This is a genomic window from Sphingomonas citri (assembly GCF_019429485.1).
GTDB classification, from domain to species: domain Bacteria; phylum Pseudomonadota; class Alphaproteobacteria; order Sphingomonadales; family Sphingomonadaceae; genus Sphingomonas; species Sphingomonas citri.
Map to the genome: position 1 here is coordinate 113615 of NZ_JAHXZN010000002.1, position 56495 is coordinate 170109.

Below are 56495 nucleotides of genomic sequence, written 5' to 3' on the forward strand. Positions count from 1 at the left end.
CCCGCGCGCGCGGTGGTGGCGACGCCGTTCTGCGCGGCGGCGCGCTCGATCGCGGCCTGGGCGCGCGCCTCGTCGGCGGGCACGTCGTGGCGATTGTAGTCCGCCGCGTCGGGCGAGCAGGCCGCGAGCGTCGCCGCCAGCCCCGCCGTCATCGCCATCCGTCCGCTCCGCCGCATATCGTCACCCCATCGTCGGGATCACGAACGCGTCCTGCACGCGCGAGGGTCCACCGTCCTCGCTGCCGCTGGGAAGCGCAGACCCGTCGGGCCAGCGCTGCGTGACGGTCTTGACCTTGGTCCAGAAGCGCACGCCCTCGGTGCCGTGCTGGTTGACGTCGCCAAAGGCGCTGCGCTTCCAGCCGCCGAAGCTGTGATAGGCGATCGGCACCGGGATCGGCACGTTGATCCCGACCATGCCGACGTTGACGCGCGCGGCGAACTCGCGCGCGGCATGGCCGTTGCGGGTGAAGATCGCGACGCCGTTGCCGTATTGATGCGCGCTCGGCAGCCGCAGCGCACTATCGAAGTCGGGCGCGCGAACGATCTGGAGCACCGGGCCGAAGATCTCCTCCTGATAGGATCGCATCTGCGGCGTGACGCGGTCGAGCAGCGTCGGGCCGACGAAGAAGCCCTTCTCATGCCCCTGGAGCGTGAAGCCGCGGCCGTCGACGACGAGCTCCGCCCCCTCCTCGACCGCGGTGCCGATCCATTCCTCGACGCGCTTCTTGTGCGCGGCGTTGACCACCGGTCCGTAATGCGCCTCGGCATCGGCCGAGACGCCGACGCGCAGGCTCCGGATCGCGGGGATCAGCTTGTCGCGCAGGCGCTCCGCGGTCTGCTCGCCGACCGGGACCACCACGGGCAACGCCATGCAGCGCTCGCCCGCCGAACCGAAGGCGGCGCCGGCGAGATCGGCGACGACCTGGTCGAGGTCGGCGTCGGGCATGACGATGCCGTGGTTCTTGGCCCCGCCCATCGCCTGGACGCGCTTCCCTGCGTCGACGCCGCGACGGTAGACGTAATGCGCGATGTCGGACGAACCGACGAAGCTCACCGCCGCGATCGCGGGATGGTCGAGGATCGCGTCGACCATCTCCTTGTCGCCGTGAACGACCTGGAGGATGCCTTCCGGCGCGCCCGCCTCGAGCATCAGCTCGGCGAGCCGCACCGGCACACTCGGGTCGCGCTCGGACGGCTTGAGCAGGAAGGCGTTGCCGCAGGCGATCGCGACGCCGAACATCCACATCGGGATCATCGCGGGGAAGTTGAACGGCGTGATGCCCGCGCCGATGCCGAGCGGCTGCCGCATCGAGAATACGTCGATCCCGGGCCCGGCGCCCTGCGTATACTCGCCCTTGAGCAGGTGCGGGATGCCGCAGGCGAACTCGATCACCTCGAGCCCGCGCTGGATGTCGCCTCTAGAGTCGGCAATCACCTTGCCGTGCTCGGACGAGAGCAGCCGCGCCAGCGCTTCCATCTCGCGCTCGACCAGCTCCTTGAACCGGAACATCACGCGCGCGCGCCGCTGCGGATTGGTCGCGGCCCAGCCGGGCTGCGCCGCCTGCGCCGCCGCTACCGCGCGATCGAGGTCGGCGGCGGTGCCGAGCGTCACGCGCGCCTGCACTTGCCCGGTGTTGGGGTCGTAGACGTCCCCGCCGCGCCCGCCTTCCCTCGCAGCGCCACCGCCGCCCGCGGACGCCGCCGCGCCGGCGATGTGATGGTCGATGGTGCGCATCGCCTCTCCTTTATCTCTTCCGTTCGCTGTGCGACCCGGCGCGGTTGCAGGCAAGCGGCAATTCTGCAACCTCGGCCTGCGATGATGCAGCCGATCGCCTGGAACGACCTGCAGGATTTCCTCGCGGTGGCGCGCACCGGCCAGATCGCGCGCGCCGCCGTGCTGCTCGGCGTCGACGCCACCACCGTCGGTCGGCGGCTGCGCCGACTCGAGGCCCGGCTGGGCCGGACCCTGTTCGAGCAGACCCGCGAGGGGCAGGTGCTCACCGAGGCGGGCGAAACGCTGCTCGCGCAGGTCGAGCAGATGGCCAGCGCGGCGGAGCGCATCGGCGAGGGTGCCGATCCGCCCGGCGCGCTCACCGGCACGCTGCGGGTGAGCGTGTCGGAGGGCTTCGGCATCTGGCTGGTGGCGCAGCATCTCGAGTCGTTCGCGGCGGTGCATCCGGCGCTGACGATCGACCTGGTGGCGAACTCGGGCTTCCTCAGCCCGTCGCGGCGCGAGGCCGACGTCGCCGTGTTGCTGGCAAGGCCGCGCCACGGCCCTGTGGTGGCGAGTAAGTTGTCCGACTATGCGCTCCACCTCTATGCGGCGCGTTCGCTGGTGGAGCGTGACGGCGTGCCGACCTTGGCGACGCTGGGGAAGCGCCATCGGCTGGTCGGCTACATCCCCGATCTGTTGTACGCGCCCGAGCTGCGATACCTGCACGAGATCGATTCGGCGCTCGCGCCGACGCTGCGCAGTTCGAGCATCAACGCGCAGGCTCGGCTCATCGCAGCGGGCGCCGGTGTGGGGGTTTTGCCACACTTCATCGGTGGCCACGATGAGTCGCTGCTGCGGGTGATCCCTGATGTGGCGATCACGCGCGGCTTCTGGCTGGTCACACACCGTGACACGCGACAGTTGCGGCGGGTCCGCGCATTCCGTCATTGGTTAACACAATTGATCGATCAGCAGCGTGATCGACTGCTGCCGGCTTGCAACACTGTCCCATGATAAACTCTTAACACAGGACATTTTTCTGGACTCACACGGCTGTCTACGTAGAGAGGGAGCATCGCGCTTCCTTAACCGTTGGTCGGTTCGGAAACAGGGATAGGTCTGATCGATGATTAGCTGGCGTCGCCCGCTCACCCTGATGTGGCACCTCACGATCGCGCGCGTCGCGATCGGCGGGCTGGTCGGCGTGGCCGCGGTCGGCAGCTATGGCGCTCTGGGCGGCACGATCGGCGGGCTCGGTATCGCCGAGGCGTCGGCAAAGGTCGCGCGCCTGGTCGACCTGCCCGATCCCGCCGCGATCCTCGGCGCGCGTTCGCCTGGCGGCCGCGATGCCGGCGCGACGTTCACTACCAAGCCTGCCAAGCAGCGGCTGGCGTCGCGTCCGCGCGTGCCAGTGCCCGGTGCGCCGCGCGAGCGCGTGCTGAGCAACGTGCGCGAGCGGCCGAGCATCGGCTGGGCGCCGCCCTATGTCGAGCTGCCCGCGACGCCGCTCGCCTTCGGGCCGGGCGTGCCGGTGGGTGACGTGCCGCTCACCCCGGCCGCGCTCGGGCCGCTGCCGCCGGGCGGCGGCTTCACCCCGACGACGCCGTTCATCCCGGGCGGTGGCACCGGCGGCGGTGGAGGCGGCGGCGGTGGCGGCGGCGGTGGCGACGATGTCGTCCCTCCCCCTGCAGTGCCTGAGCCCGCTACCTGGGCGACGATGATTCTCGGCTTCCTGATGGTCGGCGGCGCGCTGCGCCGCGTCGCGCGCCGCCGCGCGGCGGAGGCCGACGCGGCCGCATGAGCCGGCTCGCCGGCGTGGCGGTCGCGCTCGCCGCGGCCGGCGTCGGCGCGCTCGGCATGGCGTGGTGGAGCCGGCCGGCGACGTCGCCCCTGCCTTCGCCCAGCGCTTCCCCGGCCGTGCCGGCGACCACGATCGGCAGCTATGGTACGCGGGTGAGCTACCCCGCCGGGCGCGAGCCGTCGCTTTCCGCGCCCGATGGCACGCCGCTGCTAGTGCACAGCCTACTCCGCGTCGACCGCCCGATGCATTTCGGCGACTATGTCTGGAACGAGAGCGGCGTTCCCGCGGGAGGCGACACGCGCATCCGCGTCGATCTGTCGCGCCAGCTCATGTCGGTGTTCCGCGGCGGGCACGAGATCGGCACTGCGGTGATCCTCTACGGCACCGATCACAAACCGACGCCGACGGGTACCTTCCCGATCCTCGCGCGCGCGCGACTGCACCAGTCGACGCTCTACGACGCCGAGATGCCCTACATGCTGCGGCTCACAGATGACGGGGTCGCGATCCACGCCAGCGCGGTGCGGCGCGGCTATGCCACGCACGGCTGCGTCGGCATCCCCGAGGATTTCGCGCGCCGCGTCTTCGCCGCCAGCGCGCGCGGCGACCTCGTCACGATCACCGCGTAAACATAGCTTACCCGCCGCTAACCGTGTTTGGCGACCGGTTGGCAAGTGGCCGGCCGGTACATCGCCCTCCTGGATCGAGCATCAGGAAGGGTCCCGGACATGCCGCGCGCCCACGCGCCCCGCCGGCTCATCGCCGCCGTCGCCGCCCTGCTGGCCGCCCCGCTGCTGAGCGGCGCGGCGAGCTTCTCGCAGACGTTCGACGCGCGCGTGCTCGCGGCGCACAATCACGAGCGCGCCTCGGTCGGCCTCGCCCCGTTGCGGTGGAACCGCGAGCTGGTCCAGTCGGCGCAGCGCTGGGCCGACTATCTCGCCAGCACCGGCCGCTTCGAGCACGCGCCCGAGCGCCATTATGATCCCGAGGGCGAGAACCTCTGGGCCGGCACGCGCGGCTATTTCACGCCCGAGGCAATGGTCAACGGCTGGATCCGCGAGAAGCGCTACTTCCGCCCGGGCGTGTTCCCGTACAACAGCGTGACCGGCCGCGTCGACGACGTCGGCCACTACACCCAGCTGATGTGGCGCGACACCGACGAGGTCGGCTGCGCGGTGGCGCGCGGCGGCGAGGAAGACGTGCTGGTGTGCCGCTATAAGAACGCGGGCAATTACCTGGGCGAACGGCCGTTCTGAGCGGCTAGACCAGTCCACGGTCGAGCGAACGCCTCCTCTCATCCCGTCCGACTGGTGAGCACCCAGCGGCGATCCGCCTCCAGCCCCAGCACCGACAACCGGTTCGAGGCATAGGCACCCGTGTCCACGCCGACGCGGTTGCGGCGGACATCCACTTTGTCGCTGACGGTGTGGCCGTGCACCACCATCACGCCGTGATCGACGCGGCTGTCGAGGAAATCGCGCCGGATCCAGCGCAGGTCGCGCTCGCTCTGCTCCTCGAGCGGCACGCGCGGTCGGATCCCGGCGTGGACGAAGACATAGTCACCGAGCCGCACCATCGGCACCATCCGCCGCAGGAAGCCAACGTGGAGCGACGGGATCGCGTCGCGCATCGCGCGGCGGAACGCCTCGGGGTCACGCAGGTGCAGTGCTGGGTCGACGCCGTAGCTCTCCAGCGTCTCCACACCGCCCACCGCGAGCCAGTCGTCGAGTCGCTCCCATGCACCGTCGAGGATGTCGAGCAACGTCTGCTCGTGGTTGCCGCGGATGAAGTGGCGCTGGCCGAAGGCGGCACGCCCGCTCGCGAGCATGCTCACCACCGAGGCGGAGGCCGGGCCGCGGTCGATCAGGTCGCCGAGGAAGACGACATGGACCTCGGGATAGCCACCGCGCGAGTCGCTGTCCGCGCGGATCCAGTCGAGCATCGGCGCGAGCAGGTCGGCGCGGCCGTGGACGTCGCCGACGGCATAGGCACGCACGCCCTCGGGCAGGCAGTAGCGCCGCTCGCGGTCACGGCCTAGCCAACGCCCGATCATCACCGCATCGCTGCCTCTCACCCGTTCCGCGTCGCTCCGGCGCGATCAGTCGCCGTCGAATAGCAGCGCGTCGATCAGGTCAAGCACGGGATCGTCATGGTCGAATTTTCGAGCGAAATGAGCGTTCGACGCCATGATCGCGGGCAGGTCCGCGACCCCGAGCAGCTGCGGATGCGCCCCGCCGCCGTTCCACTGCGCGTAGCGGCGATTGTCACGGTCGAGCGTCACCCCGGGCTCGTTGCACAGCACCGTCTGGTAGTAGGATTCCTCCGGGATCGCGCGGCGATGCAGGTGGCGCTGCAGCCGAAGGTGGCGCTCGCTCGGCGTCAGCAGCAGCCGCGCCGCGCGGCGGTCGGCGGTGATCCAATGGTCGCCGTAGAAGCACGGGAAATCGCGCGAGAACGGTGCGAAGGGCGAGGCGAACGGCAGATGCCAGGTGAACCGCCCCGGCCGGACACGTCGGCCGCCGTCGTTGAAGCGCAGCATCGGAAACCACAGCTCGGCGCCCTGATAGTGGCTCCACTTGAGCCGGCGGTTGCCGTCCGACTCGAACTGGTCGAGCTCAGGGTTGCGCGGGCCGAACCGCTCGAGCGCACTCGCTGCGGTGTCGCCGACCTGGCGATAGTCGATCAGCGCGTCGACCGTCGTCGCGGCCAGCTCGGCGCGGACCGTCTCGGCACGCTTGATCGGATAATCGGCACCGCTGAGCAGCACGAACCAGTCCGGGTCGGCGTCACGGTACAGCAGTTCGAGCGCGGCGAGAAAGGCGCGCACCACCGACCATTTCGCCCAACCGGTGCGGATGCTCGGCGCGACGAAGCGGACGTTGTCGGGAAAGGGCGCGGTATCGATCGGGCATTGCGCCATGTCGTGATGGCACGCGATCGGCGGGTCGCCGTAGAGCCGATTGAGCGTGCGCACCAGCCGCAGCAGCTGGCGCGGCTCGCGGTGCGACAGGATCACGAAACCGATCTGCGGACTCATCCTTCACCCTTCCCCCGCGGCAAGCCCCTGCCCTGCGCCGAAGCCGGGGGCGAGGCAACGCGAAAACGGCGGCCGCCCGCTGGGGCGACCGCCGCTTGCTTGATCGCGTCATCCGATCGGCGGGGCTCCGCGCCTCGCGTCGGATCAGATCGCCTGCGAGAAGCGCACCGCCGGACGACGGCGCATCGAGTAACCGACCACGCCGAAGCCGAGGATCATCAGCGCCCAGGTCGCCGGCTCCGGCACCGCGGCGAAGGTCACGTTGGCGGTGTAGCTGCCGCCGCCCTGCGAGGTGCCGTTGATGATCAGCTTCTGCGGGTTGTCGATCGTGAGCTGACCGCCGTCGGCCGAGCGGAGCACGTAGGAGTCGGTGCCGAGCTGCTGCATGATCAGCGCGGTGCCGTTGAGCGTGCCCGAGAGCAGCTGGATCGCGCCGGTGATCGACAGCGAGATCACGCTCGCGCCCACCTTGCCGACCGACGGCACGTTGAACGTGTAGGTGTCGGTGAAGCCGCCCGGAGTCTTCGAGACGAAGCCGGTGGTGGCCGAATACGTGCCGTCGGCAGACTGCTCGAGCGCCAGCTCGGTCGCCATGGCGGGGGTCGCGGCGCTGAACGCGGCGGCAACGAGCGCGGATGCAACGAACTTCTTCATGCGGATAACTCCCTTAAATCCCTAAAAACACCACGACCCGGACGGTTGAATGACGAGGCTGGTTCACCACCCGATGGCTGGGCTGATACTGATTTACGGGAACTAAACCATCGCCGATTTGCGGCACCGCGGACTGTTTCGGGACACGTCCTCAGTGTAACAAACAGCAGCATGGGAAAGAGCCGCCTCATCCCGTCCTGCACACTTAAGAGCGCAGGACGTGGCGCACCGCAACGCTCGGCTTTTCCAAGATCGGGACGATCAGGTCATTTCAAGATATGGCCGGATCGCGACTGAACCACTTCGGACGGATGTATCCACCGCAACAGGCGCGAGCGATCGACTTCGAGCTTATAGTTAACGGTCGGCTTGCTGCCGCCGCATAACGAGTAGCGCGCCCGCCGCGGCGATGATGATCCCGCCCAATTCCAGCACCCAATTGAGGCGGATGCAGAAGAAGGTCCGGCTGAGCGCCCAGTCGACGTGATGGAACGACGAAGCGCGCACCAGGATGAAGCAATAGAGGAAGACGAGACCCGCCAGCGTGATGTTCCGGGCACGCGGCTGGTGCCTCATCACATATGGCAGTGCAGCAAGAAAGGCGGCGCCGATCGCCGCGATGGCGAAGATGAACAGCGTCTGGAACTCGCGCCGCTGCTCGTACCAGCCATGCGCTTTCGCCCGGTCGCGCAGAACTTGCGTGAAGAGTGATTGCAGATCGAGCTGTTTGTTGATCCCGAGCAGGACGAGCAGCACGGTCACCGCCAGCCAGAAGGGGCGTGGGCGCGGCCCGGCCTTCTCGCGTCGCTGCGCCGCGGCGCACAGCAGCGCCGCGGTGAAATAGGCCAGGACGGTGATCCAGCCGATCGCGGTCGGGTCGCCGATCCCCGGGTGCCAGCGATCGTTCACGCGCTCAGTCCGGAGCGAACGAACCGCGCCCGGCGCGCCACGACCGCGCAAGGCGGAAGATGCGCGGCCCCTCGACCAGATAGCGCCGCCATAGCCGCCGCGGCTGCGAGGCGAGCCGGTGCGCCCATTCCAGCCCGAGTCGCTGCACCAGCCGCGGTGCGCGGCGCTGGCGCCCGACGATGAAGTCGAGCGACGCACCGACGCACAGCGCCACGCCGCACGCGCCGGGCAATGCCGCGATCCGCGCGGCGACGATCTCCTGCTGCGGCGAACCGACCGCGAGCAGGAGGAAACGCGCGCGCGAATCGCGACCGAACGCCGCCGCTGCCGACAGCGCCGCCGGGTCGCGCAGCAGCCCCATCGGCGGAACGTGCTGAACGATGTCGAGACCCGGATACTTCTGCCGCAGGGCCGCGAGCAGCGTCGGATCGCCGCCGATGATCGCGACCCGATCGCCGGGCTGTGCCACCTCATCGAACAGCCGCACCGTCAGATCGCTACCCGGTGCGACCGGCAGCGTCACGCCGCACCAGCGCGCCAGCCGGGCGAGCACGCGGCTGTCGCACAGGGTCAGCGCCGCGCCCTCATACGCATGCCACAGCGCCAGCCCGGTGGGATCGTCGCGCCCCACCGCATCGAGTCGGACGATATGGTCGACGTTGGGCGTCACCACATAAGCGAACGGGGCCGCAGCGCTCGCCTCCCGCAGCCAGGCGACCGCCGCATCGGTGTCGAGCGGGTCGAAGCGCAGCCCGAGAAAGCCGCGCGCCGCGTCGGGCTCAGTACGCATTCTTGTCGAACAGGATGTTGGCGACCGTCTGCACGATGATCTTGAGATCGAGCGTGAGCGACCAGTGATCGATGTAATAGCGGTCCAGCTCGACGCGGCGCTTGGCGCGCTCGATCGTCTGGATCTCGCCGCGCAACCCGCGCACCTGCGCCAGCCCGGTGATGCCCGGCTTGACGCGATGGCGCGCGGCATAGCCCTTCACTGCGTCGAAGTAATAATGGTCGCCCACCTTCATGTGCGTGGCGTGCGGGCGCGGGCCGACGATCGACATCTCGCCGCGCAACACGTTCCAGATCTGCGGCAGCTCGTCGATGCTGAGCTTGCGGATCAGCCGCCCGACGGGCGTGATCCGCGGGTCGCCCTTGCGCGTCCGCTCGGCGCCCGACACGTCCTGCCGGTCGACGTACATCGAGCGGAACTTGTAGACCATGATCTCGCGGTTGTTGAAGCCGAAGCGCGGCTGCTTGAACAGCACCGGGCCACGGCTGGTCACCTTTATCGCCAGCGCGGTGACGAGCAGAAGCGGCGACAGGAACACCAGCGCGACCGCTGCGATGAAGAGGTCCTCGGCGTCCTTGAGCAGGGTGTCGCCGTCACGCATCGGCCGCTGCCACAAAGTCAGCACCGGGATCGCGCCGACGAAGTTCACTCGATAGTCCGGCGCCAGCGCGATCGCCTCGCGCGGGATCAGCGAGATGTCGATCGCCACCTCACTGAGCTTGTCGAGGATCAGATCGAGTCGGTCACGCGTGAGGTCGGCCAGCGCGATCAGCACCTGGTCCACCTCGCCGTCGCGCGCCATCGCCAGCAGCTCGGAGAAGCCGCCGATGAAAGGCAGATCCCCCACCGTCTCGTCGCGCGAGCGTCGCGCGTAATCGTCCGCCACGCCGACCAGGAGCAGCTGCGGCAGCGCCTGGAGGTCGAGCATGCGGCAGGTCCGCTCGACGATCTCCGTGTCGGCGCCGTACAGCACCACGCGTTGCCGAATGCGTCCGCCGACCGCGAGGCGATGCAGCAGCGCGCGCAGCACGAAGCGACTGACCAGCAGCGAGCCCACGCAGGAGCCGACGTACCAGAGCGTCAGCCCGCGCGAGAATTCGTCAACCAGACCGAACTGCCACACGATCGCGCTGCTCAGCAGCGCGGCGAAGACATAGTCGAGCGCCACCGCGGCGTCGCTCGAGCGCAGCATCGCGAGCGACTGGCTGTACACGCCGCGGGACTGCCTGATGAGGAAGAACGCCACCCCGGCGATGAACGCGGCCGCCGTATGGACGCCGGGCACCACCGCGAGGCCGACGGAAAATTCGTACAGCAGCAGCGCCGCCGGCATGCTGATCAGCAGGCAGAGCAGATCGACGACGAAGATCAGCGACGGAATCACGTTGGACGTGAACCGCCTCACTCTGGTGGGCCGCACTACCGTCGCCACTCGCTCACGCCTCGCCGTTCCCTTCCCGCGCGAGAATATCTCACCACTGCAACCGTGCTAGTCGCTGCTGCTCTACAAATTGTTGACCCAATTCGTCGAGTTCGTCGCTGCGCCCCGTCGCGACCAGATATTTTCGCAGCTCACCATAGAGCAGCGGATCGGCGGGAATGTCCTGCAGGCCGCCGCGCAACGCGTTCTCGGCGAGCTGCGGCTGCCCCGCCTGGCGGTAGGCGCGGGCGAGTCGCACCCGATCATCGGGCGCCCGAGTCTTCTCCGCCACGAGCTTCTGCGCGTCGAACACCGCCTGCCGCCCACGCCCGGTACGCAGGTACAGATCGGTGCGCGCGCGCAGGGCGACCACGTTGCTCTGATCGAAGGCGAGCACCTGATTGAGCAGCGACTCGGCCTCGCTGTCGCGGCCCTGAGTCGCGCGGATCTGCGCCAGCAGCGCCAGCACCGAGGCGTTCGCGGCGGTCACAGGCGGCTTCGCCAGCGGCGCCACCAGCGATTCGGCGGCGTCGGCCGCGCCGGTCAGCATCAGGAAATAGGCGTAGCGCAGCCGATCGCGCGGCGTCGCCGCCGCGGCCAGCGCGCGCGCGGTCGGCACGCTCCAGTCGCGCGGCTCGTAGCGGCGCCACAGTGCGAGCACGTCCACCAGCGAGTCGCCATAATCCCCGCCGCGGACCAGCCGCTCGGTCAGCGCCCGCGCCTGGTCGTGCTGGCCGAGCGCGTAGAGCGTCTCGGCATAGGCGACGCGTCCCGCCGCATCGTGCGGGCGCAGCGCGACGAGCTTCTCGCGCGCCGCGGCGAGCGACGGCAGCCGATTGAACCGCCGCGCCACCGTCACCATCGTGTCGAGCGCGGCACCGTCGCGCGGATGCGCCGCGGTGAAAGCGGTCAGCAGCTTCAGCGAGGCGTCGGGATCGCCGCTCGAGGCCAGCGCGCGCGCCTTCAGGATGGTGGCGTTCGAGTCCTCGGGGCGGCTGGCGAGCACCGTCTCGGCGCGCTTGAGCGCGGTATCGAAGTCCCGGTCGTGCAGCGCGACGAAGCCGAGCGTGGCCTGCGGCGCCGGGTCGCTCGGCAGCAAGAGCAATACCTGATTGGCGTAGCGCCGCGCGTCCTCCACGCGTCCGCTCAGCGCGGCGAGGTCGGCGAGCGTCTGGATCACGTTGGCGTTCGAGCGATCGAGCTCGTTGGCGCGAACGAACGCGGCGTAGGCGCCGGCATAATCGCCCAGGGTGAGCTGCACGCGACCGAGCGCCGCCCAATATTGCGGGTTCGAGTCGTCCGCCGCGAGCGCGCGCTGCATCGCCAGCCGGGCGGTCCAGGGATCGTTGCCCGCCAGCGCCGCCTCGTACATGCCAGCATAGCGCGCGGCGCGTTCCTCCGGCGCGCGGCAGGCGGCCAGGGCAATCAGGGTTAACAATAGCGCTATGCGGCCCGACCGCTTCGTTCGACGCACCAGAATGCTGCACATACTCAACAATCTCGTGCGTACATGGAAAGGAAAATGCGGTAAGGCGGCTGACGCTGCGCCCGTTACTCGATATGGGACTAGCGATCAAATAAACTCGTGGCGCGCGCCGATCGATTTGTGGATCAGGCCTTAGTAGTTAGGGGGTCAAGGGAATGGTGAATAAGCTACTGTCCGGGGCAGTGATGGCCTTGGCGCTGATCGGGGCCGTGCCCGCGACGGCGCAGTCGGGCACCGGCGGCTCGGCCGCGGCGCTCGCGGCCTATCGCATCAACCCGGGTGATGAGCTCGACATCTTCGTGTGGGGCGAGGAGCGTCTCCAGCGCACTGTCCGAGTCCTGCCCGACGGCACCTTCTCCTTCCCGCTCGTCGGCAAGGTCGACGCGCTCAACGCGCTGCCCAGCGAGATCGAGGCGCGCATCACCAAGGGGCTGGAGGGCCAGTATCGCACCGCCGTGCCGCAGGTGACCGTCTCGGTGAAGACGCCGCAGGGGATGCAATTCTCGGTGCTGGGCAAGGTCCGCTCGCCGGGCTCCTTCAATCCCGGCCGCTACGTCAATGTGCTCGAGGCGCTCAGCTTCGCCGGCGGTCCGACCGAGTTCGCGTCGCTCGGCAACGTCGTGATCCTACGCAAGACGCCGACGGGCGCACAGGCGGTGCGGGTGCGGCTCAGCGACCTGATGCGCGGCTCGACCGACAATCTCTCCAACGAGTCGCTGCCGCTGGTGCGCGGCGGCGACACGGTGATCGTCCCGTGAGTAGCGTGACCCGTCGTCTTCGCGCCGGCGTGGCGCTGCCGCTCGGCGCCGCGCTGGCGGTGCTGCCGTCGGCGCTGGCCGAGGCGCAGACCACGCGTTTCATCGTCGACGGTCAGGCGGGGGTCGGTTACTCCACCAACCCGTTCGTGATCGACGACAATGACACGGGCAGCGCCTTCACCGAGCTGTCGATCACGCCCCAGCTCGTCCGCCTCGACGAGAAGGGTGAGGCTGCGCTCAGCGCCTACTACCGCCGCACCGATTATTTCACGCGCTACGACTCGGCCGACAGCTATGGCGTCGAGGCGCGTGCACGGCGGCAGCTCAGCCAGACCTTCAACGCGCACGCGGTGGTGAGCTATGACAGCTCGATCATCGGCCAGAGCAGCTATGGCCTGGTCGGCGTGCTCGATCCGTCGCTGCCGCCCGATCTCGGCACGCCCGATATCGCGCTGCTCGGTCTGCGCCAGCGCCAGAAGAGCCTGGTCGCCGCGGTCGGCGCGGACCTGCGGATCAGCACGCGCGACACCGTCAACGGCGAGCTGCGCGCCAGCCGGATCAGCTATGCCGATAGCGGCATCCTGACCTCGTCGACGACCAAGTCGGCGACGCTCGGTTGGTCGCACGCCGTGTCGGCGCGCACCAGCGTCGGGCTTCAGGGCTCGGGGTCGTGGACCAGCTTCGAGCGCCAGCGCACCTCGGGAGCCTTCTACCAGCCGCAGGTGACGCTGACCCACCAGTTCAGCTCCTCGGTCACGGTGACGGCCGCGCTCGGCGCGCTGTTCATCACCTCGCGCACGCCGCTGGGGACGACGCACTCGACCGGCATCTCGGGCAATATCTTCGCGTGCAAGGCGGGGCAGCGCAGCAACACCTGCTTCCGCGCCTATTCGGACGCGCAGCCGACCGGCTTCGGTGACATCTCCAAGCGCCAGGGCGCCGGCTTGGACTATTCGTACCAAGTCCGCGAGAACGACGTGGTGCGCGCGTCGGTCGATTACTCGCGCGTGCAGGAAACGTCGAATCTTCTGCAGGCGCGCAACGCCTCCTTCATCACTGGTGGTGCAAGTTACGAGCATGGCTTCTCGCGGCGTCTCTTCGGCGGCGTCGCGGGCGGCTATCGGCGAGCGACCGGCGGCGGGCGAGACTGGCCGTCGGACCTCAACGTCAAGGTATTCGTGCGAGCGAGATGGGGCGATACGCAGTGAGTGACGTCGACACGAACGAGGAAGAGGGCGGCGGCGCCGGCTTCTTCGGTTATATCCCCACGATCCTGTGGCAGCGCCGCTGGCTGATCATCGTCCCCTTCGTGGTGCTCTCCACGATCGGGGTGGCGCTCGCGCTGCTGCTGCCGCCGATGTACCGCTCGTCGGCGACGCTGCTGGTCGAGTCGCAGGAGCTGCCCTCGACGCTGGTGAGCTCGCCGCTGACGACGATCATCGACCAGCGCATCGCCAAGATCCGCGAGCAGGTGCTCAGCCGCGGCGACCTGATCGCGCTGATCGAGCAGAACAACCTGTACGAGAAGGAGCGCCGCTCCAAGCCACTGTCCGAGATCGTCGAGACGATGCAGAAGGCCACCGCCGTGCAGGCGGTGAGCGGCGACATCGGCCAGGGGCAGCAGGCGCAGAACGGCGGCACCAGCACGATCGCGTTCACGATGAGCTTCGACTACGCCGATCCCGCCAAGGCGCAGGCGGTGATGCAGAGCATCGTCAGCCGCTTCCTAGAGATCGACGCGACCACCATGGCGGCGCAAGCGACCAACACGGTCGACTTCCTCCAAGACCAGTCGCGCAAGCTGCAGGATCAGATCGGGCAGATCGAGGGTCAGATCACCCAGCTCAAAGCGCGCAACGGCCTCGCGCTGTCGTCGGGCGGCATCGTGATGCCCTCTAACAGCAGCGGCTATAGCGCGCAGATCGCACAGCTGCAGAGCGAGAATCGCGCGCTGTTGGCGCAGTCGCGCAAGTCCGGCGGCAAGGACCCGCTGGTGCAGCAGGCCGAGCAGGCGCTGATCGCGGCGCGCGCCGTCTACAATGAGGGCCATCCCGACGTGATCCGCGCCAAGGCGCGACTGGCGCAGGCGCAGGAGATCGCCAAGTCGCAGGGCGACACCTCCGACACCGCGCTGGTGCAGAGCCAGATCCAGGCCAACAACGCGCAGATCGCGCAGCTCGAGTCCTACCGCGCCAGCGACAACGCGCGCGCCTCGGCCAGCCTGGCCAATTCCTCGCGCGCACCGGTGGTGATGGAGCAGGTCAACCAGCTCGAGGCACGCGCCAGCGGTCTGCGCGACCAGCTCAAGGACATCACCGGCAACGTGCTGCGGGCGCAGAACTCGGCGCGGATGGCACAGGAGCAGAAGGGCGAGCGGCTCACCGTGGTCGATCCCCCTGCGTCACCCGACCGCCCGGTATCGCCCAACCGCCTGATGCTGATCGGCGGCGGCGTCGCCGGCGGCCTCGGCCTCGGCCTGGTGCTCGCGCTGGCGCTCGAGTTCCTGATGCGCCCGATTCGCGGCGTCGACCAGCTCAAGGCGCTCGGACTCGAGACGCTGACGGTGGTGCCCACCTTCACGCCGGACCTCGCGCCGGGGCAGAAGCGCCGCCGCTGGCTGCCCGGGCTGCCGTTCCGCCGCAAACCCCGTCTGGCCGCCGAGTCCGGCGGAGCGCTGTGAAGATGACCGACATGCTCAAGGCCATTCCCATGACCAAGCCCGAGTTCGCACCGTTCGCGGGCGAGACCTTCCCCACGCTGGACCAGAGCGGCGAGTTCGCCTGGTCCACGGCGGAGGCGAAGCAGCGCGGCATCTACGGCTTCGATAGCCGCGACGTGCGCTCGCGTCCGTTCAACATGCTGCGCTCGCGGCTGCTCAAGCTGCAGCGGCACAAGGGCTGGCGACTGTTCGGCATCGTCTCCGCGACGCCGGCGGTGGGCAAGTCGTTCTGCGCCACCAACCTGGCGGCGGCGCTGTCGCGTACGCCGGGGCTCGACACCTACCTCGTCGATCTCGACCTGCGCCGCGGCTCGATCGCTTATAATTTCGGCATCCCGGTCGAGCGCGGCATGCGCGACTATCTCGAGGGTGAGGTCGACTCGCTCGGAGCGTTCGCCTGCCACCCGCAGGGTGAGCGGCTGATGATCCTGCCGACCGACCGCGCCCCGGCGCACTCGGCCGAGCTGCTCGCCTCGTCGCGGATGGAGCGCGCGATCGCGTCGATGCGCGCGGTCACCGCGCCCTCGATCTTTCTTTGCGATCTGCCGCCCGTCTTCGCCAACGACGACGCCACGATCGTGACGACCAAGCTCGACGCCTTCATCATGGTGGTCGAGGAAGGGCGCACGACCAAGAAGCAGGTCAAGGACGCGCTCCACGTACTCGACCAGGCGCCCTGCGCCGGCGTGGTGCTCAACCGCTTCGACGGCGGGCTGCTCGCCGACAGTTACGGCTACGGCTACGGCGCCGGCTACGCGGATTATTATAAGTAAGCGGCAGGGCTGGTGCTGGCGGTCCGAGCGATCGCCGCCAGCTTCGACACGCATCCATCGAAACACCTTGCCATCCCGGCCTTGAGCCGGGATCCATCGGGCTGCGCTCAAGCAAACCGTTGTTCTTGCGGAAGCGTGGATCCCGGCTCAAGGCCGGGATGACGACGGAGTCATAGCGGCGAGCATGTAGCGGCTCGCCGTGCTCCTAAGAACGCCGCAGCCCTATGCCACAGGTGCTTCACGCACCCGCACTCGTGTCCGCAGGACCGACCGGACGAGCGGCGGCGCCACCTGACGCCGCCGCCCTCACCTCACTTGGCGCCAGCGGCCGGCGCGCCCGCGCCGGTCGGCGGCGGGGCATAGCCCGGCTGATACTCGATCTTGGCGGTCGAGCGGAGCTGCTTCACCTGGTCGTTCAGGCTCTTGTCCTCGTTCTGCTTGCGCAGCGCGCCGAGCGCGGCCTTGCGCATGTCGTCCGCCGACATCGCCACCGGCTCGCGCCCGACGATCACGTTGGCGAACAGCTTTCCTCCCGCCGGCAGAACGAACGGCTCGGTCGACGGCAGCGCAAGGATGCGCTTGAGCACCTCGGGTGGCACGCTGGCGGTGTCGAGCCGGCCGCTCGTCCGCGTGAACGGGATGTTGAGCTTGGTCAGCGCCGCCGCCACCGCGTCGAGCGAGTGCGCGTCCTTGAGCGGCTCCAGCGCCTTGGGATCGCTCGGCGGGTCGATCGCGATCTGCTGAAGCGCGAGCACCTGGCGCTGCGCGAAGGCCTGCGGGTTCGCCGCGATGAACTGGTCGATCGCCTTCTGGTCGGGCAGCTTCTGGCTGCCGTTCTGACGCTCGGCGTTCATCGCGATCAGCAGCTCGTCGGTGAGGCGGCGCTGGCGGCTGAGGAACTCGGGCGTCTTGTCGACGCCGTTCTTGCGCGCGTCCTGCGCGAGCAGGCGGCGGCTGATGATATTCTGCAGCAGCTGTGCGCGCACCACCTTCTGGTCGGCGCCCTGCGGCACATTGGCCTGCTGCAGCTCGGCGTTGAGCTCGCCGATCGAGATCTCGTCCCCGTTCACGACCGCGACCGACTGCCCGGTGGGCTTGCGGTCGCACCCCGCCGCGAGCAGCGCGAGCGAGCTCGCCGCGATCAAAGTCCCACGCCTGAACATCTCAATCCCCTTTTCACTGTTGATGGCCTACCTAGCACAAGCTGCGGATTTGCTGTACCGCTACCGCGTCAAGGATTGGACCGCCGGATGGAAACTGCTTACGATTGGGTGACTTTGGCCATTTTCGCCGGCCTTGTCGTGCTGTTTCTGCAACGATCTGTTTCCAACGACCGGCAGGACTCGATGCTTGCCTATCTGGCCGGCGCGGTGATCTGCGCGCTCGCCAACTATTTCGGCAATTCGGGTCAGCATCTGCTCGCGATCGCGTTGATCGTCGCCAACCTGATCTTCATCCTCCTCGTCCTCAAGCCGATCGACCTGCCCACCCGCCGTTCGTGAGGCGGCTCAGCCGGCGGCGCTGTCGAGCACGCGGCGCACGTCGGCGGGCACCGCGGCGAACAGCGCGCGCGTGAACGCCGCCAGCGTCGCCAGACCGGCGTCGCGATCGTGCGTCAACGTCGAGATCCGCACCAGCATCGCGTCGGGCACGTCGCCGCGCAGGTTGGCGCGCGCGACCGACCAGCGCTGCTGCGCCCAGCTCAACGGCATGTCGCGGCCGACGCGGGTCCAATACATCAGCTGCTCGACGCGATTGTCGGCGCTGGCGGTCATCACGGTCGCATCAAGCTGGCCGCCGGGCAGCGGCACCGAGCGAACGGCCTTGTCCGTCAGGGTGAAGCCGCCCGCGGGATAGCAATATTCGGGACGGTGCACCTGCAGCACGCCGGTCTGGCCGCTGCTCTGCGCCATCAACAGCATGATCGGCAGCTGGTCCGGCGCCAGGTACACACGAGTGAGCAACTGCGAGTAGAGCAGATCGGAGAGCTGGTCGGGCGGCGGCGTCACCAACCCGCTCTTCGAGTAGAAGGACCAGGATCCCACGTGCGCCGGGATCAGCGCGTCGAGCTTGCGCTTGCCGAGCAGGTCGATGTGGTTGCCCGGCACCCGCGCCGCGGCGACGCCCGCGGTGAGCAGGAAGGCGCCGCCCAGCAGCGCGCGGCGCCGGTCGAGCAGGCGCGTCTCGGGCAGCGCGGAGCCGCTCACCTCAGTCATGGCCGTTCCCCAGCGCACGGCGCAGCGGGGTCGCCAGCGCGTCGATCGCGAAGATGGTGAGCACCGAGACCAGGAACATCACCAGCCCGGCGAAATCGTGCGCGAAGCCCTGCGCCGCCGCGTCACCGAAGTAATAGGTGATGAGGATCAGCAGGATAACGCGGATGAAGTTGGCGAAGATCGCGATCGGCACGATCGTCAGCATCAGCAGCGCGGCGTAGCGCCAGTTCGCCTGGTGCCGCACGTAGATGTAGAAGAGGCAGATGGCGGTGAGGCTGATGATCGAGTTCAGCCCCGCGCAGGCCGCCGCCACCAGCAGGTCATATTGCGCGATCTGGATCGTCACCCCCGAGCTGCCGATCGGATAACCGAGCGCATAGAGCAGGTTCACCGCCTGCTCCGAGATGGCGATCTTGAGCGGCTGGGTGATCACCGCCACCACCTGATCGGGCGGTGGAAAGACGAAGCCGAGGTAGACGATGGGAAACCACAGCTCGCGCAGCACCGCGCCGCCCAGCAACGCATAGGCCGCCACGAGCAGCGCGCCGTAGAGCGCGAAGCCCTCGATCTCGATGATGCCGGTGATATGCGCCACGAGGTAGAGCAGCAGGCAGACCGGCAGCAGCAGCGCGACCACCACCCCCGAGCCGGGCCGCCGCAGCGGCCATACGCCGGGCACCTCGCGCCACAGCAACCACAGCCCGGTGGCGAGCACCAGCGGGCCGTGCCCGCCCTGCTCGGTCGACCAGCTGAAGCGCGCGACCGTCAGCATCGTCGGGATCGCCAGCGCGACGCAGCCGATCAGCAGCAGCCAGGCCGAGAGCGACAGCGAAGGGAGACGCGGCGCGGGCCGGCCGCGCGGCCGATCCAGCTCTGCCGCGGTCGACATGGTCGCACTATGCTGACTATTCACCTGTATCGAACTCGACGAGCGGGCACATACCGACGCGGCACCGGCGACCCCTTCCGGCGGACCTGGGCATAAACATCAAACCACCCGCTCGCAACTGACCCGGGCGACCATGCACTGGCGCGGATTGACGAAAGTGGCACGGTATAAGGCTAACGCAGCGTTTACCGGACACTCACCAGCGACAAGCTAGTGGCCAGCGTGCGCGCCGCTGCGCTACAGCCGCGGCCGCGCTCGGATGAGCAGCGTTCAAGGGAAGAAGCGAGTGACAGCAGTGGCAGTGATCGCGACCGTCGTCGCCGCCCTCGTCGCGGCGCCGCTGCTGGCGCTCACCGCGGCCTTCGTGATCGAGGTGGTCGCGGGGCTACGCTCGCCCGCCTCGCCTTCGCCGGCCGGCGTCACCCCGCGTGCGGTGATCGTGATGCCCGCGCACGACGAGGGGCCGATCATCGCCGCGACGGTGGCGCGCCTGCTCCCCGAGCTGCCGCCCGGGTTCGAACTGCTCGTCGTGGCCGACAATTGCCGCGACGACACCGCCGCCATCGCCGCTGCCGCCGGCGCGAGCGTGACCCGCCGCGACGATCCGACTCGACGCGGCAAGGGCTATGCGCTGGCGCACGCGCGCGACCAGATCGCGGTGCGCTCCCCCGACGACCAGCCCGCAGTGGTGATGGTGCTCGACGCCGACGGCGCCACCGATCGCGCCTCGCTGCTCGCCATGGCGGCGCGCGCAACCGATCGGCCGGTGCAGGCGACCAACCTGCTCGCCCCCGACCTGACCGCCGCGCCGATGGTGCAGGTTTCCAACTTCGCGTTCGTCATCAAGAATCTCGTGCGACAGGGCGGACTCGCGCGGCTGGCTGGGCGGGCCAATCTCACCGGCACGGGCATGGCCTTCCCCTGGCCGATCTTCCGCGATGCGCCGCTCGCCACGTCGGACATCGTCGAGGACCTCGCGCTCGGGCTCGATCTCGCCCGGCGCGGCAAGCTGCCGTGCTACGTGCCGGAGGCGACGGTGTGGAGCGCGGCGAGCAGCGCCGAGGGCACGTTGCAGCAGCGCCAGCGCTGGGAGGGCGGCTTCCTCGCCACCTCGTTGACCCGCGCACTGCCAGCGATGGTCGCCGCGCTGCGCCGCGGCGACGCACGCGCATTGTGGGCCGGGCTGAGCCTCGCCATCCCGCCATTGACGCTGCTGCTGATGCTCGATCTCGCAGCCCTGGTCGTGACCGGGCTGCTCGTGCTCGCCGGCGCCTCGCCCTGGCCGGCGCTGCTGCTCGCCGCGGCGCTGACGGCCGCCGCGATGGCGTTGTGGATGGCGTGGCGGCGAGTCGGGCGGCCGTTCCTCTCGGCGGGGGCGGCGGCGCGGCTGCCGCTCTACGTGCTCTGGAAGATCCCGCTCTACCTCAAGCTGCTCGGCGGCCGCCCGACGTCCTGGCTGCGCGCGCGCTGAGCCAGCGGCGCTCAACCCGCTTGCCGAGTTCGATCATCGGCCGCTCGAACCGGAAGGTGGAGACATGCGCCGCAGCGAAGGTGGCGGCGAACAGCAGCGGGCGCTTGGCGTAGCGCACCAGCGTGTCGCCGCTGCCGAGCCAGCTCGCCGCGAACATCGCGTGGAAGACGTAGACCGCGTAGGAGACCTCGGCGACGTAGCGCGCCGGCGCCGAGCCGAACGCAGCGCGCAGCCACGCCGGCGCGGCGTAGATCGAAGTGCCCACTGTCGCAGCGGCGAGATAGGGGCGCAGATACATCAGCGCGCCGGTGCCCTCGTGGCCCGAGGCGAGCAGCAGCGGCAAGAGCAGCAGCGGCAGCACGCGCGGCAGCGACGCTGTCCAGCGCGGCGCGCGCGCGTGCAGCAGCGCCAGCGTCGCCCCGGCCAGGATCTCGTCGACTCGCTGCCAGGTGAAGATGCTGATCGGCGCCTGCTGCACCATCCTAGTCAGCGTCACGGCGACGCACAGAACGGGTAACAGCCACAGCGCGCGCCGGCCGCCCAGCGCCACCAACAGCGCGACTCCGACGTAGAATTGCACCTCGACGCACAGGCTCCACAGGTGCTCGCCGCCGGGCAGCAGCGCGGTCGGCGGCAGGTTGGCCACGAACAGCAGGTTGGCGCCGAACGACTCGGCGCCGGCGCGGCTCGCCAACGCCAGCACGATCATCGCGCCCCAGCCGAGCGGCACGATGCGGAACAGCCGGCGGATCAGGAAGGGCACGACGTCGGGTCGGTGCAGCAGGAACTGCGTGATCAGGAAGCCCGACAGGGTGAAGAACAGCGCCATGCCGCTCGCCGCGACTGCGCCGTTGAGCCCCCACCGATGCGGCCCGAGCGGCAGCAGGTGCCCCGCCAGCACCAGCAGGATGCTCAGCGCGCGCCAGCCGTCGAGGATCGGGATGCGCTGCATCAATGCTCCCTTAGTCATTCGACGCCATGCTTGGCCAGCGTCGACGACGTGATGACGGCTTTGTCTGAAAGCTTCCTTGTCGCCGCGCGGGATCATTGGCACAAGCACGCGCCCGGCGGTCGGCCGGGCGCCGGCCGGCGCAATCAGGGAGTTTCACCGTCTATGTCGCGCAACTATCAGTCGCGGAAGCGCGTGCTCGTCACCGGCGGCGCCGGCTTCCTCGGCTCGCACCTGATCGATCGCCTGCTCGACCGTGGCGATGAAGTGGTGTGCGTCGACAATCTCTTCACCGGCGCCAAGCGCAACATCGACCATCTGCACGGCAACCCGCGCTTCGAGTTCCTGCGCCACGACGTGTGCTTCCCGCTGTACGTCGAGGTGGACGAGATCTACAATCTCGCCTGCCCCGCCTCGCCGATCCACTATCAATATGATCCGGTGCAGACCACCAAGACCTCGGTGATCGGCGCGATCAACATGCTCGGCCTCGCCAAGCGGCTTAAGTGCAAGGTGTTCCAGGCCTCGACCAGCGAGGTCTACGGCGATCCGCACGTCCACCCGCAGAAGGAGGACTATTGGGGCAACGTCAACCCGATCGGCATCCGCTCCTGCTACGACGAGGGCAAGCGCTGTGCCGAGACGTTATTCTTCGACTACCACCGCCAGATGAATCTGGACGTGAAGGTGGTGCGCATCTTCAACACCTATGGCCCCCGCATGCACCCGGCGGACGGCCGCGTGGTGTCCAATTTCATCATGCAGGCGCTCAAGGGCGAACCAATCACGCTGTACGGCGACGGCTCGCAGACGCGCAGCTTCTGCTTCGTCGACGATCTGATCGAGGGCTTCCTGCGGCTGATGGACAGCGAGCCGGGCTTCGCCGGCCCGGTCAACATCGGCAACCCCAATGAGTTCACCATCCGCGAGCTGGCCGAGCTGGTGATCGAGCTGACCGGCTCGTCCTCGACGCTCGACTATCGCCCGCTGCCGCAGGACGATCCGATGCAGCGCAAGCCCGATATCTCCCTGGCGCAGTCGAAGCTCGGCTGGGAGCCGACCGTTCAGCTGCGCGAGGGGTTGCAGCGCACGATCGACTATTTCCGCGAGTTCGCCGCCTGAGGTGATGGACGGCGGCGCTGTTTACTTCGCCGTCATCCCCGCCGAGGCGGGGATCCAGACACGCTGACGCCGCCGCTTCTGCCGAGAGGTCCGCGCGTCTGGATTCTCGCCTTCGCGAAAATGACGGAGGAGGGTGTCGCCCGAGGACCTAGCTCCGGCTCGCGAGCTCCCCGTCCCCGCCTACCCCACTTACCCCACCGGCGTGGCGCTATTGTCGGGTTCCTCCGCCGGAGTCGGCAGGTCCATCTCCTTCTGCTCGCGCGCGCGCTCGCGCTCGTCGCTGGTGACTGTGCCGTCGTGATTCGCATCCTGCTGATCGAAGCGCGCCAGCATCCACGAACTCCACTCGTCGTTGGAGATGCGGCCGTCCTTGTCGCGATCGATCTCGGCGAATCGATCGGAGAGCCGCTTGGGCAGCTCATTGGGGGTCAGGTGATCGTCGTGGTTGACGTCGAGCCGGCGGAAGCGACGCTCGACCACGCCGCCATAATCGAGACGCGACATCACGAACGGCGGCACGTAATTGGCCAGCACCGCCGGATCCGCCGCGTCCTCCGCATTCTCCTTCGAGCAGGCGGCGAGCAGCACGGCCCCCGCCACCATCATCTGCCACCGCATGCGCCGCGAAACTCCCGTGTGTGTCACCCGCGGCGCGTCACGCCTCGAGCTCGACGTCCCAGTAGAGCCAGTCGTGCCAGCTTTCATGCAGATAATTCGGCGGGAAGCGGCGGCCGTGCTCCTGCAGCTGCCAGCTGGTCGGGCGGATCGGCTCGATCGCCAGCGGCATATGCGCCTGGCGCGGCGTGCGGCCGCCCTTCTTCAGGTTGCACGGCGCGCAGGCGGTGACGACATTCTCCCAGGTCGTGCGCCCGCCCTGCGCCCGCGGCACGACGTGATCGAACGTCAGCTCGCGCGCGTTGCTGCCGCAATATTGGCAGGCGAAGGTGTCGCGCAGAAACAGGTTGAACCGCGTGAAGGCGGGAAACTGCGACGGCCGCACGAACTGCTTCAACGCGATCACCGAGGGCAGCCGCATCACGTGATTGGGGCTGCGCACCTCGCGCTCGTAATGCGCGACGATGTCGACGCGGTCGAGGAAGACCGCTTTCACCGCGGTCTGCCACGGCCAGATGCTGAGGGGATAATAAGACAGCGGCGTGTAATCGGCGTTCAGCACCAACGTCGGGCAGCTGTCCGGATGCCGGATCAGGTCGGGATGGAACACGCTTGAACGTCTCCCTTACCTCTTACTCGCGCCGGCGCTCTCGCGCAGTGGCGTGACGACATGATGACAGCCCGACTCCGCGGCTTCAAGACTGGTCGCCACGCCGCGGCTGTGGCACGCCACGCGGCCTCGTCTCTCCACCACCGGATGCCGTCCATGCCGACCCCCTCCGCGCGCCTCCGCGCGCTCCGCGACCAGCTCGTGCGCGAGCGTCTCGACGGCTTCGTCGTGCCGCTGACCGACGAGCATATGAGCGAATATGTCGGCGACTACGCGCAACGACTGGCGTGGCTCACCGGCTTCGAGGGCTCGGCCGGCACGGCCGTGGTGCTGGCGGAGGAGGCAGCGATCTTCACCGACGGCCGCTACACGATCCAGGTGCGGGAGCAGGTCTCGGCGGCGGACTGGTCGTTCGTGAGCGTGCCCGAGACCAATGTCCCCGCGTGGCTCGGTGAGCACGCGCACGCTGGCATGCGCGTCGGCTATGATCCGTGGCTCCATACCCGCGGATGGGTCGAGGAGGCGCGCGCCGCGCTCGCCGGCGTGGGCGCCGAGCTCGTCGCCCTCGAGCGCAACCCGATCGACTCGATCTGGGCCGACCGCCCCGCCCCCTCCCCCGCGCCGCTGGCGGTCCACCCCGAGCGGCTCGCCGGGCGCGGCGCCGCCGCCAAGCGCGCCGACGTCGCCGACTGGCTCGCCGCCGCGGGCGCGGACGCGACCGTGATCACCGCGCTCGATTCGATCGCCTGGCTGCTCAACCTGCGCGGCGCCGACGTCGCGCGTACCCCGGTGGCGCTCGCTTATGCCGTGGCGCACGCCGACGGCACCGCGGACCTCTATGTCGCGCCCGAGAAGATGACGGCCGCGGTCGCCGAGCATCTCGGCAACGCGGTGCGGGTGCACGATCGCGCCACCTTCGCCGCCTCGCTCGACTCGCTCGCGGGCAAGCGCGTCGCGATCGACCCGGCGCTCGCGGTGGCGGCGATCGCGGACCGGGTGGAGCGCGCGGGTGGCACCGTGCTGCCGCTACGCGACCCGACCGTGCTGCCACGCGCCACCAAGAACCCGGTCGAGGTCGCGGGCCATCGCGCTGCCTCGCTGCGCGACGGTGCGGCGCTGACCCGCTTCCTGCGCTGGGTCGCCGAGGCGGCGCCGCGCGGCGGCGTCACCGAGCTGTCCGCTGCCGAGCGGCTGAGCGTGTTCCGCGCCGAAAGCGGGCTGCTGCGCGACCAGTCGTTCGATGCGATCTCGGCGACCGGGCCGCACGGCGCGATTCCGCATTATCGCGTCACGCCCGAGTCGAGCCTGCCGATCGAGCCGGGGCAGCTCTACCTGATCGACTCGGGCGGCCAGTATGAGGACGGCACCACCGACGTCACTCGAGTCGTCCCGATCGGCTCCCCGCGCGACGAGATGCGCGACCGGTTCACGCGCGTGCTCAAGGGCCATATCGCGCTCGCCACCGCGACCTTCCCGCGCGGCACCAACGGCGGCCAGCTCGATTCAATCGCGCGCCGACCGTTGTGGGACGCTGGGCTCGACTATGCGCACGGCACCGGCCACGGCGTCGGCAGCTATCTCTCGGTGCACGAGGGGCCGGCGCGAATCGCCAAGCCGAGCTATCCCGGCGGCGGTCCCGCCGAACCGCTGCTGCCCGGCATGATCCTCTCGAACGAGCCCGGCTATTACAAGGCGGGCGCGTACGGCATCCGCATCGAGAACCTGCTGCTGGTGGTGGAGCGCGAGCTGCCCGGCGGTGACGCGCCGATGCTCGGCTTCGATACGCTGACGCTGGCGCCGATCGACCGCGACCTCATCGACCCCGCTCTCTTGACCGACGCCGAGCTGACGTGGATCAATGCCTACCATCACCGCGTGGCGGCGACGCTCGCGCCGGTGCTGGGGGGAGACGACGCGGCATGGCTCGAGGCAAGGTGTACGCGCATCACGCGCTGATCGTGACGGGCGTGGGCGCGCTGTTCGGCGCGGCATCGCTGAGCGTGTGGCAGATGCTGTCGCTGGCCTTCACGCTGGGTCATCGCGCGGCAGGGGGCTGATCTTCGCACGGGGGGCGTTGTCGGCGTCCTGGCCGGCGCGCGCCTGCGCCTTGCGCCGCCGCAGGTTGAGGCGCAGCTGCTCGGCCAGACGGGCCGCCCGTTCGTCGCGGTCGCTCATGAAAAGCGCGCTAGTGCGAGCGAGGCACCTTGACAATCACCGGCGGCTCGTCTCTTAGGCGCCCTCCGCCCGACGAGGTCGGAAGTGCTGCCGTAGCTCAGTGGTAGAGCGCATCCTTGGTAAGGCTGAGGTCGTGAGTTCAATCCTCACCGGCAGCACCATTTTTCTTCAACATCTCGACGCCTGACCCCGCCAACCGCTCGGCGAGAAAGTCGACGAACACGCGCACTCGCGCGGGCAGGTGCGCGCCGCCGACGAAGACCGCGTGGATCAGCTCGATATCGCCGGGATTATAATCCTCGAGCAGTGACACCAGCCGCCCCTCGGCGATCTCGCCCTCGACGCTGAACCGCCCGACCCGCGCCACGCCCACGCCCGCCGCGGCGAGCTGGCCCAGCGTCTCGCCGTTGTTGGCGACGATCCCGCCCTCGACGCACAAAGTGAAGTCGCGGCCGTCGCGGCGGAACGGCCAGGTCGGCTCGGCGCGGCGGAAGCTGAAGTTGAGGCAATTGTGCGCGTGCAGATCCTCCGGCACCACCGGCGTACCGTGGCGCGCGAGATAGTCGGGCGCGGCGACGATGACTCGGCCGCTCTGGCCGAGCTTGCGTGCGGTGAGCGCACTGTCGGCGAGCGGGCCGAAGCGCACGGCGACGTCGGCTTGTCCCGCCGCGACGTCGACCAACGTGTCGGTCAGCGCGATGTCGATCAGGATGTGCGGATAGGCGCGCGCGAAGTCGCCGAGCAGCGGCACGACGCACAGCCGCCCGTGCGACAGCGCCGCCGAGACGCGCAGCCGCCCGCGCGGGCTGCCCTGATCGGCGATCTGCTGCTCGGCATCGTCGAGGTCGGCGAGGATGCGCCGCGCCGCGAGCAGATAGGCCTGCCCCTCCGCGGTCAGCGTCAGCGCGCGGGTCGAGCGGAGCAGCAGTCGCACGCCGAGCCGCGCCTCGATCCGGTCGACCGCGCGCGCCACCGCCGAGGGCGTCAGCGCCAAGGTGCGGGCGGCGGCGGAGAAACTCCCCGCCTCGACCACGGTGGCGAACAGGGCGAGCGCGCGCGCCCGGTCGCTGCCACCCGCCAGCTTTGCGTCCACCGCACAGATCCTTCGCCCGACGCGACGGTTCTCCACCGCCTTCTCCTGCGCCACCTAGCCGTTTCGGAACGGACAGCAAAAGGTGGATGATGGACTATCGGCAACTCGGATCGTCGGGGCTGCGCGTGCCGGCGCTGTCGTTCGGCACCGGCACGTTCGGCGGCAAGGGCCCGCTGTTCGGCGCCTGGGGGCAGAGCGACGCGACCGAGGCACGGCGCCTGCTCGACATCTGCCTCGACGCGGGCGTCACGCTGTTCGACACCGCCGACGTCTATTCGGACGGCGCGTCGGAGGAGGTGCTCGGCGCGGCGATCAAGGGCCGGCGCGACGCGGTGCTGGTGTCGACCAAGACGGGCCTGCCGATGGGTGACGGCCCACAGGACTGGGGCGCCTCGCGCGCGCGGCTGATCCGCGCGGTGGAGGACTCCTTGCGGCGGCTCGGTACCGATCACATCGATCTGCTCCAGCTCCACGCCTATGACGCGCACACCCCGGTCGAGGAGCTGATGGCGACGCTCGATCGGCTGATCGCCGCGGGCAAGGTACGCTACGCGGGCGTCTCCAACTATCCCGGCTGGCAGCTGATGAAGGCGCAAGCGGCCGCGGATCGCCACGGCTGGCCGCGGCTGGTCGCGCATCAGGTCTATTACTCGCTGATCGGCCGCGCCTACGAATGGGAGCTGATGCCGCTGGCGCAGGATCAGGGCATCGGCGCTTTGGCGTGGAGCCCGCTCGGCTGGGGTCGGCTGACCGGCAAAATCGGTCGCGATCGCCCGATCCCGGCGGGCAGCCGCCTGCATGACACCGCTCAGTTCGCGCCCCCGGTCGCGGACGAACAGCTCTATCGCGTCGTGGACGCGCTCGAGGCGGTCGCCGCCGAGACCGGGCGGACGGTACCGCAGATCGCGCTCAACTGGCTGTTGCAGCGGCCGACGGTCGCTTCGGTGATCCTCGGCGCGCGTGACGAGGCGCAGCTGTGCGACAATCTCGGCGCGGTCGGGTGGGCGCTCAGTCCGGAGCAGATGGCGGCGCTCGACACGGCGAGCGACGAGCTCCCGCCCTATCCCCACACGCCCTATCGCCAGCAGGAGGGCTTCGCCCGCCTCGCGCCCCTACTGGTCTGAGCGGAGACCCGTCATGAAGCTCAATACCGGCCTCCTCGCGTTGGCGATCGGCGCCTTCGGCATCGGCGTCACCGAGTTCGCACCGATGGGCATGTTGCCCGTGATCGCCGCGGACCTGCACGTCTCGATCCCGTCGGCCGGCCTGCTGGTCAGCGCCTATGCGCTCGGCGTGCTGGTCGGCGCGCCGCTGATGACGCTGATCACGGCGCGGCTCGACCGCCGTACCTTGCTGATCGCGCTGATGGCGATCTTCACGCTCGGCAACGCGCTGTCCGCCGCCGCCGGTGGCTATGCCTGGCTGATGGCGGCGCGCGTCGTCACCGCGTTCAACCACGGCGCCTTCTTCGGCGTCGGCGCGGTGGTCGCGGCGGGGCTGGTGCCGCCCAAGCGGCGCGCCGGCGCGGTCGCGGCGATGTTCACCGGGCTGACGGTGGCGACGATCGGCGGCGTCCCGCTCGCCACCTGGGTGGGTGAGGCCATCGGCTGGCGTCCCGCCTTCGCCGGCATCGCCGCGATCGGCGCGGTGGCGATGGCGGCGCTGCGACTCGCACTGCCGCCGCTGCCCGCTCCGGCGGGGGCGGATCTCGCCGCCGAATTGCGCGTGCTGGCGCGCGGGCGGGTGCTCGCCGCACTGGCGCTGACGGTGGTGGGGGCGAGCGCGATGTTCACCGTCTTCACCTATATCGTGCCCATCCTGCGCGAGCGCACGCATGCCGGCACCGCTACGGTCACCGCGCTGCTGATGCTCTATGGCGTTGGCCTGACGATCGGCAACATGATGGGCGGCCGGCTCGCCGACCGGTCGATCGAGCGCACGCTGATCGGCAGCTTCGCGCTGCTCGCCGCGGTGCTGGTGGTGTTCGCGGCGGTGATGCCGTGGCTGCCGCTCGCCGCCGCGGCGATCCTGGTCTGGGGCATCGCCAGCTTCGCGATCGTGCCCCCGCTGCAGATGCGTGTGATGGCGGCGGCGGGCGAGGCCCCCAACCTCGCCTCGGCGATGAACATCGGCGCGTTCAACCTCGGCAACGCGATCGGCGCGGCGCTCGGCGGCGGGGTGATCGCCGCCGGGCTCGGCCTGCCGGCGGTGGCGCTGGCGGGCGCGGCCATGGCGGCGGCGGCGCTGGCGCTGCTGCTGGTGGCGGCGCGTCAGCCGCGCGTGGCCGCTGCCGCGTGAAGCGCGAGGACGTGCGCGAGCTTGTCGGGGTTGCGCACGACGTAGACGGCGGCGATCCGACCCTCGCGCAGCTCGAGCGCGGTGGTCTGCACCACGTCGCCGCGCTCGCGGCTGACATAGCCGGGCAGCCCGTCGATCCAGCGCATCGCGAGCAGCTTCGGCGGTGTATCGCCGTGCTTGCGCGCCAGCCCGGCATACAGCCGCCGCACGCGATCCGCACCGCGGATGACGTTGCGGAACGCGAGCACGCGCCCGCCCCCGTCGGCGTGGATCGTGACGTCGGCGGCGAGCAGCCCCGCCAGCGCTTTGCTGTCGCCGTCGCGCGATGCCGCGAAGAACGCGGCAGCGATCCGCTCCGCATCGCCGCGATCGACGGTGTAGCGCGGGCGTGCCGCCGCGACGTGGCGGCGCGCGCGGGCAGCGAGCTGGCGCACCGCGGCGGGAGCGCGGTCGAGCGTCGCCGCCACCTCGGGCAGCGCGACCTCGAACACGTCATGGAGCAGGAAGGCGGCGCGCTCGAGCGGGGAGAGCCGTTCGAGCGCGAGCATCAGCGTCAGCGTCAGATCGTCCGCCACCGGCTCGGGGTCGACCGTGCCGAGCAGCGGCTCGGGCAGCCACGCGCCGACATAGGTCTCGCGGCGGACGCGCGCCGACTTTAGATGATCGAGGCACAGCCGGGTGACCGTACGCGTCAGCCACGCCGCCGGGTTCACCACCGTGCCCGGCGCGGTACCCGCCCAGCGGAACCAGGCGTCCTGCACCACGTCCTCCGCCTCGGCGAGCGAGCCGGTCATGCGATAGGCGAGCCGCACCAGCCGCGGCCGCTCGGCGGCGAAGGCGCGCGTGTCAGGCATCGACGACCGGGTGCGGCACGCGGAAGCCGACCTGCAGCCGGTTCCAGCTATTGATCGCGCCGATCGCGAGCGTCAGCCACACCCGCTCGCTCTCCGAGAAGACGGCGGCGAGCGCCGCATAATCGGCGTCGGGCGCCTGGCTCTCGGGCAGGTGGGTCAGCGCCTCGGCCCAGCCGAGCGCGGCGCGCTCGCGTTCCGAGTAGAGCGTCGACTCGCGCCAGGCGGTGAGCAGGTAGAGCCGCAGCTCGCTCTCGCCGTGGCGGCGCAGGTCGGTGGCGTGCATGTGCAGGCAGAAGGCGCAGCCATCGATCTGCGACACGCGATATTTCACCAGCTCGAGCAGCCGATGGTCGAGCCCGCTGTGAGCGAGGCTCTGCTCCAGCGCCATCATCGCCTTGATCCCCTCCGGGGCGAGCGCGTGCGGGGTGTGGATACTGGCGGTCATGGTCGGTCTCCTCGTCGCGCGGGACGTCGCGCTCGCCGGTATGACGAGACAGATCCTGTCGGTGTGACACGCGCGCGCGACGCTCCTCCTCGCCGCGGCGCATCTTACCGGCTGCACCGAGGTACGCTACGCTGGACCCGGGCGCGAGAGCCGCCCGCGGGAGCCAGGATGATGTCGACCGGACCCGACCGCGCGCCGCGCGAATGTGACCTCGTGATGAAGGGTGGCGTGACGAGCGGCGTGATCTATCCCGGCGCGATCGCCGCCATCGCCGCGACCTATCGCTTGCGGGCGATCGGCGGCACTTCGGCGGGTGCGATCGGCGCGGCGGCCGCGGCGGCGATGGAGTTCGGCCGACGCTCCGGCCGGAACCCGCAGGCGCGCGAGCGGCTGGAAGGATTGGCGGAAGAGCTCGGCCGGGAGCATGGCGGCGCGCCGCTGCTCCAGCATTTGTTCGAACCCGATCCCGACACGGCGCCGCTGTTCCACCTGCTGCGCCGTCTCCAGTCCGCCGCAGGCACACGCGGCGTCGCCGGCGGGGCCGGAGTCGTCGCGCTCTCCGCCTTCTGGTGGGCGGCTTTGGCACTCGGCCTGGTGGCGGCGGCCTTGCTGTGGCTCGAACCCGCGCACGGCGCCGCGCTCGCCGTGGCGCTGCTGCTGCTCCTGCTCGTCGGTCTGCCCGCGCTGACGTTGCTGCTGGCGGCGCTCTTCTGGTGGCCGACGTTGCGCGCTGGCCTGCGCGCGGTCGCCGACAACGGCTATGGCTTCTGCTCGGGCATGGCACGAGCGCGCCCGGCCGTCGAGCCGCTGCCGGCGCTCACCGAATGGCTGCACGCGCGCTTCCAGGAGCTCGCCGGGCTGGCGTTGGAGGAGCCGCTCACCTTCGGCGATCTGTGGGCGGCGTCGCACCGCCACGCCGGGGCCGACCGCGAGGCCGCACTGGCCGCGGCCCTGCGCGCGGCCCAGGATCCGCGACGCCCCGATCCGACGCTGGGAACCATGAGCCGCGACATCGAGCTGGTGCTGGTCGCCTCCGACATCAATCGCGCGCTGTCGGTGCAGCTGCCGTTCCTTCGCCGCGAGGACCTGCTCTACGCGCGCCGCAGCGATCTGGCCGCGCTGTTCCCGCCCGAGATCGTCACCTGGATGGTGGCACACCAGCGCGCCCCGACCGACCCGCGCGACGACCTCGCCGCGGTCGATCTCGGCGGCGCCGACGCCGACGCGTTCGTCCGCCTGCCGCGGCCGGAAGATCTGCCGGTGCTCGTCGGCGTCCGCATGTCGCTGAGCTTCCCCTTCCTGTTCCGCGCGGTGCGCCTCTACGTGCTGCGTGAGCGGGCGGCGGCCCTTGGCGGCGGACGCGAGTTGGCGGAGCTGTGGATCACCGACGGCGGGATCACGTCGAACTTCCCGCTCCACCTGTTCGACGCGCCGATCCCGACGCGGCCCACCTTCTGCCTCAACCTGCTCTATCACGACGACGAGCTGCAGCCCGAGCAAGTGTCCGCCGAGCCCGCGACGCCCGACCCCGGCCTCGCACCCGCCGACGCGCAACCCGAGGAGATGGTGTATATGCTGCGCACCAATCGCGGCCGGCTGGCGAGTTACACGCGCTTCGCCGCGGGCGCACCGTCTGCCCGGCTGCTGCGTTTCGCGGGCCGGATCATCACCACGGCGCGCCAGTGGGGTGACAACCAGCTGATCGACGTGCCCGGCTATCGCGACCGTATCGTCCATGTCCGGATGCGTGACGGCGAGGGCGGGTTCAACGTCGCGATGGGCGCGGCCGTGATCGCCGACCTCCAGCGCCGCGGCGCCCGCGCCGGCGAGGTGATCGCGGCGCGCTTCGTTCCCGACACGCTGCTCGACCCGCTGTTCGCGGGCGAGCCGCTTGTGCTCAACTGGGCCAACCATCGCTTCGTCCGCTTCCGCGCCTTTCTCGCCGGTCTCGAAGTCGCCGCGTCGCGCTTCACCGCGGGCTGGGAGGACGATCGCGCGCGCGCCGAGCTGCCGGCGACCGACCCGCTACGCCAGGCGCCCAGTATCGAGCGGATGACGGAGGAGGCGGGCACCGTCGCGGGCGAGTCGATGACGACGCGGCCGGGCTATCCCTTCGCCAACGCGACGCAGCGCGCGCTCGCGCTCGACATGGCCGCGGGCCTGGAGTCGCTCGCCACGCTGGCGCCGACGCCCGCGATCGACGGCGTCGACCGGGTCAACGGCCGCCCCGGCGCGCCGCGGCCGAAGCAGGCGCTGCGGCTGCGCCCCAGCATCGACTCGGACCCGCGCACCGAGCTGCCATGATCCGTGGCGACGCGCCCGCGGCTTTGTGGCAGAGCGCGGCGATGGCCCAGCGCGTACATATCCTAGTCGACGCCGACGCCTGCCCCGTGAAGGAGGAGATCTACCGGGTCGCCTACCGGCTCGAGGTACCGGTCGCGATCGTCAGCAACGCGCACCTGCGCGTTCCCGCGCACCCGCTGATCGAGCGCGTGACGGTGAGCGACATGTTCGACGCCGCCGACGATTGGATCGCCGAGCACACCGACGCGGGTGCGATCGTGATCACCGCCGACATCCTGCTCGCCGACCGTGCGATCAAGGCAGGCGCGGCGGCGGTGATCGGACCCAACGGCCGCCCGTTCACCGCCAACTCGATCGGCAGCGCGGTGGCGGTACGCGCGATCATGAGTGACCTGCGCGCGGGCGGCGACCGAGTCGGCGGCCCGCCACCGTTCGCCAGGGAGGATCGCTCGCGCTTCCTCTCCGCGCTCGACGAGGCGATCCAGCGCGTCCGGCGGCGCTCAGGCTAACCATCCGGTACCACGGGCGATTGCGCCGCGTCGCGGGCTGACGCAGTCTCACCCCGGCGACGCCGCCCGCGTCGTCCGGCACCGACTCCGGCGCCGATCGCCCAGCGGAATCCCTGCCCCATGCCGATCAGTCCCGCACGTCTCCTCGCCGTCCTTCTCGCCGCCTCGCCCCTCGTCAACCCCGCGCTCGCGGCGCCGACGCTCGACGGCGCGATCGGCGAACATGCGGTGCTCCAGCGCGACCGGCCGATCGACGTGCGCGGCACCGCGGCACCGGGTGAGACGGTGATGATCAGTATCGCCGGCCATAGCGTCACCGCCACCGCGGCCCGTGACGGCCGCTTCGTCGCCCGCCTCCCCGCCCTGCCCGCGGGCGGCCCCTATGAGCTGACCGTGGCGGCGCCGAGCGGGGCGACGCTGCTGGGCGACATCCTGATCGGCGACGTCTTCCTCTGCTCGGGCCAGAGCAACATGGAGCTGACGGTCGACGACGCGCAGACGCTGTTCGCCGACGCGCACCCGCCGCTCGATCCGCAGCTGCGGCTGCTGACGATCGCCAAGAAAGCCAGCGCCACGCCGCTCGACCGGCTCGCCATCGCGCCGCGCTGGCAGGCGGCGGGACCGGACAATGTCGGCGGCTTCTCGGCCGCGTGCTTCTACATGGTGCAGTCGCTGCGGCGGACGCAGAAGGTGCCGATCGGCGCGATCCACTCCAGCTGGGGCGGGTCGCGGATCAGCGCCTGGATGAGCGATGCCGCGCTGCGCGCTGGCGGCCAGGCGGATGCCGCGACGCTGATCGCGCTCTACGCGCGCGACCCCGCCGCCGCGGTGCGGCGCGCGATCGGGCAGTGGGAGGATTGGTGGCGCGGCGCCAGCGGCGACCCGCGCGGCAAGGAGCCGTGGCAGCCTGATGCCGCGCTCGAATGGCGCCCAGTGCCGGCGATGACCAATTTCGAGACCTGGGGCGTGCCCGAGCTGGCCGACTATAACGGCATGATCTGGTACCAGAAAACGGTCGAGCTGACGCCGGCGCAGGCGCGCGGGGCGGCGACCTTGTCGATGGGCACCGTCGACGACGCCGACACCACCTGGGTCAATGGCGTCGGCGTCGGCTCGAGCAGTCTCGCTTCGCAGCCGCGGGTCTATGCGCTCGCCGCGGGCACGCTGCGTGCCGGGCGCAACGTGATCACCGTCAACGACGATGACGTCTACGCGCTGGGCGGGATGACCGGCCCGGCCGAGCGGATGCGGCTGACCTTCGCCGACGGCAGCAGCGTCCCGCTCGACAGCGGTTGGCGCTATGCCGTCGCACAGCGGGTCGCCGGCGGCGCGCCGCGCGTGCCGTGGGACGACATCAACGGCGCGGGCACGCTCGACAACGCGATGATCGCGCCGCTCGCGCCACTCCAGCTCGCCGGCATCGCCTGGTACCAGGGCGAGTCCGACACGGGGCTGCCCGGCTATGACAAGCGCCTTGCCGCGCTGATCGCTGACTGGCGGCGGCGGATGGGCACGCCCGAGACCGGCTTCGCGGTGGTGCAGCTCGCCGATTACGGCACCCGCCCCAAGAAGCCCGCGGAGAGCGGCTGGGGCATGGTGCGTGACGCGCAGCGCCGCGTCACCGCGGCCGACCCCCACGCCGGGATGGCGGTAGCGCTCGACTTGGGCGACGCGCTCGACATCCATCCGGGCGAGAAGCGCGAGGTCGGACTCCGGCTCGCGCGCGCGATGCGCGCGGCGCGCTACGGCGAGCCGGTCGCGCCGGCGGGGCCGGCGATCGCAGGAGCGAAGCGCGGCGGCGACGGCGGCGCGGTGCTGCGCTTCACCGGGGCGACGGGGGCGCTCAGCGCGCGCGGCGCAGCCCAGGCGATCGGATTCGAGCTCTGCGGCGCGGCAGTGGGATCCTGCCGTTTCGCCGCGGGGACGGTCGCCGGCGACACGGTGACGCTGGCGGGCGACGGTCAGCCGGTCACGCACGTCCGCTACGCCTGGGCCGAGACGCCCGTGGTGAACCTGTTCGACGAGGCGCAGCTGCCGGTGGGGACCTTCGACGTGCCGGTGGAGTGAGCGGGCGGGCGCAGGTGCTCCGGGTGTGCGGCCGCGCCTTCGCCTGACGCTCATCGTAGGTGATAACATCTCATCCTCCCCTGCAAGGGGAGGTGGCGCGCAAAAGCGCGACGGACAGGTGTCGCCAGTGGCGAAGGAGGGTGCACTCGCCACCGGCGACCCCCCTCTGTCAGGGCTTCGGCCTGCCACCTCCCCTCACAGAAGAGGATTGCTAAGCACCTTCGCTCGCTAGGGCCGCGCGCCCTCGCCCAAAACCACCGGCGAGAGCGTGAACGAGTCCACGTCGACCCATCCCTTGCTCTCGCCCGGCGCGTAGCAGAACAAGGCGAACTGCTCGCCCTGGAAGGTGCCGGTGCGCCAGGCGAAGCGCAGCGGGAAGTCGCCGCCGAGCCCGCGCCAGCGGCGCCCGTCCTCGCTGTACGCGACGCGGCCGGTGGAGGTCTTGAAGTCCATCTCGGTGCGCAGCCACAGCCGATTGCCCGAGAGCGGCACGGTGGCGCGAGTCTCGGTGCGCGCACCCTCGACCTGATCCTCGGTCACCTCCATCGCCAGCGACGCACGCCCGTCCGCGCCCCGCGTCGCGGTGAGGTTGGCGCTCACCTGGCCGAGCGTGCCGAAGCCGCAGCGGTCGCCCGGGGCGAGATGCGCGAGGTCGAGCACCACCTCGCCGCGGCTCGCCGGCCCCTGGCCCTTCTGCGTCAGCGTGTTGCGTGCCTCCCAGAACCGCGCGGCGCGCGTCGGGCGCAGTCGCAGCCAGCCCGGCCGCTCGGTCAGCGACCAGCGGCGCTCGTCCGGATTGTGGTTCCACTGCCACTGGACGCCCAGTGTGAGGCGGTCGAACGTGTCGGACGAGGGCGGCTCCGCGAAGGCGCCGCCGGCGATCGGCTTGCGCGCGCGCGCGGGCACGCGACCCGGCGCAGCGGGCGTGCCCCAGACCGGCCAGTCATTCTCCCAGAACACGGGTGAGAAGTTGGTCATCCGCCCGATCGCGCCGCTGTCCTCCATCACGAAGCCGAACCAGGCGCCGCCGGGCAGGTCGACCAGCGCGCCCTGGTGGCCGCCGCTGCGATCGTCGATCTGGTCGCGCGTCTCCCACGGGCCGAACAGGCTGTGCGAGCGCGACACGCTCAGCGCCAGCCGCGGCGGCAGCGCGTTGAAGAGGTAGTAATAATCGCCGCGCCGGATCAGCTTCGAGCCTTCAGCGCCTTTGATATAGTGGATCTTGCGCGCGTCCGTCACCTTGGAGAGCGTGCGGTCGAGCGTCAGCAGCGTGATCGTGCCGTCGGCGGTGGTCGCGGTCGCCAGATAGGCGCGGCCGTCGGGTTCGATGAACAGGCCGGGATCGAACGCCTCGCGGTCCAGTTCGTGGTAGCGCCACGGCCCGCGGATGGACTTGGCGTAATAGATCCGCGTCTTCTGCCCCACGGGCGTGATCGCGAGATAGAAGGTGCCGTCGTGATGGCGAAGGCTCGCGGCGTACAAACCCTTGCGATAGGCATTGCCGCCGACGAGATCGTAGCGCGGATCGCCGTCGAGCTCCGTCGCGACATGGGTCGCGATCGTCCAGTTGATCAGGTCGCGGCTGTGCAGGATCGTGATGCCGGGCACGTTCACGAAGGTGGTCGAGACGAAATAATAGTCGCGCCCGACGCGGATCACGTCGGGGTCGGGATAATCGGCGTAGAGTACCGGGTTGCGGTAGGAGCCGTCACCCTGGTCGGAGCGCCACACCTGCGCGGTCGCGGCGCCCGAGACGGCGAGCAGCAGCGCCGCCAGTGCGCGGCGCCTCACGGGAACACCAGCGCGCGCGAGAAGAAGGGGATCACCTGCCCTTGCACGCGCGTCGCGACGCCGCTGACATGGTCGCCGGGGTAGACCGCGAAATCGTGCCTGATGCCATAGCGGTCGAGTGCGGCGTGGAGCGCCTGAGCGTCGTCCTTCAGCCCGTCGCGATCGCCGACGTCGAGCCCGATCGCGCGATACTGGCGGAGGTTGCCGACATATTGGTCGAGCATCGCGAGCGGCGCGTTGGCCGCCCAGCGCGCCACGACATCCGGGCGCGGCTGGCCGTTCTCGGTCGGCAGGTCGAGGAAGAGCGGCGGCTTGGTCGGATCGGGCGACCAGGCTGCAGCGGCGGCAAGCTGCGCACGCTGACCCCAGGTCAGCGTCGCGGAGTCGGCGGGCGAGCGCAGCGCGGCGAAGGTCTTCTCGTCGGCGGCAGCGTCCCCGCCCGGCGTGCGCGCGGAGAGGCAGCACGGGCTCATCATGTACAGCGCGCCGAACGTCTCGGGATGTTTCATCCCGATTCGCGCGGTGCCGTAGCCGCCCATCGAGTGGCCGGCCAGCCCGCGGCTGTTCCGGTCGGCGACGGTGCGATAATGCGAGTCGATGTAGCCGACGAGGTCGCGCGCGACGAAGCTCTCGAAGTCGCCCGTCGTCACCGAGCTGGAGTACATCGAGCCGTTGTGCGCGGTCTTGCTGTCGGGCAGCACCACGATCATCTCGCGCGCGCCCTGCGCGAAAGCCCCCTCGATCGTCTGCGGCACGTGGATCTCGCGGGTCCATTGCTCCGCCCCGATCGAATAGCCGTGGAGCGCGTAGACCACTGGGTAGCGGCGCTTCGGGCTGTTCTTGTAGCTCGGCGGCAAGACGACCAGCACGGCGCGATCGGCGCTGTCGCCTTCCAGGTTGCCCTCGAGCGAGCGGCCGTGGACCGTGATCCGCTCCACGATCGCGGGCTTCGCGCCCACCACCGCGGGGGGAGCGGGCGTGGAGACCTGAGCCGGCGCGGCGGATGCCAGCAGCGCACCCAGCACCGCCACGGCTGCACGCCATGATCGATCGATCCTCATCCACCCTCTCCTGTTACCGCTATCTGCCGCTGATGCGCGGTTTCTCAACATCAGAGTAAGTAGTTGAGCGCTTCGCCGTCAATGCCAGTGCCTTGATCCACGGCATATGGCAGGCCGAATGTTAGCGCTATACAAACACCCATGACCGGAGACGAACGACCGGCGCGAGGAGGACGAGGATGAGCAAGGCGCGGATCGGCATCGGTGTATGGGCCATGGCGATGCTGCTGGCGAGCGCGGCGCCGGGGCAGCCACGTCGCGCGGCGCCCGCCGCGAGCGAGCTGACGCTCAACACCAGCGGCTACTACGAGGCGCCCGGCGCCAACGTGCTGGTCTTCTCCAACTGGTATGATGGGCTGTTCGCCGACTCGAAGATCAGCGGCGTCGAGATCATCCAGCAGGACGAGCGGATCGCCACCAACGGCGATGTCCGCCTCGCCGCCACGCCGGGCCAGTGGGATCCGACCGCACGCTTCATCGGGCGCGAGGTCGACCAGCGCAACGGCGCGATCACGGTGACGCTGGAATATCCCGACCAGCACTGGCGCTATCGTATCCGTTCGGAGAAAGCAGGCGGCGCGGTGAAGGTCTCGGTGCTGCTCGACCAGCCGGTACCAGCCGCGCTGGCCGGCCGCGCCGGCTTCAACCTGGAGTTCCTTCCGGCCGCCTATTTCCACCACGGCTATCTCGCCGACGACCGCACCGGCACCTTCCCGCTCTACCCCGCCGACGCGATGACGCGCACGCCCGAGCGCAACGCCGCGAGCGGCCGCGCCGAGGGGCCGGGAGCCGAACCGCAGCCGATCGCCGCGGCGCGCCGCTTCGTGCTCGCGCCCGAGGACGCCGGACGGCGTGTGACGATCGAATCCAGCGAGCCGGTGCAGCTCTATGACGGGCGCAATCAGGCGCAGAACGGCTGGTTCGTGCTGCGCTCGCTGCTGCCGACCGGGAAGACCGGGACGGTGCTGGAATGGACGGTGCGCCCGACCAGCGTGCCGGGCTGGCGTAGGGCGCCGGTGATCGCGCACTCGCAGCTGGGCTACACGCCGGGCGGGAGCAAGGTGGCGACGATCGAGCTCGACCGCGCCGACACGCGCGCGCTCACGCCGCGGCTGCTGCGTGTCGGCAGCGACGGCACGATGACGCCGGTGACGATACCCGCCACCAAGCGTTGGGGCGACTATCTGCGCTATTCCTACCTGCGGCTCGACTTCAGCGCAGTCCGCCAGCCCGGCCTGTACGTGCTCGAATATGGCACCACCCGCACCGCGCCGTTCCGCATCGCCGACGATGTCTATGCCGGCGCGTGGCACCCGACGCTCGATATCTACTTCCCGGTGGCGATGGACCATATGTACGTCAACGAGGGCTATCGCGTGTGGCACGGCGAGGCGCATCGCGACGACGCGCGCCAGGCGCCGGTCAACCACGAGCATATCGACCTCTACGCGCAGGGCCCCACCACCGACAGCAAGTACAAGCCCGGGGAGCACATCCCCGGGCTCAACGTGGGCGGCTGGTTCGACGCGGGCGATTTCGACATCCGCACCCAGTCGCAATACCAGGTGATCCGCTCGATGGTGGACAGCTGGGAGCGCTGGCGCCCGACGCGCGACACCACTGCGGTGGACGAGGCGCGCCGCCGCACCGAGATGCACGTGCCCGACGGCACGCCCGACCTGCTCCAGCAGATCGCACACGGCACGCGGCAGCTGGTCGCGCAGTTCGACGCGGTCGGCCACGCGATCCACGGCATCGTCGAGCCCGACGTGGCGCAATATACGCATCTCGGCGACGCCTCGACCAAGACCGACGGGCTGATCTACGACCCATCGCTGAAGCCCGGCGAGGAGAAGAACGGCCGCAGCGGCATGCCCGACGATCGCTGGGCCTTCACCACCAAGGCGTCCGCGCTCAACTACGGCTCGATCGCCGGGCTGGCCGCGGCATCTCGCGCGCTACAGGGCTCGGATCCGGCGCTGGCCAAGCGTGCGCTCGCGCTCGCCACTGCGACCTGGGCCGAGGAGCAGTCGCATCCGCCCGACCTCTACCAGCACGGCAACACCACGGGCGGCCCGCTCGAGATGGAGCGCTTCTCCGCCGCGGTCGAGCTGCTGCGCGCCACGCGCGACCCGCGCTACGTCACCGCGGTCGAAACGCTGTACCCCGAGGTGGAGAGATGGTTCGCGCCGAGCCTGCGCGACGCGGTCGCGGCCATCCCCTTCATGCCCGCTTCCTACCGGGCGCGGCTGATACCCGCGGTGCGCGCCTATGCGAACGAGGCGGACAAGGCCGCGACCGCCAACCCGTTCGGCGTGCCGATCACCACGGGTGGCTGGGCCGGCAGCGGCACGGTGATGGGCTATGCGCTCAACGCCTACGCGCTGCACAAGGCTTTCCCCGAGATCGTGCCCGCGGACGCGGTCTTCCGCGGCGCCGAGTTCCTGCTCGGTCACCATCCCGGCTCGGACCGCTCGTTCGTCTCGGGGGTGGGGACGCTGTCGAAGGAAGTCGCCTATGGCAACAACCGCGCCGACTTCTCCTTCATCGCCGGCGGCGTCGTCCCCGGCGTGCTCGTGATCAAGCCCGATTTCCCCGAGAACCACGAGGACTGGCCGTTCTTCTGGGGCGAGAACGAATATGTCATCCCCGAGGGCGCGATGTGGATCGAGCTGGCGCAGTCGGTCGACGAGCTCGCGCGCGAGCGGCAGTGAGGCGCCCTACACCGCCGTCCCGCTCGCCGCCGGCGCAGGCGCGGGCACGCGCCGGCGCGATCCCGCGAGCACGGCAGTGGCGAGCAGCGGCAGCAGCCAGATGACACGGCTCTGATAGCGGTCGTGCGGCTTGGAGAAGGCGCCGCACACCGCGGCGTTGAGCAGGATGCCCGCCAGCACGATCGCGACATAGCCGCGCGCGGCCGCCGGCATCGTGTCGCGGCGCGCCAGGCCAAGCGCGAGCAGCGTGGCGAGCGCGAGCAGCGTCACCGGCACGGCGAGCAGGTCGTAATAGCCGCTCGGGAAGTCGCTCTCGGCGGCGCGAGTCGAGTCAAACGCGGCGCGCACCGCCGGAGGCAGCTTATCACGGTTGATCCCGCCCAGCCGCGCGTCGGCGATGTCATCCACCTGCCAGCGCAGCAGCTGCCCGCCGATGTTGCGCAGCGAGGTGCCGATCACCGCGAGCGGCTGGTCGGCCAGCACCGCGAGCACGAAACCGCGCTCCTCGGCGGCGACGCGACGCCGGTCCTCGGGCGGCATGCCCATGAAGCTGCCGCGGCCGCTCGCCCAGAGAAAGGAGTCGCTGTCCTCCGGAATGGAGTCGCGATACTGGCAGAGCGTCAGCGTCGATCCCTCGGCGCAGGCGCGATCGAGATAGTCGCGTCCCGGCCCGTCGGCGATCAGTCGCGCTGCCACGAAGGGCGGTCGCACCGGGGGATAGCCGGTCATCTTGCGCACCGCCGCGCCGAACGCCGCCTCGCCCCCCGCGCCGACCAGTAGCGCCAGCGCGATCGGAGCGAGGCGCAGAGCGGTGCGCCTCCCCAGCCGCCACAGTAGCAGCAGCCCGAGCAGCAGGCCGATCACGAGCAGGTTGCCGCTGTGGAACAGCGCCGCGGCAGCGAGCAGCAGCCACCAGAAGACGCGCTCGCCGCGCACCATCGCGCGCCAGAGGAGCGCGATCTGAGCGGTCGCCAGGATGGCGAGCGGCGCGAAGATGTCGGGCATCAGCAGCGCCACCTGGAGCCCGACGCTGGTCACGAGCGCTACGGCGAGCACCGGCCACAACCGCTCGGGCGCCTCCAGCCGGCCGGCGACTCGGCGCGCGGCGAGTAGCACCGCGGTGGCGGTCACCAGCGCCTGGACGATCGCCACCCACCAGAAGCTGCCGAGCCAGTCGGCGGCGTAGAGCAGCGCGCCGTAATAGACCGAGCGGCCGGACAGCACGACCGGATAATTGCCGGCCGGGGTCGTCGCGGACACCGCCAACTCGCCGCTGCCGGAAGCGGGCGCCTTCGTGGGCGCAGGCACCCCGCTGGCCGCGAGCGCACGCTTGGCATCGTCCGACCAGGCCGAGCTGTGCCCCGTCGCCGCGACCACGGCGGCATCGACCCCGCGGATATAGGTGGTCGTATCGGGAAACTGCAGCACGCCACGGTTCAGCGCCGCCGGCAGCAGCAGCAGCAGCGCGAGCAGCGCGATGAGGCCGGCGAGAACGCCCCGACCTTGCATATGTCCCCCTGGTTGCCCGCCAACCGCTTAGCTCTTCGGGGGTAGCAGGGTCCAGCGGCGATCGGCGCCTGGAACGGGACGGTTTACTCGCGCGCGAAGACGTGCATGCTCTTGGGTACCTCGACGTCGCGCTCGCCCGCGGCGATCCGATAGGCCGCCTCGACCGCGCGGCTCAGCGCGGCGGTGGCGAAGGGCTTGCCGACGCAGCCGATGATCAGGGGATGATCCGCCGCGGTCGGGCAGTTGCCGCTGACGTAGAGGCAGGGCACCCCACGCGCCGAGAGCTCGCGCGCCACGGTGAGGCCGCTGTCATTCTCCGCCAGCCGCACGTCGCACAGAGCGAGATCGATCGTCTCGCGCGCGGCGATCGCCAGCGCCTCGCTCGCGCTCTCCGCCACGCCGACGACGAGGTGGCCCGCCATGGTCAGCGCGTCCTCGACGAGCATCGCGATGATCGCCTCGTCCTCGACCACGAGCAGGCGGAGCGAGCGGGTGTCGGTGTCAGCCTGCATGAGCGAGTGGGAACCTCAGGTGGATGGCGCCGGCCTCCTCGTAGAGGCTGGCGTTGAGCTGGCGCAGCAGCGAGCTGGCGAGCCGGTCGAGCGGCGGCGCGGCCGCCGGCTCCGCCGCGACGGTGATCCGCGCCTCCAGCGTGGCAGCACGACGCGCGACCGCGACGCGGGCGCCGGCACCGTCGCGGCGATCGAGCAGCGCGTGGACCAGGAGCGAGAAGGCGACCGCCTGCTCGATCGGGATCATCACCCGCTCTGCCGCCTCGACGCGCCCGTCACCGCCGGTGGTGAGCTCGACCGCGCCATGCAGGATCTCGACCGCGTCGACCGCGAGCGAGGCGCCGTCGGCCTGGTAGAGCGGGCGGTGCGCCAGCGCGATCAGCTCGAGCCGCTCGGCCACCGCGGTCAGCGCGGGAGGCGCCGGATCGACGCCGCGCAGCTCGTTGTGCACCACCCCGACCACCATCTGGAGATTGTTGCGGACGCGGTGGTTGAGCTCGGCGAGCAGGCCATCGCGCTCGGCGATGTTGCGGCACAGCTCCTCCTCGTGGCGCAGCCGCAGCTTGGCGAGCGCGACGTAATGACACAGCGTGTGGAGCAACTGCAGCTCCTCGGCGGTGAAACACGGGCTGTCGCGACGCCCGAAGCCGAGCGTGCCGAGCAAGCGCTCGCCGTCGAGCAGCGGGGTGCAGGCGTAGCAGTCGAGCCCGATCGAGCGGACGAACGCCAGCTGCGGCGAGTCGGAGCGCTGCACCGCCTCGGCGTGGAGGCGGCGGCGCTCCAGCGCGGCGCAGCCGCACACCGCCTCACCGAGGCGCAGCTCGGCGCCGTCCTGCGCCTGCTGCGCGGTCAGTCCGGCATAGGCCTCGAGCCGCAGCAGGCCGTCGTCGTGGCGGTAGTTGAAGAAGACGTCGAGCCGCAGCTCGGCGCGGATCAGCGCGAACAGCTCGTCGACCATTCGCGCTGGATCGGTCGCGGCGAGCAGCCGGTCGGCCGCCTCCGCGGCGAGCGCGAGATAGCGGCGCGACAGATCGGGCGGCGCCGCGGCGCCGTCTACCGGATATGTGGGTGGGCGCTCGCGCTCGACCTCCGACATCCCGGCTGGTTAGTCCCCGCGTGTATAAATTTACAGGGCAAATCCACTCGCTTAGGTGAATCGCACGCGAGTTACTGACCTACATCGGCGAGGCGTAGAGCGCGTGATGGGTCAGGATGTACAAAGTGCGGCGATCGGCGCCCCCGATCAGCAGTTGGAGCGGCCGCTCGGGCACGTCGATGCGCCTGGTCTCGCTGCCGTCGGGCGCGTAGACGAAGACCTGGCCGTTGGCGACGTAGAGGTTGCCGGCGTCATCGCGCGCCACGCTCTCGCCGCCGCGCTCGGCCACCACCTTTAGGTCGGTCACCTGTCCACCTGAGCCGACGAGGCCGTTGTAGGTGCGGTTCTCCGAGGAATTGGTCAGCGTCACCCGACTACCCGGCGCCGCCCCGACCAGCCCGTAGGAGTCGAGCGTGTCGGACCAGCGCCAGCCGATATGATCGTCCGGCCCCTGGTTCCAGACGCGGAAGGCAGGGAGCACCAGCGAGCCGTCGGGCGAGACATATTCCTGCGGCTTGGCCTCGCCCATCTTGCTGGTGAAGAAATAGGAGATGGGCGGGAACTCGTAGCTCTTCGGGTCGATCCGGTCGGCGAACTCACCGTTCGCCCAGACGTTGACCGGCAGCAGCGTGGCGGCGCCGGGATGCGCGCGCGCCGCGGTCGGGGCGATGACACGCACGTCCTCGGGCTTGGCGGGATCGATGCTGTAGACCGTGCCGTCGCGCCCGGACGAGGACTGGACGAGCAGGTCGCCCGACCGCGCCACCGCCAGGTTGACGGGGTCGAGCGGTGCCTGCGCCACGATCGACAGCCCCTCCTCGCGCGACCAGCCGTGAATGCGGTGGAAGAAGCGATCGATGAAGTAGAGCTTGCCGGCCTTGTCCACCGCGCCGCCCGCGATCGAGTAGAAGCCGTCGGCCAGCTTCTCGACCCCGGGTGACACCGGCACCGCGGAGGCGGTCGCCGCGCTCGTCGCGACGGCGGGCACGTCGAGCCGCGCGAACTCGCGCTCGCGCACCTCCTGCTGGCGCGTCATGTCCTTGATCGCGTTCTCGAACGGATATTTGCTCGCGCGCAGATAGGTGCCGCAGCCCTTGGCGTCGCAGCTGGCGAAACCGCTCTCCGCGTTGACGTGGACGTTGCGGAAGCGGATGTCGCCCGACTGATACAGCTTCACCGCCGCGTCCATCGGCTTGATCGTCCGCGTCACGCGATAGCCGTGGTAATTGGCGAACAGGATGTTGCGCGAATGGTGGATCTCGGTCGAGACCGCGTTAACGCCGTCGCGCACCTCCTGCTCGGTCTGCGGCGCGAGGAATTCCCAGTTCTCGACATGATCGAGCACGATCTCCGCGCGATAATGATGCTCGGCGGAGAGCTCGTAGACGTGCCCCGCGGTCTTGGTGTCTGAGACGTAGAAGCCCGCCGACGCCAGCGTGTTGGGCGACCAGATCGCGGCGAAGGTGCCGCCGCCGCCATCGGTGACCCAGATGCTGGGATGCTGGCCGTCCTGGCGCGCCTGCGGATCGTTGGGCTTGATCACGCTGCCCTTGGTCAGCACCGTCCCGCCGCCGCCCTGGATCTTGACGTCGTTGACCATCGACGCCGCGCCCGCTCGCCACAGCAGCGCGGTGGCACGCGGGTTGACGCTGCCGGTCCAAAGCCCGACCCCGTGGACGATCGCCTTGCCGCCGCGCGCGCTCTCCAGCAGCGCGCGCGCGCCGCCGACACCGGCGTAGTTGGGTGCGTTGTCGGGCAGATAGAGATGGGTGAGGCTGGGGTGCAGCGCGATCAGCACGCTGTCGGGGCGCAGCCTGAGCGTGTCTGTGACGCGATAGCGCCCCATCGGCAGGTACAGCACGCGATGCGTGTCGATCGCGCGCTGCAGCGCAGCGGTGTCATCGGTGGTGTCGTCGCCCTTGACGCCGAGCGTGCGGACGTTGACCCACTGGCTGACCGGGGGCAACGCGGCGATCGCCGGTGCCGATCCGCGCGGCGCGCGGGAGAGTGGGGCGATATCGATCGTGGTCGCGGTCTTGCCGATCTCGCCGAGGCCGGCGAGCGCGAGGCCGTGCGAGAAGTCGGCGACCTGGTAGCGCTTCCCCTTGCCCGCGATCGTCCGCCCGCTGTCGCGGAAGCGCGCGAACACCGGCGTGTCGCTCGCCACCGCATGGTCGAAGCCGATCTGGGTGAAGACGCTGCTCTCCTCCGAGATCACCACCGCTGCCTGGCTAACGCGCTCGAAGCGCACGTCCTTGCCCCACAGGGAATCGGACCAGCCGCGATCGATGTCGATGCCGATCGGCGTGTCGCGGATGGCGACATTGACCAGCGTGAGATCGACCTCATGCTCGCGGATCGCGGCGTCGCGCTGGCCTTCGAATTCGGAGTCGATCAGCGTGAACTGCCACGCCGGCGAAGTCTTCTCGCTCAGGATGCCGTAACGCCCGCCGTAGAAGCGCAGGTCCTCGAACTCGTTGCCCGCCTGATAGACGCCCGCCAGCGCCGAGCCGAGATGAAAGTCGGCGTGGCGGACATAGCCGTGCTGCGCGACGCGGAAGCGCACTGCCACCGCACCCTCGTTGCCCGCGCCGACACGGAAGTCGATATTGGCGATCGCCGAGTAGAAGGTGCTCGACGTCGCGTCATAGACGGTGGGATCGAACGGCACCGTGGTGGGCGGCGGCACCGCGACCTTGCCGACGCGATACTGGTCCTCGCCGGTGAAGGCGAGCATCGCCGCCACGCCGCTGCCGAACCCGGGAGTCGAATCGCCTAGCATGATCTCGGGCCGGGTCTTGCCGACACCGAAGATCCGCACCGCGGGTCGCACCAGGATCGTGCGCGTGATGCGGTAGCGGCCCGAGGGCAGGAAGACGATGCCGCCGCTCCCGCTCGCCGCGGCCTGGTCGATCGCCTGCTGGATCGCGGCGCTGTCGTCGGCGCGCCCGTCGCCGACGCCGCGAACGGTGATCGCGCGCGGGTCGTCAGGCTGGGTGAGATAGACCGAGGTCGAGCGCGCCGTTGCGGGCACCGCCGTTCCCGCCGCCAGCGCCATCGCCGCGGCGCCCAGCCACCTTTTCGCCCGCATCACGCGCCTCCCGTTTTCTCGTTGTTTTACTGGTATTTACTGGGCAATCGCCCGGCGCGCTAGCCGGCGTGAGCGGCCAGCGCCTCGGCCACCACCGCCACCTGCGTGCGATTGCGAACGTTGAGCTTGCGCATCAGCGCGGTCATGTGCGCCTTCACCGTCGCCTCGGCGATGCCTAGGTCGAAGGCGATCTCCTTGTTCAGTCGCCCCGAGCGCACGCCGCGCAGCACCTTCACCTGCGTCGGGGTGAGATGCGCCAGCGTGGCAACGCCGCTGGTCGGTACATCAGGGATAGCGCCCGTCGTCATCCTGCTCCTCCTTCGCGGTCGTCGCCGCGCCCTTATCGGCTCATCCATCCGCAATCGGTTGGACAGCTTTGTTCGATATGAGCTCTTTTTTTCCTGTCAGGCAAGGCAATTTGCTCCAGTAGCGGCAAACCTGTCTGACAGGCATCGTCCTCGCCACGATGGCTGCGCTAGGTTATGCCAGTTGCGAGGAGAGGAGCGTGAGCGAGGGACGGCTGACCGATCGCGCCTATGCCGCGATCGTGCGAATCATCAACGACGAGGCGCTGGCGGTCGGCGACCGGCTGCCGTCCGAGGCGCGTCTGGCCGAGAGCTTCGGCATGTCGCGCGCGATCGTGCGCGAGGCGCTCGCGCGGCTGGCATCGGACGGGATCACCGAGGCGCGACGCGGCGCCGGCTCCTATGTCAAGCGTCGCCCCTCGGCGCGGCTGGACACGCACATGCCGATGGACACCTTGGCCTCGGCGATGGGCACCTATGAGGTGCGGTTCGTGCTCGAGGCCGAGGCGGCGCGACTGGCGGCGCAGCGCCGCTCGCCCGCGCAGATGGAGGCGATCGAACGCGCTTTGGCCGCGCTGCGCGCGGCGCTGCTCTCCAACGCGCCGGCACACGACGAGGACTGGCGGCTGCACCGCGCGATCGTGGAGGCCACCGCCAACGCGTCCTTCCCGCTGGTGTTCGACCAGCTGCTCGACGGCGTGATGCGCGTGCTGCGCGCGGGCGTCGACATCTCGCGCTCACGCCCCCCCGCCGTGATCGGCGCGATGATGGAGGAGCATGACGCGATCGTCGACGCGATCCGCGCGCAGGACGCCGACGGCGCCGCGCTGGCGATGCGCTGGCATCTGTCGCAGGGAAGACGACGGCTGATGCCGTGAGCTTCTGAATTCTTCCCGGCACGGGGAAGATCGGCCTCGCTTCCGCGCCTCACCCCAGCCCTAGCCAGGCGCGCACCGCCGCCACCAGCTCCTCGGGCGGGCGCGTCGAGTCCAGCGTCAAGGCCCGCTCGTCCGCGGTGGGCGGCTCGAGCGTGGCGAGCTGGCTGTCGAGCAGCGCGACCGGCATGTAATGGCCCGACCGGGTCGCCATCCGCTGCGCGATCGTGTCATGGTCGAGCGCGAGCAGCACGAAGGCGGGACGCAGCCCCGAGGCGGCGCCGAGCCGCTCGCGATAGGCGCGCCGCAGCGCCGAACAGGCGGCGACCGCACGACCTCGCTCACGCGCAGCGTCGCCGAGGGCTGCGCCGAGCCGATCCAGCCAGGGCCAGCGATCCTCGTCGGTGAGCGGGTGACCGTCCCGCATCTTCGCGACATTGGCTGACGAATGGTAGGTGTCGCCTTCCAGCATCGGGCAGGCGAGCGCGTGCGCGAGCGCGGTGGCGAGCGTGGTCTTGCCGGTGCCGCTCACACCCATCACCACGATCGCGAGCGACGCCGCGCCCTCGCCCCTGACCGCCTGTCCGATCGCGTGCAATGCTCACCCCGTTGATCCGTTCGGCCCGGTCGACCGCCCCTGTCGTGCTATCCCGCGTCCGCGGCGACTTGGCCAGCGCGACCTTGGTCGGCGTCCGCCCCCGCCGCGACTTTGGTCGTAGATGATGCTGCGGCACCGATCGATTATAGCGCCGCGCAGCGAACAGCGGCACCGCAGCGACGGCGCGGGCCCTTCTCAGGGGATGGATGATGATCACGGTCAAGCGCTCACACTTCGCCAGCCGTTTTGGTAACGCTACCAGTATCGCGGCGCTGGCGATTGTCCTCGTTGCCGCACCCGCCGCGGCGCAGGTCCAGCCGCCAGCGGGCGACGTGCCCGCCACCGCGACCGGCCCGGGTTCTACCACCCCCGACACGTCGATCACGCCGGCCGACCAGGCCAGCGAGCAGGCGCCGGTGGCCGGCTCCGACATCATCGTCACCGGCTCGCGCATCACCGCGAGCGGCTTCAACGCGCCGACGCCCACCACCGTGGTCGGCGAGGAGCAGATCGCGCGCAACGCGCAGCCCAACATCTTCAACACTATCGCGCAATTGCCCTCGCTTCAGGGTTCGACCGGCGCGGCGACGGGCACGTTCAGCACCTCGAGCGGCACGCAGGGGCTCAGCTCCTTCTCGCTGCGCGGTCTGGGCACGATCCGCACGCTCACCCTGCTCGACGGGCAACGCGTCGTCGGCGCCAACGTCACCGGCGTGCCCGACATCAGCCAGTTCCCGCAGCTGCTCATCAAGCGGGTCGACATCGTCACGGGCGGCGCCTCCGCCTCCTACGGCTCGGACGCGGTCGGCGGCGTCATCAACTTCGTCACCGACACGCGCTTCGAGGGGTTCAAGGCCAACGCGCAGACCGGCGTCACCACCTATGGCGACGGCGGTCAGGTGCTGCTCCAGGCCGCGGCGGGGCATGCCTTCGCCGACGACCGGCTCCACCTCGTCGTCAGCACCGAATATGCCAAGGACCAGGGCGTCGGCCCGGGCGACTTCGGCGAGGATCTCGCCGGCAGCCGCGACTGGTATCGCGCCACCACGCTGGTCGACACCGGCATCCGCAACAACGGCAACCCACAATTCCTCTACCGCGACCACGGCCAAGCCTATCAATACACCAAATACGGGCTGATCTCGGCCGGCCCGCTGCAGGGCACCGCGTTCGATGCCAACGGCAATCCGGTGCCGTTCAATTACGGCTCGAACGGCGTGCCATCCAAGACCGCGGGCGGCAGCGTGATCGGCTGTTATGTCGGCTTCTGCGTCGGCGGCGACCAGTCGGGCCATGTCGGGTCGGGCACCTCGCTCCAGTCGGGTCTGGAGCGGATCAACGCTTATACCCGCGTCGGCTTCGACGTGACGCCCGACATGGAATTCTACGTCACCGCCAATATCGCGCAGGTGAAGAGCAACAACCAGCCCAATCCGGGCGCCGCGCGCACCGGTCTGACGATCCAGTGCGCCAACCCCTATCTGCCCGCCTCGATCGCGGCCGGATGCGCCGCAAACAACATCACCAGTTTCTCTTATGGCCTGAGCAACGCGATCCTGCCCAACATCAAGGTCAACACCGATCGCCGCCAGTATCGCTTCGTCGGCGGGCTGAAAGGCAAGGCGGACCTGTTCGGAGACGACTGGACGTACGACCTCTATTACGAGCACGGCATCAACATCACCGACATCAACGTCGACAACATCAGCATAAACCGCCGCTACGATCAGGCGATCAACGCCGTCCGCCTGAACGGCGAGATCGTCTGCGCCAATCCGGTAGCGCGCGCGCAGGGCTGTCGCCCGATCAACATCTTCGGCAACTTCCAGCCGTCACCCGAAGCACTGGCCTATATCGTCCCCGAGAACGGCCCGTTCCAGCATACCCGGCAGACGCAGGATGCCGCGGGCGCGAGCATCTCGGGCACGCCGGTCGATCTCTGGGCGGGGCCGCTCGCGATCGCGATGGGCGTCGAGTACCGCAAGGAAGCCTATCGTGTGCGCGCCGACCCCTATGGCGCGGGCGTGACCGACCTCAGCCCGAACTCGGCGCTCTACCCCGCCGACCCGATCCTCAACGCCACCGACGGCAGCAACTGGTACGCGGGCAATTACAAGAACGGTCGCGGCAAGTATGACGTGGTCGAGAGCTTCGTCGAGCTCAACCTGCCGCTGCTCGACTCGGCCGCGCTAGGGAAAGCGAACGTCAACGTCGCGGGCCGGTCGACGCGCTACTCCACCTCGGGCGTGATCTACGCGTGGAAGATCGGCGGCACCTGGGAGACGCCGATCGACGGCTTCCGCCTGCGCGCGGTGACGTCGCGCGACGTGCGCGCGCCCAACCTCTCGGAGCTGTTCGCCGCGCCGGTCACCACCACGGTGCCGAACTTCACCGACCCGCGCCCGACCGCGGCCAATCCGAATGGCCAGCAGGTGCTGATCATCCAGAACACGATCGGCAATGCTGCACTTCGCCCGGAGACGGCGCGCAGCACGGAGCTGGGCGCGGTGCTGTCGCAGCCGAGCTGGGCACCGGGGCTGAGCCTGTCGTTCGACTATTACAAGATCAAGGTGAAGGACGTCGTCTCCAGCCTGTCGGCGCAGCAGATCGTCAACCTCTGCGTGGTGTCGAACATTCCCGATACGTGCGGCGCCTTCAACCTCGACGGCGACTCCAAGTTCGTCAACGTCCAGTCGTTCAACCTCGCCTCGATCGACACCGACGGGTTCGACATCGAGGCCAGCTACCAGTGGCGCAACCCGCTCTCGCTCGGCGGCAGCTTCACCATGCGCGCCTTGGCGACGCACGTGATCAAGTTCGTCACCGATCCCGGCCTGCCGGGCACGGTGCCGGTCGATACCGCCGGCGCCAACTCGGGCGCGACGCCCGACTGGAAGCTGCTCGCGATCCAGACCTACGAGAACGACAAGTTCAATCTCACCTTGCAGCAGCGCTGGTTCAGCAACGGCGTGATCGGCAACCAATATGTCGTCTGCGACCCCGGCACCTGCCCGGTATCGACGACAGCCAACCCGACGATCGACTATAATCGCATGAAGGGCGCCTTCTACTTCGACATCGGCGGCGGCGTGAACGTCACCAAGGAGGTGAGCATGTACTTCAAGGTCGACAATCTGTTCGACCACGATCCTGAGCCCTCGCCGCAGACCAATACCGGACTAGACGTCAACCCGGCGCTGTACGACACCCTGGGGCGCATCTACCGCGTCGGGGTTCGCGCGCGGTTCTGAGGTCGTAGGGGGCTCCTACCCGCTCCACTGTTCCCCGGCGAAGGCCGGGGTCCAGTCGGGCGGACCATCATGAGTGACACTGCCGTAATCAACTGGACCCCGGCCTTCGCCGGGGACCGGTGCTTCGGCGAACGCGCTTGTTCCTACGCTGTCTGCTCCCGCGCCCAGCCCGCCGCGGCCGGCTCCAGCGTCGCCAGGAACGCCCGCGCGCTGTCGCGATACTCGGCCCGCCGCGCTTCGTCGAACCGCCGCCACGTCGCATAGACGTTGCGCATCCGCGGGTTGCGCGCGAAGCGCTGCTCGTGGCGCGCGACGAAGTCCCAGTAGAGCGCGTTGAACGGGCACGCCCCCTCGCCCGTCTTCTGCTTCACGTCGTAGCGGCACCGTCCGCAATAATCGGACATGCGGTCGATATAGGCGCCGCTCGCGACATAGGGCTTGGACGCGATCACCCCGCCGTCGGCGAACTGGCTCATCCCGACCACGTTGGGCAGCTCGACCCATTCGTAGGCGTCGAAATAGACCACCAGGAACCAGTCCGAGATCGCCGCCGGCGCCACCCCCGCGAGCAGCGCGAAATTACCGAGCACCATCAGCCGCTGGATGTGGTGAGCATAGGCCTCGCGCCGGGTCTGGTCGACCGCCTCGGCGAGGCAGCGCATGTCGGTCTCGCCGGTCCAGTAGAAGTCGGGCAGCGGGCGCGTCGCGTCCAGCGCGTTGCGCTCGGCGAAGGCGGGCATGTCCCACCAGTACATCCCGCGCATATATTCGCGCCAGCCGATGATCTGGCGGACGAAGCCCTCGACCGAGTTGATCGGCGCGCGCCCGCGCGCATAGGCGCGCACCGCCGCCTCGCACACCTCCACGGGCCCGAGCAGCCCGAGGTTGAGGCACAGCGACAGGCTGGAGTGGAACAGATAGTCCTGCCCCGCGACCATCGCGTCCTGGTAACGGCCGAAATCGGGCAGTGCCTCGTCGACGAACTGGTCGAGCGCCTGCAAGGCCTGTGCGCGGGTGACCGGCAGCGCGAACGGCTCCAGCGCGCCGAAATGATCGCCGAACCGCTCGGCCACCAGCGCGAGCACCTCGCGCGTCGTCTCATCGGGCGCGAAGCGCAGCGGTGCGGGATAGTTGCGCCCGGCGGTCGGGCCGGCGCGATTGTCGTGGTCGAAGTTCCACTGGCCGCCCTCGGGTTTGCCGTCGGCGGTCATCAGCAGCCCGGAGCGGCGGCGCATCTCGCGGTAGAAGAACTCCATCCGCCTCTCGCGCGAGCGCTGCGCCCAGGCGAAGAAGTCGGGCAGCGGGCAGACGAAGCGGTCGTCCTCGAGGATCTCGACCGGCAGTGCGGTGCGCGCGGCCCAGCCGTCCTGCGCCTGGCGGACGCGATACTCGCCGCCCGCGACGGTGCGGATTGCGCTTGCGCGGTGGCGCCGGGCGGCGCGGGCGACCTCGCCAGTGAAGCTCTGCGTGTTGCCGCGCGCGTCGAGCGCGACATAGTCGACCGTCCAGCCGTCGTCGCGAAGCGCTGCCGCGAAATGACGCATCGCCGAGAAGATCAGCGCGATCTTCTTCTGGTGATGGCGCACATAGGTGGCCTCGTCCCACACCTCCATCATCAGCACGACCGCACGCGTGCGATCGACGTCGCGCAGGCTGGCGAGCGTGGGCGTGAGCTGGTCGCCCAGCAGCGGGATCAGCAGCGTCATGCCAGCGCCAACGCGCGGAGAGCAGGAAGGCAACGTGGGTTAGGTGCGAGAATAGGGGCGCATCTTCGCCATCGTTATCTCGACCCCTCCTCAACGTCATCCCCGCGGAAGCGGGGATCCAGACACGCTGACGCTTACGATAGAGCCGCCACGCCAGCGTCTATGGATCCCCGCCTGCGCGGGGATGACGGAGGAGAATGGGTCTAAACCGCGGCGCCTAGGCCGCCACCCTCACCAGATCTTCACCCGATCCTTGGGCGCGAGATACAGCTTGTCGCCGGGCTTGACCCCGAAGGCGTCGTACCAGGCGTCGACGTTACGGACGATGCCGTTGACGCGGTAGAAGGCGGGCGAGTGCGGGTCGGTCAGCAGCCGCGCGCGCAGCGCGCCCTCGCGGATCTTGCTCCGCCACGCCTGAGCGTAGGCGAGGAAGAAGCGCTGGTCGCCGGTCAGCCCATCGATCACCGGGGCCTTGCCGTGCTCGGCCTGGTAGCGCTGGTACGCCGAATAGGCCGCTTCGATCCCACCGAGGTCGCCGATGTTCTCGCCCAGCGTCAGCGCGCCCTTCACCTTCACGCCCGGGATCGGCTCATATTGGTCGTACTGGCCGACCAGCACGCCGGTGCGCTTGGTGAAGGCCTCGCGGGTCGCGGGCGTCCACCAATTCTCGAATTTGCCCGAGGCGGAGAACTGGCTGCCCTGGTCGTCGAAGCCGTGACCCATCTCGTGCCCGATCACTGCGCCGATCGCACCATAGTTCACCGCCACGTCGGCCTTGGGATCGAAGAAGGGCGGCTGCAGGATCGCGGCGGGGAAGGTAATCTGGTTCGCCAGCGGGTCGTAATAAGCGTTCACGGTCTGCGGCGTCATGCCCCACAGGCTGCGATCGACCGGCTTGGGGAAGCGGCTGAGGTCGAGCTGATGGTCGAACTCGGCCGCGCGCATGTTGTTGCCCAGCGGATCGCCGCGCACGACCTTGAGTGAAGAATAGTCGATGTACGTCGCGGGGTGTCCGGTGCGCGGCTCGAACGCCGCCAGCTTGGCCAGTGCGGCCTGCTTGGTCGCGGCGTCCATCCAGCTGTTGCCCTCGATCCGCTCACGATAGGCGCCGCGCAGGTTCTTGATCAGCTCGGCCATCTTGGCCTCGCTCTCGGGCGGGTAGAAGCGCGCGACATAGATCTTGCCGACCGCCTCGCCCATCGCGCCGTTGACCAGCGCCACGCCGCGCTTCCACCGCGCGCGCTGCTCGGGCTGGTCGCTCAGCGTTCTGCCGTAGAAGGCGAAGCTGGCGTCGTCGAACGCCTTGGGCAGCACCGCGGCCTGGCTCGAGGCGAGGCGGAACTTCATCCAGTCCTGCCAGGTGCTCACCGGCGTCGCCGCGAAGATCTTGCCCAGCGCGGTCAGCGCGGTGTCGTCGCTGACGATCAGCACCGGCTGGTTGCCGTAGCCCGCCGTCGTTTCCATCGCCGCGAAATCGAACTCGGGCGCGAGCGCGCCGCGCTGCGCGACCGTCATCGGCTTGAGTATCTTGGCGAGGTCGCGCTGCTCGACGGGCGACCATTGCACCTTCGCCATCGCGGTCTCCAGCGCGACGATCCGGTCGGCGCGCGCGGCCGCGTCGCCGATCCCGGCGAGCGTCAGCACCTGCTCGACGTAGCGGCGGTAGGCGGCGCGATAGGCGTCGTATTTGGCGCCGGGCAGCAGGTAATAGTCGCGCCCGCCCATGCCGAGCGAGCCCTGCCCCCAATTGGCGACGTAGCGCGTCGGGTCGGACGGGTCGGGCAGCTGGCCGATCTCGACCGGAGAGGCATAGCCGACGGTGGCGAACAGGCGCTGGAGCTGGGCACGGTCATGCGCGGCGTCGATCTTGGCGAAATAGGGCTTGAGCGGCGCGGTGCCGGCGCGCTCGATCGCGGCCTGGTCCATGAAGCTGGCGTAGAGCGCGCCGATCTGCGGCGCCGCCGGACCGATCGCAGTGGGATCGCTGGTCGCTTCCTCGAGGATGCGGCGGACCTGGAGCTCGGCCTCGTCGCTCAGCACTACCGCGGGGCCGGCTGACTGGCGGTCGGCCGCGATCGGCGTGGTCTTGTCCCAGTGGCCGTTGGCGTAGGTCCAGAAATCGTCGCCCGGCTTCACCGCCTTGTCGCGCGCGGTCAGGTCGACGCCGAACGCACCATAGCGCGGGCCGTTCGCCGCGGCGGTGGTGGTCGGTGCGGGCGCCGTCTGCGCCGCCGTCGGGGTCGCGGCGAGCGAGGTAACGAGAGAGAGTCCCAGCAGGATCTTCGAAGTCATCGGGGCAGGCGTCCTCA

General features: G+C 69.8%; 50 protein-coding genes and 1 tRNA gene (1 of these 51 cut by a window edge). 22 read left to right on the forward strand and 29 right to left on the reverse strand.

Annotated features, from left to right (window positions below; genetic code table 11):
* Together KZ820_RS08670 and KZ820_RS08675 are read right to left on the reverse strand one after the other, a co-directional pair.
* Window positions 1-158, reverse strand: partial view of a hypothetical protein gene (locus KZ820_RS08670; RefSeq protein ID WP_219748261.1) — the 5' portion only. It extends 340 nt beyond the left edge of the window; the window shows 158 of its 498 coding nt (coding positions 1-158); its start codon is at window positions 156-158; the stop codon falls past the left edge of the window.
* A 22-nt stretch (window positions 159-180) separates the two neighbouring features.
* Entirely contained in the window at window positions 181-1734 is a 1554-nt protein-coding gene (locus KZ820_RS08675) for a CoA-acylating methylmalonate-semialdehyde dehydrogenase (RefSeq protein ID WP_219748262.1), read from the reverse strand.
* An 84-nt stretch (window positions 1735-1818) separates the two neighbouring features.
* Between KZ820_RS08675 and KZ820_RS08680 the strand changes: the two genes are divergently transcribed.
* The 4 genes from KZ820_RS08680 to KZ820_RS08695 all read left to right on the forward strand — a co-directional run bounded on the left by KZ820_RS08680 (window position 1819) and on the right by KZ820_RS08695 (window position 4770).
* Entirely contained in the window at window positions 1819-2727 is a 909-nt protein-coding gene (locus KZ820_RS08680; RefSeq protein WP_219748544.1) for a LysR family transcriptional regulator, read from the forward strand.
* Window positions 2728-2839: 112 nt separating this feature from the next.
* Window positions 2840-3514: a PEPxxWA-CTERM sorting domain-containing protein gene (locus KZ820_RS08685; RefSeq protein ID WP_258047980.1), complete on the forward strand. Its 675-nt coding sequence runs from the start codon at window positions 2840-2842 to the stop codon at window positions 3512-3514.
* Window positions 3511-4143, forward strand: coding sequence for a L,D-transpeptidase family protein (locus tag KZ820_RS08690; RefSeq protein WP_258047981.1), 633 nt, complete (start codon window positions 3511-3513; stop codon window positions 4141-4143). The genes KZ820_RS08685 and KZ820_RS08690 overlap by 4 nt, the downstream gene beginning before the upstream one ends.
* A 99-nt stretch (window positions 4144-4242) precedes the next feature.
* On the forward strand, window positions 4243-4770 hold the full coding sequence (locus tag KZ820_RS08695; RefSeq protein ID WP_219748263.1) for a CAP domain-containing protein: 528 nt from the start codon (window positions 4243-4245) through the stop codon (window positions 4768-4770).
* Window positions 4771-4808: 38 nt separating this feature from the next.
* Here the strand turns inward: KZ820_RS08695 and KZ820_RS08700 are convergent, their stop codons facing one another.
* The 7 genes from KZ820_RS08700 to KZ820_RS08730 form a co-directional block, all read right to left on the reverse strand.
* Window positions 4809-5567, reverse strand: coding sequence for a metallophosphoesterase (locus KZ820_RS08700; protein WP_219748264.1), 759 nt, complete (start codon window positions 5565-5567; stop codon window positions 4809-4811).
* Between the two features lie 45 nt (window positions 5568-5612).
* A complete protein-coding gene (locus tag KZ820_RS08705; protein WP_219748265.1) occupies window positions 5613-6551 on the reverse strand; it encodes a beta-1,6-N-acetylglucosaminyltransferase in 939 nt (312 codons plus the stop codon).
* Window positions 6552-6695: 144 nt separating this feature from the next.
* Window positions 6696-7205, reverse strand: a complete 510-nt coding sequence (locus tag KZ820_RS08710) for an FxDxF family PEP-CTERM protein (protein WP_183925076.1) — start codon at window positions 7203-7205, stop codon at window positions 6696-6698.
* A 357-nt stretch (window positions 7206-7562) separates the two neighbouring features.
* A complete protein-coding gene (locus tag KZ820_RS08715; RefSeq protein ID WP_219748266.1) occupies window positions 7563-8114 on the reverse strand; it encodes a hypothetical protein in 552 nt (183 codons plus the stop codon).
* Window positions 8115-8118: 4 nt separating this feature from the next.
* Window positions 8119-8904 (reverse strand): WecB/TagA/CpsF family glycosyltransferase, encoded by a 786-nt coding sequence (locus KZ820_RS08720; RefSeq protein WP_219748267.1) that lies wholly within the window; start codon window positions 8902-8904, stop codon window positions 8119-8121.
* Complete coding sequence (locus tag KZ820_RS08725) at window positions 8894-10309, reverse strand: undecaprenyl-phosphate glucose phosphotransferase (protein ID WP_308462170.1); 1416 nt, start codon at window positions 10307-10309, stop codon at window positions 8894-8896. Before KZ820_RS08725 ends, KZ820_RS08720 begins: the two co-directional genes overlap by 11 nt.
* Window positions 10310-10376: 67 nt before the next feature.
* Complete coding sequence (locus KZ820_RS08730; protein WP_219748268.1) at window positions 10377-11762, reverse strand: tetratricopeptide repeat protein; 1386 nt, start codon at window positions 11760-11762, stop codon at window positions 10377-10379.
* A gap of 233 nt (window positions 11763-11995) precedes the next feature.
* Here KZ820_RS08730 and KZ820_RS08735 point away from each other — a divergent pair, with 233 nt between their 5' ends.
* From KZ820_RS08735 to KZ820_RS08750, 4 genes are read left to right on the forward strand one after another with little or no spacing between them, the layout of a single operon-like run.
* Window positions 11996-12568 carry a polysaccharide biosynthesis/export family protein gene (locus KZ820_RS08735; protein WP_183925246.1) on the forward strand — a complete coding sequence of 191 codons (573 nt, stop codon included), beginning with the start codon at window positions 11996-11998 and terminating at the stop codon, window positions 12566-12568.
* The gene (locus tag KZ820_RS08740; protein ID WP_219748269.1) at window positions 12565-13776 is read left to right on the forward strand and encodes a hypothetical protein; all 1212 of its coding nucleotides are present in this window, start codon (window positions 12565-12567) and stop codon (window positions 13774-13776) included. Before KZ820_RS08735 ends, KZ820_RS08740 begins: the two co-directional genes overlap by 4 nt.
* Window positions 13773-15248, forward strand: a complete 1476-nt coding sequence (locus tag KZ820_RS08745; protein ID WP_219748270.1) for a GumC family protein — start codon at window positions 13773-13775, stop codon at window positions 15246-15248. The genes KZ820_RS08740 and KZ820_RS08745 overlap by 4 nt, the downstream gene beginning before the upstream one ends.
* Window positions 15249-15250: 2 nt before the next feature.
* A complete protein-coding gene (locus KZ820_RS08750) occupies window positions 15251-16060 on the forward strand; it encodes a CpsD/CapB family tyrosine-protein kinase (protein WP_219748271.1) in 810 nt (269 codons plus the stop codon).
* Between the two features lie 311 nt (window positions 16061-16371).
* On the opposite strand, the gene KZ820_RS08755 is transcribed toward KZ820_RS08750, so the two are convergent.
* Window positions 16372-17223, reverse strand: coding sequence for a SurA N-terminal domain-containing protein (locus KZ820_RS08755; protein WP_219748272.1), 852 nt, complete (start codon window positions 17221-17223; stop codon window positions 16372-16374).
* Between the two features lie 87 nt (window positions 17224-17310).
* Between KZ820_RS08755 and KZ820_RS08760 the strand changes: the two genes are divergently transcribed.
* Window positions 17311-17562 (forward strand): XrtV sorting system accessory protein, encoded by a 252-nt coding sequence (locus tag KZ820_RS08760; RefSeq protein WP_219748273.1) that lies wholly within the window; start codon window positions 17311-17313, stop codon window positions 17560-17562.
* 6 nt (window positions 17563-17568) lie between these two features.
* Here KZ820_RS08760 and epsI read toward each other — a convergent pair whose 3' ends face one another.
* Together epsI and xrtV are read right to left on the reverse strand one after the other, a co-directional pair.
* Window positions 17569-18276, reverse strand: coding sequence for an exosortase-associated protein EpsI, V-type (gene epsI / locus KZ820_RS08765; RefSeq protein ID WP_219748274.1), 708 nt, complete (start codon window positions 18274-18276; stop codon window positions 17569-17571).
* Complete coding sequence (xrtV, locus tag KZ820_RS08770; protein WP_219748275.1) at window positions 18269-19165, reverse strand: exosortase V; 897 nt, start codon at window positions 19163-19165, stop codon at window positions 18269-18271. Before xrtV ends, epsI begins: the two co-directional genes overlap by 8 nt.
* A gap of 286 nt (window positions 19166-19451) precedes the next feature.
* Here xrtV and KZ820_RS08775 point away from each other — a divergent pair, with 286 nt between their 5' ends.
* Window positions 19452-20636, forward strand: coding sequence for a glycosyltransferase family 2 protein (locus KZ820_RS08775; RefSeq protein WP_308462171.1), 1185 nt, complete (start codon window positions 19452-19454; stop codon window positions 20634-20636).
* Here the strand turns inward: KZ820_RS08775 and KZ820_RS08780 are convergent.
* Window positions 20590-21588 (reverse strand): acyltransferase family protein, encoded by a 999-nt coding sequence (locus KZ820_RS08780; protein ID WP_219748276.1) that lies wholly within the window; start codon window positions 21586-21588, stop codon window positions 20590-20592. The two genes, KZ820_RS08775 and KZ820_RS08780, sit on opposite strands and share 47 nt — an antisense overlap.
* Window positions 21589-21750: 162 nt before the next feature.
* On the opposite strand from KZ820_RS08780, the gene KZ820_RS08785 reads away from it, so the two are divergent.
* Complete coding sequence (locus KZ820_RS08785) at window positions 21751-22707, forward strand: UDP-glucuronic acid decarboxylase family protein (protein WP_219748277.1); 957 nt, start codon at window positions 21751-21753, stop codon at window positions 22705-22707.
* A 189-nt stretch (window positions 22708-22896) separates the two neighbouring features.
* On the opposite strand, the gene KZ820_RS08790 is transcribed toward KZ820_RS08785, so the two are convergent.
* On the reverse strand, window positions 22897-23325 hold the full coding sequence (locus tag KZ820_RS08790) for an EF-hand domain-containing protein (protein WP_219748278.1): 429 nt from the start codon (window positions 23323-23325) through the stop codon (window positions 22897-22899).
* Between the two features lie 37 nt (window positions 23326-23362).
* Window positions 23363-23932 (reverse strand): HNH endonuclease, encoded by a 570-nt coding sequence (locus KZ820_RS08795; RefSeq protein ID WP_183925051.1) that lies wholly within the window; start codon window positions 23930-23932, stop codon window positions 23363-23365.
* Between the two features lie 156 nt (window positions 23933-24088).
* Here KZ820_RS08795 and KZ820_RS08800 point away from each other — a divergent pair, with 156 nt between their 5' ends.
* The gene (locus KZ820_RS08800; protein ID WP_219748279.1) at window positions 24089-25888 is read left to right on the forward strand and encodes an aminopeptidase P family protein; all 1800 of its coding nucleotides are present in this window, start codon (window positions 24089-24091) and stop codon (window positions 25886-25888) included.
* Window positions 25852-25989, forward strand: a complete 138-nt coding sequence (locus KZ820_RS08805; RefSeq protein WP_219748280.1) for a hypothetical protein — start codon at window positions 25852-25854, stop codon at window positions 25987-25989. Before KZ820_RS08800 ends, KZ820_RS08805 begins: the two co-directional genes overlap by 37 nt.
* Here KZ820_RS08805 and KZ820_RS08810 read toward each other — a convergent pair.
* Window positions 25958-26107: a hypothetical protein gene (locus tag KZ820_RS08810; RefSeq protein ID WP_219748281.1), complete on the reverse strand. Its 150-nt coding sequence runs from the start codon at window positions 26105-26107 to the stop codon at window positions 25958-25960. The two genes, KZ820_RS08805 and KZ820_RS08810, sit on opposite strands and share 32 nt — an antisense overlap.
* A gap of 86 nt (window positions 26108-26193) precedes the next feature.
* Between KZ820_RS08810 and KZ820_RS08815 the strand changes: the two genes are divergently transcribed.
* Window positions 26194-26268: transfer RNA gene (locus tag KZ820_RS08815), tRNA-Thr, on the forward strand.
* On the opposite strand, the gene KZ820_RS08820 is transcribed toward KZ820_RS08815, so the two are convergent.
* A complete protein-coding gene (locus KZ820_RS08820) occupies window positions 26247-27200 on the reverse strand; it encodes a LysR family transcriptional regulator (protein ID WP_219748282.1) in 954 nt (317 codons plus the stop codon). The two genes, KZ820_RS08815 and KZ820_RS08820, sit on opposite strands and share 22 nt — an antisense overlap.
* Window positions 27201-27289: 89 nt before the next feature.
* Here KZ820_RS08820 and KZ820_RS08825 point away from each other — a divergent pair, with 89 nt between their 5' ends.
* Together KZ820_RS08825 and KZ820_RS08830 are read left to right on the forward strand one after the other, a co-directional pair.
* Complete coding sequence (locus KZ820_RS08825; protein WP_219748549.1) at window positions 27290-28324, forward strand: aldo/keto reductase; 1035 nt, start codon at window positions 27290-27292, stop codon at window positions 28322-28324.
* A 13-nt stretch (window positions 28325-28337) separates the two neighbouring features.
* A complete protein-coding gene (locus tag KZ820_RS08830) occupies window positions 28338-29498 on the forward strand; it encodes an MFS transporter (protein ID WP_219748283.1) in 1161 nt (386 codons plus the stop codon).
* Here KZ820_RS08830 and sigJ read toward each other — a convergent pair.
* Both sigJ and KZ820_RS08840 read right to left on the reverse strand, forming a co-directional pair.
* On the reverse strand, window positions 29471-30352 hold the full coding sequence (gene sigJ, locus KZ820_RS08835) for an RNA polymerase sigma factor SigJ (protein WP_219748284.1): 882 nt from the start codon (window positions 30350-30352) through the stop codon (window positions 29471-29473). The genes KZ820_RS08830 and sigJ overlap by 28 nt on opposite strands.
* Window positions 30345-30797 (reverse strand): carboxymuconolactone decarboxylase family protein, encoded by a 453-nt coding sequence (locus tag KZ820_RS08840; RefSeq protein ID WP_219748285.1) that lies wholly within the window; start codon window positions 30795-30797, stop codon window positions 30345-30347. The genes sigJ and KZ820_RS08840 overlap by 8 nt, the downstream gene beginning before the upstream one ends.
* A 168-nt stretch (window positions 30798-30965) precedes the next feature.
* Here KZ820_RS08840 and KZ820_RS08845 point away from each other — a divergent pair, with 168 nt between their 5' ends.
* The 3 genes from KZ820_RS08845 (at window position 30966) to KZ820_RS08855 (ending at window position 35677) form a co-directional block, all read left to right on the forward strand.
* Complete coding sequence (locus KZ820_RS08845) at window positions 30966-33101, forward strand: patatin-like phospholipase family protein (protein WP_219748286.1); 2136 nt, start codon at window positions 30966-30968, stop codon at window positions 33099-33101.
* Between the two features lie 41 nt (window positions 33102-33142).
* Window positions 33143-33610 (forward strand): YaiI/YqxD family protein, encoded by a 468-nt coding sequence (locus tag KZ820_RS08850; RefSeq protein WP_219748550.1) that lies wholly within the window; start codon window positions 33143-33145, stop codon window positions 33608-33610.
* 120 nt (window positions 33611-33730) lie between these two features.
* Window positions 33731-35677 carry a sialate O-acetylesterase gene (locus tag KZ820_RS08855; protein WP_219748287.1) on the forward strand — a complete coding sequence of 649 codons (1947 nt, stop codon included), beginning with the start codon at window positions 33731-33733 and terminating at the stop codon, window positions 35675-35677.
* A 228-nt stretch (window positions 35678-35905) separates the two neighbouring features.
* Here the strand turns inward: KZ820_RS08855 and KZ820_RS08860 are convergent, their stop codons facing one another.
* Both KZ820_RS08860 and KZ820_RS08865 read right to left on the reverse strand, forming a co-directional pair.
* Window positions 35906-37468 carry a glycoside hydrolase family 43 protein gene (locus KZ820_RS08860; protein ID WP_219748288.1) on the reverse strand — a complete coding sequence of 521 codons (1563 nt, stop codon included), beginning with the start codon at window positions 37466-37468 and terminating at the stop codon, window positions 35906-35908.
* Complete coding sequence (locus tag KZ820_RS08865) at window positions 37465-38529, reverse strand: alpha/beta hydrolase (RefSeq protein WP_219748289.1); 1065 nt, start codon at window positions 38527-38529, stop codon at window positions 37465-37467. The genes KZ820_RS08860 and KZ820_RS08865 overlap by 4 nt, the downstream gene beginning before the upstream one ends.
* A gap of 179 nt (window positions 38530-38708) precedes the next feature.
* On the opposite strand from KZ820_RS08865, the gene KZ820_RS08870 reads away from it, so the two are divergent.
* On the forward strand, window positions 38709-41243 hold the full coding sequence (locus tag KZ820_RS08870; RefSeq protein ID WP_258047985.1) for a glycoside hydrolase family 9 protein: 2535 nt from the start codon (window positions 38709-38711) through the stop codon (window positions 41241-41243).
* 6 nt (window positions 41244-41249) lie between these two features.
* On the opposite strand, the gene KZ820_RS08875 is transcribed toward KZ820_RS08870, so the two are convergent.
* The 5 genes from KZ820_RS08875 to KZ820_RS08895 all read right to left on the reverse strand — a co-directional run bounded on the left by KZ820_RS08875 (window position 41250) and on the right by KZ820_RS08895 (window position 47759).
* Window positions 41250-42752 carry a hypothetical protein gene (locus KZ820_RS08875; RefSeq protein WP_219748290.1) on the reverse strand — a complete coding sequence of 501 codons (1503 nt, stop codon included), beginning with the start codon at window positions 42750-42752 and terminating at the stop codon, window positions 41250-41252.
* An 83-nt stretch (window positions 42753-42835) separates the two neighbouring features.
* Entirely contained in the window at window positions 42836-43264 is a 429-nt protein-coding gene (locus tag KZ820_RS08880) for a response regulator (protein ID WP_219748291.1), read from the reverse strand.
* Window positions 43254-44360, reverse strand: coding sequence for a GAF domain-containing protein (locus KZ820_RS08885; protein WP_219748292.1), 1107 nt, complete (start codon window positions 44358-44360; stop codon window positions 43254-43256). The genes KZ820_RS08880 and KZ820_RS08885 overlap by 11 nt, the downstream gene beginning before the upstream one ends.
* A 79-nt stretch (window positions 44361-44439) precedes the next feature.
* A complete protein-coding gene (locus KZ820_RS08890; protein ID WP_219748293.1) occupies window positions 44440-47451 on the reverse strand; it encodes a glycosyl hydrolase family 28-related protein in 3012 nt (1003 codons plus the stop codon).
* A 59-nt stretch (window positions 47452-47510) separates the two neighbouring features.
* Entirely contained in the window at window positions 47511-47759 is a 249-nt protein-coding gene (locus KZ820_RS08895) for a helix-turn-helix domain-containing protein (RefSeq protein WP_219748294.1), read from the reverse strand.
* Window positions 47760-47956: 197 nt separating this feature from the next.
* Here KZ820_RS08895 and KZ820_RS08900 point away from each other — a divergent pair, with 197 nt between their 5' ends.
* Window positions 47957-48634 carry a FadR/GntR family transcriptional regulator gene (locus KZ820_RS08900; RefSeq protein WP_219748295.1) on the forward strand — a complete coding sequence of 226 codons (678 nt, stop codon included), beginning with the start codon at window positions 47957-47959 and terminating at the stop codon, window positions 48632-48634.
* 49 nt (window positions 48635-48683) lie between these two features.
* On the opposite strand, the gene KZ820_RS08905 is transcribed toward KZ820_RS08900, so the two are convergent.
* Window positions 48684-49169, reverse strand: coding sequence for a gluconokinase (locus tag KZ820_RS08905; RefSeq protein ID WP_219748552.1), 486 nt, complete (start codon window positions 49167-49169; stop codon window positions 48684-48686).
* Between the two features lie 269 nt (window positions 49170-49438).
* On the opposite strand from KZ820_RS08905, the gene KZ820_RS08910 reads away from it, so the two are divergent.
* On the forward strand, window positions 49439-52480 hold the full coding sequence (locus tag KZ820_RS08910) for a TonB-dependent receptor plug domain-containing protein (protein ID WP_219748296.1): 3042 nt from the start codon (window positions 49439-49441) through the stop codon (window positions 52478-52480).
* A 143-nt stretch (window positions 52481-52623) separates the two neighbouring features.
* Here KZ820_RS08910 and KZ820_RS08915 read toward each other — a convergent pair whose 3' ends face one another.
* Window positions 52624-54186 (reverse strand): cryptochrome/photolyase family protein, encoded by a 1563-nt coding sequence (locus KZ820_RS08915; protein ID WP_219748297.1) that lies wholly within the window; start codon window positions 54184-54186, stop codon window positions 52624-52626.
* 231 nt (window positions 54187-54417) lie between these two features.
* Entirely contained in the window at window positions 54418-56478 is a 2061-nt protein-coding gene (locus KZ820_RS08920) for a M13 family metallopeptidase (protein ID WP_219748298.1), read from the reverse strand.
* Between the last annotated feature and the right edge of the window lie 17 nt (window positions 56479-56495).

Bases quoted from the DNA above. Each gene is read 5' to 3' on its own strand.
- KZ820_RS08675 (WP_219748262.1), bottom strand. From the start codon at position 1,734: ATGCGCACCATCGACCATCACATCGCCGGCGCGGCGGCGTCCGCGGGC.
- KZ820_RS08680 (WP_219748544.1), top strand. From the start codon at position 1,819: ATGCAGCCGATCGCCTGGAACGACCTGCAGGATTTCCTCGCGGTGGCG.
- KZ820_RS08685 (WP_258047980.1), top strand. From the start codon at position 2,840: ATGATTAGCTGGCGTCGCCCGCTCACCCTGATGTGGCACCTCACGATC.
- KZ820_RS08690 (WP_258047981.1), top strand. From the start codon at position 3,511: ATGAGCCGGCTCGCCGGCGTGGCGGTCGCGCTCGCCGCGGCCGGCGTC.
- KZ820_RS08695 (WP_219748263.1), top strand. From the start codon at position 4,243: ATGCCGCGCGCCCACGCGCCCCGCCGGCTCATCGCCGCCGTCGCCGCC.
- KZ820_RS08700 (WP_219748264.1), bottom strand. From the start codon at position 5,567: ATGATCGGGCGTTGGCTAGGCCGTGACCGCGAGCGGCGCTACTGCCTG.
- KZ820_RS08705 (WP_219748265.1), bottom strand. From the start codon at position 6,551: ATGAGTCCGCAGATCGGTTTCGTGATCCTGTCGCACCGCGAGCCGCGC.
- KZ820_RS08710 (WP_183925076.1), bottom strand. From the start codon at position 7,205: ATGAAGAAGTTCGTTGCATCCGCGCTCGTTGCCGCCGCGTTCAGCGCC.
- KZ820_RS08720 (WP_219748267.1), bottom strand. From the start codon at position 8,904: ATGCGTACTGAGCCCGACGCGGCGCGCGGCTTTCTCGGGCTGCGCTTC.
- KZ820_RS08735 (WP_183925246.1), top strand. From the start codon at position 11,996: ATGGCCTTGGCGCTGATCGGGGCCGTGCCCGCGACGGCGCAGTCGGGC.
- KZ820_RS08750 (WP_219748271.1), top strand. From the start codon at position 15,251: ATGACCGACATGCTCAAGGCCATTCCCATGACCAAGCCCGAGTTCGCA.
- KZ820_RS08755 (WP_219748272.1), bottom strand. From the start codon at position 17,223: ATGTTCAGGCGTGGGACTTTGATCGCGGCGAGCTCGCTCGCGCTGCTC.
- KZ820_RS08760 (WP_219748273.1), top strand. From the start codon at position 17,311: ATGGAAACTGCTTACGATTGGGTGACTTTGGCCATTTTCGCCGGCCTT.
- epsI (WP_219748274.1), bottom strand. From the start codon at position 18,276: ATGACTGAGGTGAGCGGCTCCGCGCTGCCCGAGACGCGCCTGCTCGAC.
- xrtV (WP_219748275.1), bottom strand. From the start codon at position 19,165: ATGTCGACCGCGGCAGAGCTGGATCGGCCGCGCGGCCGGCCCGCGCCG.
- KZ820_RS08780 (WP_219748276.1), bottom strand. From the start codon at position 21,588: ATGCAGCGCATCCCGATCCTCGACGGCTGGCGCGCGCTGAGCATCCTG.
- KZ820_RS08785 (WP_219748277.1), top strand. From the start codon at position 21,751: ATGTCGCGCAACTATCAGTCGCGGAAGCGCGTGCTCGTCACCGGCGGC.
- KZ820_RS08790 (WP_219748278.1), bottom strand. From the start codon at position 23,325: ATGCGGTGGCAGATGATGGTGGCGGGGGCCGTGCTGCTCGCCGCCTGC.
- KZ820_RS08800 (WP_219748279.1), top strand. From the start codon at position 24,089: ATGCCGACCCCCTCCGCGCGCCTCCGCGCGCTCCGCGACCAGCTCGTG.
- KZ820_RS08805 (WP_219748280.1), top strand. From the start codon at position 25,852: ATGGCTCGAGGCAAGGTGTACGCGCATCACGCGCTGATCGTGACGGGC.
- KZ820_RS08810 (WP_219748281.1), bottom strand. From the start codon at position 26,107: ATGAGCGACCGCGACGAACGGGCGGCCCGTCTGGCCGAGCAGCTGCGC.
- KZ820_RS08825 (WP_219748549.1), top strand. From the start codon at position 27,290: ATGGACTATCGGCAACTCGGATCGTCGGGGCTGCGCGTGCCGGCGCTG.
- KZ820_RS08830 (WP_219748283.1), top strand. From the start codon at position 28,338: ATGAAGCTCAATACCGGCCTCCTCGCGTTGGCGATCGGCGCCTTCGGC.
- sigJ (WP_219748284.1), bottom strand. From the start codon at position 30,352: ATGCCTGACACGCGCGCCTTCGCCGCCGAGCGGCCGCGGCTGGTGCGG.
- KZ820_RS08840 (WP_219748285.1), bottom strand. From the start codon at position 30,797: ATGACCGCCAGTATCCACACCCCGCACGCGCTCGCCCCGGAGGGGATC.
- KZ820_RS08845 (WP_219748286.1), top strand. From the start codon at position 30,966: ATGATGTCGACCGGACCCGACCGCGCGCCGCGCGAATGTGACCTCGTG.
- KZ820_RS08850 (WP_219748550.1), top strand. From the start codon at position 33,143: ATGGCCCAGCGCGTACATATCCTAGTCGACGCCGACGCCTGCCCCGTG.
- KZ820_RS08855 (WP_219748287.1), top strand. From the start codon at position 33,731: ATGCCGATCAGTCCCGCACGTCTCCTCGCCGTCCTTCTCGCCGCCTCG.
- KZ820_RS08865 (WP_219748289.1), bottom strand. From the start codon at position 38,529: ATGAGGATCGATCGATCATGGCGTGCAGCCGTGGCGGTGCTGGGTGCG.
- KZ820_RS08870 (WP_258047985.1), top strand. From the start codon at position 38,709: ATGAGCAAGGCGCGGATCGGCATCGGTGTATGGGCCATGGCGATGCTG.
- KZ820_RS08875 (WP_219748290.1), bottom strand. From the start codon at position 42,752: ATGCAAGGTCGGGGCGTTCTCGCCGGCCTCATCGCGCTGCTCGCGCTG.
- KZ820_RS08880 (WP_219748291.1), bottom strand. From the start codon at position 43,264: ATGCAGGCTGACACCGACACCCGCTCGCTCCGCCTGCTCGTGGTCGAG.
- KZ820_RS08885 (WP_219748292.1), bottom strand. From the start codon at position 44,360: ATGTCGGAGGTCGAGCGCGAGCGCCCACCCACATATCCGGTAGACGGC.
- KZ820_RS08890 (WP_219748293.1), bottom strand. From the start codon at position 47,451: ATGCGGGCGAAAAGGTGGCTGGGCGCCGCGGCGATGGCGCTGGCGGCG.
- KZ820_RS08895 (WP_219748294.1), bottom strand. From the start codon at position 47,759: ATGACGACGGGCGCTATCCCTGATGTACCGACCAGCGGCGTTGCCACG.
- KZ820_RS08905 (WP_219748552.1), bottom strand. From the start codon at position 49,169: ATGGGTGTGAGCGGCACCGGCAAGACCACGCTCGCCACCGCGCTCGCG.
- KZ820_RS08910 (WP_219748296.1), top strand. From the start codon at position 49,439: ATGATCACGGTCAAGCGCTCACACTTCGCCAGCCGTTTTGGTAACGCT.
- KZ820_RS08915 (WP_219748297.1), bottom strand. From the start codon at position 54,186: ATGACGCTGCTGATCCCGCTGCTGGGCGACCAGCTCACGCCCACGCTC.
- KZ820_RS08920 (WP_219748298.1), bottom strand. From the start codon at position 56,478: ATGACTTCGAAGATCCTGCTGGGACTCTCTCTCGTTACCTCGCTCGCC.